Origin of the sequence: Bradyrhizobium sp. U531 (assembly GCF_051710265.1) — a bacterium.
Taxonomy (GTDB): Bacteria; Pseudomonadota; Alphaproteobacteria; order Rhizobiales; family Xanthobacteraceae; genus Bradyrhizobium.
In genome coordinates, this window is record NZ_JASVEN010000002.1 from 513,446 (window position 1) to 569,868 (window position 56,423).

Sequence of the window (56,423 nt, forward strand, 5' to 3'; positions counted from 1 at the left end):
GGATTGTCTTTGCTTGACTGAAGACGCAATGCCAGAAGCGCGCGGGGTGTCCGACAGGACCCCCGCGGATCGAACGGCTTCGCGGACGGTCGCAGTCTGGGACCTCCCGCTGCGCCTCTGGCACTGGCTTCTCGCGGCGTGCGTTCTGGCGGCGTGGTTCACGCCGACGGTCTATGACCGCCTTCATCGCATCGTCGGCTATGCGGTGCTCGGGCTTCTCGCCTTTCGCCTCGTCTGGGGCTTCTGGGGAAGCCGCTATTCGCGCTTCCGCATGATGAGGATCAGGCTCCGGGCGGCGCCGGGCTATCTCTGGAATCTGCGCCGCGGCATCACCGGCCGCTATATCGGGCTCAACCCCGCCGGCACGCTGATGCTGGTGGCGCTGCTGGCCTCGCTCATCGTCTCGGCGATCACGGGGGCGATGTCGGTCACCGTCACCTTCTTCGGCGTCTGGTGGGTCGAAGACACCCACCACTACTCGTCGGACGCCGTCATCGTCCTGGTCGTGCTGCATGTGCTGGGCGTGGTGACGATGGCGCTTCTCCAGCGCGAGAACCTGATCCGCGCGATGATCACCGGCCGCAAGCGCATCCGCGGTCATTCCTAGAGGTTATGGACGGCTCTCTGTCGTCGTCATGGCCGGGCTTGACCCGGCCATCCACGTTTTGTTGTCGCCAAAGAACGTGGATGCCCGGGACAAGCCCGGGCATGACGGAAGTTGTGCCGCTATGTCGGCTACTGCAGCGGCGGATCGCCGCTGGTGCGCTTCTTGGCGAGGTCCATCTCGGTGACCGCGATCAGGATCTCGGCGCGGGTCTTCAGGTCGAGCGCTTCCAGCATCGCCTGCTTCTCTGCGGGGCCGTAAGGCGACATCATCGCCAGCGCGTTGACCAGCGCCTCGTTCGGCGCGCTCTCGACGCCTTCCCAGTCGACCTTGAGATTGTTGGCCTTGAGGAAGTCCGCCAGCACCGACAGCAGCGCCTCGCGGTCGACCTCGTCCTCGCCCATGCGCGCGGTGAAGTCATCGGCGAAGGCGAAGAAATCCACCTTGCATTGCCGGTAGGCGGTCAGCACCTCGAGCTCCTCGAGCACCCTGAAGCGCGAGACGCCGGTGAGCTCGAGGATGTAGCGGCCGTCGCCGGATTCGGCGAGCTGGGTGATGCGGCCGACGCAGCCGACACGGAACAGCGTCGGCTTGTCGGAATCCTTCGCGGAGTGCGTGACGTCGGGCTGGATCATGCCGATCAGGCGATGGCCGTCGCGAAAGCTGTCGTCGACCATCGACAGATAGCGCGGCTCGAAGATGTTGAGCGGCATCTGGCCGCGCGGCAGCAGCAGCGCGCCCGGCAGCGGAAACACCGGAATGATTTCCGGAAGGTCGGCGGGCCCGCGATATTCGATGTTGATCGGCATCTGGTCCCCGCTGACTCAGCCAGCTTGCGTCTTACGAAAACAGGATCGTCGACAAGCGCTTGCGTCCCTCGACCGTTGCATCATCCGTGCCGCCCCAGGCCTCGAAGAACTGCACGAGCTGCTTGCGGGCGCCGTCGTCGTTCCATTTGCGGTCGCGCTTGACGATCTCGAGCAGCTGCGCGGTGGCCGCAGCGCGGTCGCCTTGCGCGTTGAGCGCGGTCGCCAGGTCGAATCGGGCCTGATGATCGAGCGGGTTTGCGGCGACTTTCTGTTCCAGTTCCGCGACCGGCCCGAGCGACTGCGCCTGCTCGGCGAGATCGATCGCAGTCTGCACGGCCTTCACCGCGGGGTCGTTGCGCTTGGATTCCGGCACCATGGCCAGCGTCTGCTTGGCCTGCTCCATCGCGCCGGAGACGGCGTAGCACTTCGCAAGGCCGGCGAGCGCGGCGATGTTGGTCGAATCATGCTGCAGCGCCTCGGCATAGATCTGCGCGGCCGCAGCGGCGTCGCCCTCGGCGAGCACGGCGTCGGCTTCCTGCACGATCTCGGCGACGTTGACCTCGCCCGGAGCGGTGACGCCCTTGGTCAGCTTTTCGATGAAGGCGTTGAGCTGGCTCTCGGGCACCGCGCCCATGAAGCCGTCGGCCGGCTGGCCGTTGACGAAGGCGATCACCGCCGGGATCGACTGGATGCCCATCTGGCCGGGGATGGCCGGATGCTGGTCGATGTTCATCTTGACCAGCTTGACCTTGCCCTTGGCGGCCCTGACGGCCTTTTCCAAGACGGGGGTGAGCTGCTTGCAGGGTCCGCACCACTCCGCCCAGAAATCGATCAGCACCGGCTGGCGCTTCGATTCCTCGATGACGTCCTTCATGAAGGTCTGGGTGGTGGTGTCCTTGATCAGATCGGCCGCAGCCGGGCCAGCCGCTCCGTTACCCTGGTCGATGATCGTCACGGCGTCCCCTCGTCTGATATCTGGATTGGCGGGTCTTTAGCACGTCGCCGCTCCCTATGCTTCGCTGTCGGCTCCTAAATTGGGCCGAATGGGCCGAATTTCAATCCACGGAGGCCGATTCGGCGGTTCCGGGCCCTTTTCGGCCGATTTGGCCGCCTTTGGCTCCATATCGGGTCAGAAGATGCGCATCTATGCCACCGGTAGCTGTTGCATTCCCTTCCCGCTTTTGGCATACGACAGCCGTTGCCGGCGCGTCACGCGACCGACACAGGATGCGGGTGTAGCTCAGTGGTAGAGCACGACCTTGCCAAGGTCGGGGTCGAGGGTTCGAGCCCCTTCGCCCGCTCCAATTTTCTCCCAAGCATCCAGCCAGACCGGACGGAAACGTGGTTCGCCACGCCGCTGGCGGCTGGTTCGGGCCTGTCATGACAATTCTGGTCACGGGTAGCGCGGGTCACCTCGGCGAGGCCATCCTGCGGACGCTCCGCGGGCGCGGTTCCATTGCGCGCGGCGTCGACCTGAAGCCATCGCCCTTCACCGACGCCGTCGGCTCGATCGTCGATGCCGACTTCGTACGGCGCCAGATGGCCGGCGTGACGGCCGTGATCCACACCGCGACGCTGCACAAGCCGCATGTGGCGACCCATTCCAGGCAGGACTTCGTCGACACCAACGTGTCAGGCACGCTCAATCTGCTCGAGGCGGCGGTCGCTTCCGGCGTCAGGAGCTTCGTCTTCACCAGCACGACCAGCGCGTTCGGCTCGCAGCTCCGCCCCGAAGCGGTTCAGGCCGCGGTCTGGGTCACCGAGGACCTGCCGCCGGTCCCGAAGAACATCTACGGCACGACAAAGCTGATGGCGGAGACGCTGTGCGAGTTGTTCTTCCGCGAGCGCGGCCTGCCGGTTCTGGTGTTGCGGACCTCACGCTTCTTTCCGGAAGACGACGATGATCCCGCGATGCGGTCGGCCTATCCGCTCGAGAACGCGCAGGCGAACGAGCTGCTCTATCGCCGGCTGGATATAGCGGATGCCGTGAGCGCCCATCTGCTCGCCGCCAGCCGTGCGCCGGACATCGGCTTTGCCCGTTACATCGTCTCGGCCACCAGCCCGTTCGAGCCGCGCCATCTCGCCGCGCTGGCGCGCGATGCGGCCGCGGTCGTGCGTGAGCTCTATCCGGAGTGCGCGCAGCTTTATGCGGCGCGCGGTTGGCAGCTGTTCGCGGAGATCGACCGCGTCTATGTCAACGAGCGCGCGCGGCGTGAGCTCGGCTGGCGGCCTGAATTCGACTTCGCGCATGTGCTGAAAGCCTTGCGCGATGGCTGCGATTTTCGCAGTGCGCTGGCGTGCGAGATCGGCGCGAAGGGCTATCATGACACGGTGTTCGAAGACGGACCCTACCCGGTCGCCAGTTGAGCGCCGCGATTGGTGTTTTGCCCGACGAGTCAAGTGCCTGTCGGGTCAACCCCGAGCAGCGTAACCCGCGTCCCTTCTACTGTGCATGGGGTTGTTTTCGCATTTTTTGTTTGACGCCCTTTGGCCCGCTTGATTCCGCGTTGCAGCGAGAACGTCGTCGTCGCCGCGTTTGCCTTCGCCGACAATCCGCCTCAATTTTTATTGAGCGTAACCGCAGCACACGCGATGCCTTCTCAGCGCTCCCAGATGTGCTAGCTTTTTAAATCTGCCTCTCGGCAGATCCCAAACTTCGCCTCTCGACTAGCAAAACAAAATAAATCGCAGCCCTGACGGCTGCCTTAGGGGAGTGACGCGATGACATCGATGTTCCATCGGTCCGTGTTGGCGCTTGCAGCCGTGGCCCTTCTTGCGGGGACCAGCGTTGGCAATGCGCAGGACAAAAGCAAACCGCTGAAGAAATACGAATCCGGCACCAAGGAGTTCTGGACCCATCCGCCGGATGACTGGTTCCTCGGCGATGAGACCGAGGCGCAGAAGGGCCTCGCGCCGCCCTCGGGTCCGGCGACCGGCGCCTCCGACGCCGAGCTCGCCAACATCATCAAGAAGGTCAAGTTGCCGCCGGGCTTCAAGATGGAGGTCTATGCCTCCGGCGTGCTGGCCGCGCGGCAGATGGCCTGGGGTGACAAAGGCACGCTGTTCGTCGGCTCGTTCGGCCTCGGCAACGTCTACGCCATCAAGGACAATGGCGGGAAGAAAGAGGTCAAGACCATCCTCAAGGGGCTGAACATGCCCACAGGTCTCGCCTTCAGGGACGGCGCGCTCTACGTCATCGCCGTCGACAAGCTGATCCGCTACGACAACGCCGAGGCCAACCTCGACAAGCTCGGCGACGGCAAGGTCGTGTATGACGACATGCCGTCCTACGCCGCGCATGGCTGGAAGTACATCGCGGTCGACAAGGAAGGCTGGTTCTACATTCCGTTCGGACCGCCCTTCAACATCGGCGTCCCCCCGACCAGCGTCTCGCAGATCCGCCGCGTCGATCCCAAGACCGGCAACGCGGAGATCTATGCGCTCGGCGTTCGCAACTCGGTCGGCGGCGACGTCGATCCGCGCACCGGCAAGTACTGGTTCACCGAGAATGCCCGCGACTGGATCAGCGATGATCTGCCCAGCGACAAGCTGAACATGATCAACAAGATCGGCGAGCACTTCGGTTATCCCTACTGCCACCAGGGCAATCTGCCTGACGACAAGTTCGCGATGGGCCACAAATGCTCCGAGTTCACGCCGCCCGTGCTGAACCTCGGTGCTCACGTCGCTCCGCTCGGCATGAAGTTCTATACCGGCGACCAGTTTCCCGCCGAGTACAAGAACAACATCCTGATCGCCGAGCACGGCTCCTGGAATCGTCACAAGTACCAGGGCGGCCGCATCATGCGCGTGATCGTCGGGCCTGACGGCAAGAACGCCAAGCAGGAGGTGTTTGCCTCCGGCTGGATCGAGGGCGACCAGGGCTATCTCGGCCGCCCCGACGACATCATCCTCGCCAAGGATGGTTCGATCCTCGTCGCCGACGACTGGGCCGGCGCGATCTATCGCATCAGCTACAGCAAGAAGTAGCGCGTACGCGACACGAGGCTGCGGTGGCCTGAAGCTGCCGCAGCCTCTTTCGTTTCAACGGCTGTCGTTCCGGATTGCGCGCCAGCGCAAGTCCGGAACCCATAACCCCGATTCGTGGTTATGGATTCCGGGCTCGTGCTCCGCACGCCCCGGAATGACGAGCCAGACAGATCGGAATCCTCATCATGGGCCGTCGTTTTTCTTGGTACGTAAGCGGCGCGCTATTGCTCGCATTGCCAGCCTTCGTCCCGGCACAGGCCGCCGATAATGCCGCAATCAAGGAGAAGGCTTCGGTCTGCTCCGGTTGCCACGGCGAGAACGGCATTTCCCAAACCGAGAACATTCCCTCGCTGGCCGGGCAGCCCGATCAGTTCATCCAGTGGCAGCTCGTGTTCTTCCGCGCCGGCTCGCGCAAGAACGACCAGATGAAGCCGATTGCCGAAGAGATCACCAACGAGGACATCCGCAGTTTCGGCGCCTATTTCTCGCAAATGACCCCGCCGAAGGGACCGGACGATACGGATCCGGACCTTTCGAAAAAGGGCGCGCAAGTTGCCGCCGGCCGCCGCTGCGCCTCATGCCACACGGACAGTTTCGCCGGCACCAAGGGCGTCGCGCGGCTCGCGGGGCAGCGTGAGGAATATCTGGTCAAGGCGCTGCACGATTACAAAGCGGGCCAGCGCGTCGGCGGCGGCGTCGCCGCGATGGCCGATGTCGCCTATCACATGAGCGACGAGGAGATCACGGCGGTCTCGCACTATCTGGCGTATCTCAAATAGCGCGGGGTCGAGCGGTCAACACAGCTCGTCGTCCCGGGGCGCGCAAAGCGCGAACCCGGGACCCATAGCCACAGGATCGCGTTTGGCGACGACTCGTGGTGACCAGCTCGCGCCATAACCACTGCCTGTGGTCGCGACGAGCGCAAGCGCTCGCGCGGGGGTCCCGGATCTGCGCTTCGCTTGTCCGGGACGCCAGCGGAGTGTGTAGCTGCTGCCTACCCTGCTCGCTGCTTCTCATACGCCTTCAAATGCGTGTAGGCGATGCGCAGCTTCGGTACAGGCACCTTGGCGGCATCGGCGCGCGCGATGAGGTCGCCGATGACATGATCGGCCTCGACCGGCAGGCCGGCCTTGACGTCGCGGAACATCGAGGCCGTCATCGGCGATCCCTCGGTGGTGAGGTTGCCCTTCACGCGCTCGAAGAACGGGCCGCCCGGCGGATAGCCGGACGCTGCCGCAATCGCGCTGGTCTCGTCCAGCATGCCGAGCAGGAAATCCCGGCCGCCGGGCGCCGCCAGGATGTTGCCGACGGAGGTGCGCATCAGGCTGGTGGACGCGGCGAGCGAGGAGAGGAACACCCACTTCTCCCACATGTCCTGCATGATGTTCTGGCTGGCGGCAGCGCCCGTGATGCCGCTCTTGAAGGCTTCGTCGATCGCCTTGACGCGGTCTGACAGCGTTCCGTCGCGCTCGCCGTAATTGATCGCCTGCATCGGCTGCAGCTGCACCACCTCGCGCTTTTCGTTCAAGGTTGCGGCGATGGCGCAGAGGCCTCCGAGCACGCGCTCCTTGCCGAACCTGGCGTCGAGGATGTCGAGATGGCGCATGCCGTTGAGCATGGGGATGATGGCGGTGTTCGGTCCGACCGCCGCGGCAAACGATTTGATGGCGTCGTCGAGGTCGAACGCCTTGCAGCTCAGCAGCACGACATCGAACTTGTCCTTGAGCGCATCGGCCTGCACGGTCGGCGGATTCTTCAGGGTCACATCGCCATTCGGGCTCTTGATCACGAGCCCGGCCTCCGCCAGTTCGCCGGCGCGGCGCGACCGGACCAGGAAGGTGACGTCGCGGCCGGCCTGCAACAGCCTGCCACCAAAATAGCCGCCGATGGCGCCGGCGCCGACCACGAGAATGCGCATGGGATGCTCCCTTGTTGCTCTTGGCGGCTACTTATAGTCGGCATTGCGCGCGAAGCGAAGCAATCCGGAATGTCGCCACGATCACATTCTGTCGCCGGAGAACGAGCGGCTATGTCGCGAGCACCATCTCCTCGACCTCGCGGAGCTGCTCCTTGCCGAAGAACATCTCGTTCCCGACGAAGAAGGTCGGCGAGCCGAACGCACCGCGGACGACGGCGTTCTCGGTATTCTTGATCAGCATCGCCTTTACCTCGGGCTCCTGGCTGCGGGCGAACAGCTTCTGCGCATCGAGGCCGGAGGACGTCAGCGCCTTCGCCGCAACTTCAGGATCGTCCATCTTCTTCGGCTCGCGCCACATGTGGTGGAAGGCGGCCTCGACATATTTCTCGAACACGCCGTCCATTTGCGCCGCAATGGCCATGCGCATCAGATTGAGCGTGTTGACGGGAAAGTGCGGATTCCAGGCATAGGGCTGGACCTTGAAGCGCTTGAGGAAGCGCTCGGTTTCCACCTGCTGGAATTCGCGCTTGTTCTTGACGCCGGCGAGCGTCTCGGCCGGTGATTTGTTGTTGGTCGATTTGAAGATGCCGCCGAGCAGGATCGGAACGTATTCGAACTTGACGCCGATGCGCTGCTCGATCGCGGGAATCGCGAGATGGCTGAGATAGGCGTTCGGGCTGCCGAAATCGAACAGGAACTGCGGGGCGGTGCGGGTCAAACTCGTTCTCCCTTGAGGACGCTTTTCACCCATTGTGGCGCAGCGTGCCCCGCAGGTCCACCGTTTAATGATGATCGTAATACTTTGAGGGTCACACCAGACGCTGGATCGCCCGCTTGCGCCACACCAGCAGGTAATAGCCCATCTGCAAAACAAACATGGCGCAGAAGACGATGGGATAGGCGGCCCACACGCCCTGAAGGCCGATGGTGTGGCTCAGGATCACAGCGGCCGGCAGCTCGATCGCGAGAATCGCGAAGATCGCGAGCAGCATCGGCGTCAACGCCACGCCGGCTGCGCGCATCGCCCCCGAGAACACCGTGGCAAGGCCGAACGGCACGGAGCTCCAGAGGGCGATGTCGAGCAGGCCTTTCGCCAGATCGAGCACGGCGCTGTCGGTGATGAAGATGCCGAGCACGGCGCGCGGGACGAGATAGATCAGCGCGACGAGCCCGCCGGTCAGCACGAGGTTGAAGGTGAGTCCAATCCGCACGATGCCGTCGAGCCGGGTTCGGTCACCGCCGCCGACAGCCTGCGCGCCGAGGATCGAGACCGCGATCGAAATCGACATTGCCGTGAACTGCGTGTAGCCCATCACCTGGTTGACGGCGCCATAGGCGGCGGTGGCCTCCGATCCGAAGCCGTTGACGAGACCGAGCAGCACCAGCTCCGCGATCGCCATCACGACCATACCGATGGCGCTTGGCAGGCCGATGCCGAGGATCTTGCCGAGCATGGCGCCGTTCGGCCGCAGCTGGCGCAACAGCGCCGCGTCCGGTGCGAGCGCGTGCTTCTTTCGCCGCAGATGGAGCGCGAGCGCGATCAGGGTGAGCGTGTTCGAGATCGCCGCCGCCCATGCCGGACTGGTGATGCCGGCCGCCGGCAGCCCGAACGATCCGCGGATCAAGACCGGTGTCAGGATGAGGCCAATCGCCGTCGACAACGCCAGCGCCAGCAACGGCGTGAGCGCGTCGCCGACGCCGCGGATCATCGCGGTCATCAGCAGGAAGACGAAGCCGAGCGGCATGGTGAGCAGCATGATCCGCGCATAGGCGCTGGCGGGGGCGAGGATATCGGCCGGTGTGGCGAGCGCCATCATCAATTGCCGACTGAAGAGGCCGCCGATCAGCGCAACCGAGATGGACAGCACGAGGCCGATCGCAAGCGTCGTGCCGACGACGGTCTTGATCTTGTCGAATTCGCGCGCGCCGAAAGCCTGACCGATCAAGACGGTCGCGCCGGTGCTGAGGCCCATCACGAAGGCGAACAGGAAGAACATCACGGGGAAGAACACCGAGACGGCCGCCAGCGCATCGACGCCGATCATCTGGCCGAGATAGACGTTGCTGACGGTGCCGAACAGCGATTGCAGCGCATTGCTCAGCATCAAGGGCGCGAGGAAGCGCAGGAATGTGGTCCAGAGCGGCTTGGCGGCGGACATGGATGGGCCTTTCATTGGGACGTGCGAGACCGTTGCCGCGCAAGGCGCGCGGCTTGGGCCGTCGATGGAGGTTGAAGGAGCGCCGCGCGGTTTACGCGCGGTCGCTGTAGGCGAGCTTGACGATGTGGTCGCGGATGTCGGTCGGCCAATCCGCGATCAGGCCGGTGAAGCGTCGCCGGTCGTCCGCAAACAAGGCGCGCGAAGCTTCCTCGAACTGCGGCAGGTTGCCTGCCATGGTCGACATGAAGTGATAGGCCGCATCGCGCGCCTGCCGCTCGCGGTCCTTGTCGCCGCTCGCGCGCCTCGCCTCGTCGACGAGCTTGCGCAACGCGACGGAGGCGCCGCCCGGCTGCGCGCCCAGCCACTCCCAATGTCGCGGCAGCAACGTCACCTCGCGCGCGACCACGCCGAGCTTCGGCCGGCCGCGCCCGCGCGGCTCGCTCGGTGGCGTGCTCTCCTCAGCCGGCGGCGGGACGAGCTTCGCCAGCCGCGCCAGCACCTCGCGGTCTCCGCCGCGCAGGTCGAAGTCGATCGATCGGCCCGTGGCGTCCTCGAAGATGATGATGGGCGCGTCCGGCTGCAGCGCCACCCGCTTGACGACCAGCGCGACCTCGCCGGCCGGCCCGGATACCAGGCGGTGCCGCCCCTGGAAGGCGGTGAAAGTCTTCTGCATTGGAATCATTGCCATATTGACGACGTTGGGGTCATTTAATACCCGGGTAAATTATCGAGGTCAATATACCCGGGTGAAAATATCGCAAGCCTGGCTCGACATTGCGTTTCCGGGCTGGCACGAACGCGCGGCCGACTGACCACGCCTAGCCACCACGCTGCCTTGGGGACCTCACCGATGCTGACCGTTCACCACCTCAATAATTCCCGCTCGCAGCGCGTGCTGTGGCTGCTCGAAGAGTTGGGCGTGCCCTACGAGATCGTGCGCTATCAGCGTCAGCCGGACATGCGCGCGCCGAAGGAGCTGCGCGCGATCCATCCGCTCGGCAAGTCGCCTGTCATCACCGACAACGGCAACACCATCGCCGAGTCCGGCGCGATCATCGAATATCTCGTTGCAACCTACGGCAACGGCCGGCTGATCCCGCCGCCGAACACGCCGGAGCGGCTGCGCTTCACCTATTGGCTGCATTACGCCGAAGGGTCCGCGATGCAGCCACTGCTGCTGAAACTCCTGTTCACGCTGATGCCGAAGCGCGCGCCGGCTCTGCTTCGTCCGCTGGTGCGCAAGGTCTCGAACCAGGCGTTGACCACGCTGGTCAATCCGCAGCTCAAGCAGCACATGGATTATTGGGAAGGCGAGCTTGCGAAGAGCGAGTGGTTCGCCGGCAACGAGTTCACCGCCGCCGACATCCAGATGAGCTTTCCGCTGGAAGCCGCACAGGCGCGCGGCGGGCTCGAGCAGGGCCACCCCAAGGCGATGGCATTCCTCGAGCGCATCCACGCCCGGCCGGCCTATGCGCGCGCGCTGGAAAAGGGTGGACCGTACCAGGTGGGGCGGTAGTTCGTTTCACCGTCATTCCGGGATGGTCCGAAGGACCAGACCCGGAATCTCGAGATCCCGGGTTCGGTGCTACGCACCGCCCCGGGATGACGATTGTGGCTAGTGCGCGTGCAGCACGCGTCCGCGCGTCTCCGGCAGCGCGAAGGCGGCGATGAAGAACAGCGTGTAAGCCACCACTGCGAAGATCGCGATTGCATTTGCAAGCGACGTCGACGCCGACAGTGAGCCGACGAGGAACGGAAACAGCGCACCGATGCCGCGGCCGAAATTGTAGCAAAAGCCCTGGCCGGAGCCGCGCAGTCGCGTCGGATAGAGCTCGGTCAGGAACGCGCCGATGCCGGAGAAATAGCCGGAGGCGAAGAAGCCGAGCGGGAAACCGAGCAGCCACAGGATCTCGTTGGTGAGCGGCAGCTGCGTATAAAGCAGCACCACCGCGATGGCGCCGATCGAGAAGATCAGGAACAGATTGCGCCGCCCGATCCGGTCGGCTAGCCAGGCGCCGGTGAGATAGCCGATGAAGGAGCCGATGATCAGCGTCGACAGATAGCCGGTCGAGCCGACCACCGACAGATGCCGCTCCTTGGTCAGGAATTGCGGCACCCAGAACGTGATGGCGTAATAGCCGCCCTGGCAGCCCGTTGCCATGAGCGAGGCCAGGATCGTGGTCTTCAGGATCGGACCGGAGAAGATCTCCCAGAGCGCCGGGCGATTGCCGCTCGCGGCGTGCCTGGCGCGGGCCTCGGCGGCGATCTCCGGCTCGGTGACGGAGCGGCGGATGTAGAACACCAGCAGCGCCGGCAGCGCGCCGATCACGAACATCCAGCGCCAAGCCGTCTCCGGCGGCAAGGCCGAGAACAGGATCGCCTGCGACAGCACCGCAAGACCCCAGCCGACGGCCCAGCCCGACTGCACCGAGCCGACGGCGCGACCGCGATATTGCGGCCGGATCGCCTCACCCATGAGCACCGCGCCCGCCGCCCATTCGCCACCGAAGCCTAGGCCGAGCACGGCGCGCGCGATCAGGAGCTGCTCGAAATTCTGCACGACGGCGCAGACCAGCGAGAAGAACGAGAACCAGATGATGGTGATTTGCAGCGTCCGCACCCGTCCGATATGGTCGGAGAGATAGCCGCCGAGCCAGCCGCCGATCGCGGAGGCGAGCAGCGTCACCGTGCCGGCGAGGCCAGCGGACGCCGCATCGACCCTCCACAGCGCGATGATGGTGCCGATCACCAGCGGATAGATCATGAAGTCCATGCCGTCGAGCGCCCAGCCCGCCGCGCAGGCCCAGAACGTCCGCCGCTCCGGAACGTTCATGTCGCGATAGAAAGCAAGGAGGCTGGTGTCTTCGATCTCGGTGCGTTCGATGCGCTGGTTCGGATCGGTCGTGGTCATCGGCATTTCCCCGCGTTTCTTTGGTCGCGGTGGTAGCACGCGCCGTGGTGCGCGCAAGCCTTCGGGCTATGCAGGGATGCAGCTACTGCCCCGCTGCTTCCGCGCCCCGTGTGCGGGGGTCGGGCGCACCCAGCGGCCCGTTCGGCGACACGAGAATCGAGTTCGCCGACGTCTGGCCCATCGGCTCGACGATCGTGTGACCCATCGCCTTCAGCCCGAGCAGCACGTCGTCGGGAAAGCCCCGCTCGATGCGCACTTCGTCGGGCAGCCATTGGTGATGCAGCCGTGGCGCCGCGACGGCGGCCGCCACGTCCATCTTGTAATCGAGTACGTTGACGACGACCTGCAGCACGCTGGAAATGATCCGGCTGCCGCCGGGTGAGCCCGTCACCAGCACCGGCTTGCCGTCCCTGAGCACGATGGTCGGCGACATCGAGGACAGCGGACGCTTGCCCGGTCCGGGAAGATTGGGCTCGAAGCCGACGAGACCGTAGGCATTGGAGGCGCCGACGGCGGCGGTGAAATCGTCGAGCTCGTTGTTGAGCAGCACGCCGGTGCCTTCGGCAACCAGGCCGACGCCGTAACTGAAGTTCAGCGTGTAGGTGTTGCTGACGGCATTGCCGCGGGAATCCACGACGGAGAAATGCGTGGTGTTGCTGCCCTCGCGTGGCGAAGGGGCCGCGGATGCGAGCTCCTTCGACGGGGTGGCGCGTTCGGCGGAGATGCCGGTGCGCAGCTTGGCCGCGTAGTCCTTTGCAATCAGCGTATCGATCGGTGCTTTGACGAAAGCGGGGTCGCCGAGATAGCGGGCGCGGTCCGCATAAGCGCGCTTCATCGCCTCGATCAAAAGATGCAGCGACGCCGGCGAACCCTGCTTCAAATCGGCGAGTTGGAAGCCCTCGAGGATGTTGAGCGTCTCCACCAGAACGACGCCGCCGGACGAGGGCAGCGGCATCGAGACGATGTCATAGCCGCGATAGGTGCCGCGCACCGGCGTCCGGATCACGGCCTGATAGGCCTTCAAATCGGCGGGCGTCATGATGCCGCCGGCGTCGCTTACGGCCTTGGCGAGCTCGTCAGCGACCGGCCCCTCGTAGAAGCCGCGCGGCCCCTGTGCCGCGATGGCCGCAAGGGTTTCGGCGAGATCGCCCTGCATCAGCCTGTCGCCCTCGCCAAGTGGCGCGCCGTCAGGCCGCGAGAAGATCTTGGCCGAGGACGGCCAGCGTGCGAGCCGCCGGTGCCAGGCCGGCAGCGTATCGGCGATGTCCTCGCCCACAACGAAGCCGTCGCGGGCAAGCGCAATGGCGGGCTCGAGCAATTGCGCCAGCGTGAACTGGCCGGAGCCGTATTTCTCCAGCGCCAGGGAAAGACCGGCAACGGTGCCGGGTACGCCGACGCCGAGCGCGGAATCGCGTGACTTCGCCGTATCGGGCTTGCCGTCGGCGCCGAGGAAGATGTCCGGCGTGGTCGCGGCCGGCGCCGTCTCGCGATAATCGATCGTGATGTCTTCATTGCGGTCGGCGGAATGGATCACCATGAAGCCGCCGCCGCCGATATTGCCGGCGCGGGGATAAGTCACGGCCATCGCAAAGCCGGTCGCGACGGCAGCATCGACTGCATTGCCGCCGCGTCGCAGGATGTCGGCGCCGATTTGCGCCGAGATCTTCTCCTGCGCGACCACCATGCCGTGTTCGGCGGCAACGGCGCGCACGGTGTCGGGCGTCGCAGGAATATAGGCCCGCCGCGCATCTTGAGCGGTCGCGGGCGGAAGACCAAATGCCAGAGCGGTTATGAAGGCGAAAAATGTCCGCCGAGTCAGATATGACGACATTATCAAACTTCCGCCACGGCGTCGGACCAGTTCACACGCCTCGCTGCAATGCTATACGGTCTGCCCCAAGAGAGGCAAAACTGTTCGTGATGAGGACTGCTTGATGACGACGATCGCTCCCGACGCGCGCATGGCCGGTGCGCCGCGGACTTATCCGCCGCGCGCCGCCGTCGTCAGCTGGATCTTCTTCGATTGGGCGGCTCAACCCTATTTCACGCTGATCACGACCTTCGTGTTCGCGCCCTATTTCGCCACCAGCATCGCGCCCAATCCCGCCGCCGGCCAATCGCTCTGGGGATTTGCGATGGCGGCCGCAGGCCTTGCGATCGCGCTGATGTCGCCGGTGCTCGGCGCCATCGCGGATGCGTCGGGCCGAAGGAAGCCGTGGATCGCGGGTTTCGGCGTGCTGCTTGTGCTGGCGTCCAGCACCTTGTGGATCGGAAAGCCCGGCGATCAGGCCATCATTCCGCCCCTGCTCACCGCGGTCGCGCTCGCGAGCGTGGGAGCGGAATTCGCCACCGTCTTCAACAACGCGATGATGCCGACGCTGGTGCCGCCCGAGCGGATCGGACGGCTTTCCGGCACCGGCTGGGCCACCGGCTACATCGGCGGCATCGTCAGCCTGATCATCGTGCTCGGCTTCCTCGCCGCCAATCCCGAGACGGGCCGCACCTTGCTGGGTTTCACGCCGTTGTTCGGGCTCGATCCGGTCAGCCACCAGGGCGACCGCATCGTCGGACCGCTGACCGCAGTGTGGTTCGTGATCTTCGTGACGCCGCTGTTCCTGTTCACGCCCGACTACCCGGCCAAGCGCCCGCTGCGCGAAGCGCTGCAGGAAGGGCTCTCGGAGCTGAAGCAATCGATCAAAAGCTTGCCGCAGCAGAAATCGCTCGCGGCGTTCCTGCTCGCCAACATGATCTACACCGACGGGCTGGTGTCGCTGTTCGCCTTTGGCGGCATCTATGCCGCGGGCACCTTCGGCTGGCACACCATCCAGATCGGCACATTCGGCATCATGCTTGCGTTCACCGGCACGTTCGGCGCCTGGCTCGGCGGCAAGCTCGACGATCATCTCGGACCGAAGCGCGTCATCGCCGGCAGCATGCTGCTGTTGTTGCTGTCCGTGGCGGCGATCCTCCTGGTCGACAAGGATCATGTGCTGTTCGTCGAGGTCGCGCCGCCGCTGCCGGGCGCTCCCATGTTCTCGAGCGCGGCCGAGCGCGCCTATCTCGTGCTGGGCTGCCTTATCGGCGCGGCCGGCGGCCCGCTGCAGGCCGCCTCACGCACGCTGCTGATCCGCCTCGCGCCGAAAGACCGCATCGCGCAGTATTTCGGCCTGTTCGCGCTGACCGGGAAGGTGACGTCCTTCATCGGACCGCTCCTGATCGGCGTGATCACCGCGGCAACGGCGAGCCAGAAGGCCGGCATGGCCGTGCTGGTGGTGTTCTTCGTCGCCGGGCTCGGGCTGTTGATGCGGGTGCGGGAGTAGCCGCAACACGCAACTCTATCCTCGTCATTGCGAGGAGCACTTGCGACGAAGCAATCCAGACCTTTCCTTGCGGAGACAGACTGGATTGCTTCGCTTCGCTCGCAATGACGGCGGTGGCAATTAGTGCCTGAAGTGCCGCGTGCCCGTGAACACCATGGCGATGCCGTGCTCGTCGGCGGCCTTGATCACCTCGTCGTCGCGCATCGAACCGCCGGGCTGCACCACGGCGGTGGCGCCGGCTTCGATACAGGCAAGCATGCCGTCGGCGAACGGGAAGAACGCATCGGAGGCCACCACCGAGCCCTTGGTGAGCGGCTCGGCGAGCTTCAGCTCGGCTGCCGCATCCTGAGCCTTGCGTGCCGCGATCCACGCTGAATCCACGCGGCTCATCTGGCCCGCGCCGATGCCGACGGTGGCAAGGTCCTTGGCGTAGATGATGGTGTTCGACTTGACGTGCTTGGCGACGCGGAAGGCGAACTTCAGGTCGCGCATTTCGGCATCGGTCGGCGCGCGCTTGGTCACGACCTTGAACGTCATGTCGTCGACCACGGCGTTGTCGCGGCTCTGCACGAGCAGGCCACCGGCGACCGTCTTGGCGGTGAGGCCGGCCGCGCGAGGATCGGGCAGGCTGCCGGCCAGCAGCAGGCGCAAATTCTTGCGCGCACCGATGATCGAGATCGCCTCTTCGCTGGCATCGGGCGCGATGATCACCTCGGTGAAGATCTTGGTGATCTCGCGCGCGGTGTCGGCGTCGAGCGCGCGGTTCATCGCGATGATGCCGCCGAACGCCGACGTGGAATCGCAGGCCAGCGCCCTGCGATAGGCCTCGACGAGGTTGGCGCCTTCCGCGACCCCGCAGGGGTTGGCGTGCTTGACGATGACGCAGGCCGCGGTGCGCTTGGTGTCGAACTCGCCGATGCACTCATAGGCCGCATCGGTGTCGTTGATGTTGTTGTAGGAGAGCTCCTTGCCCTGCAGCTGCCGCGCGGTCGAGACGCCCGGGCGCTTGTCGGGCGTCGCGTAGAACGCCGCGGTCTGGTGCGGGTTCTCGCCGTAGCGCAGCGACTGGATCAGCTTGCCGCCGAAGGCGCGGAAGTCCGGCGCGTCGATCTCGAGCTGCCGGTTGAACCAGTTCGAGATCGCGGCATCGTAAGCCGCGGTGCGGGCATAGGCCTTCGCTGCAAGCCGCCGGCGCAGCTTCAACGTGGTCGCGCCCTTGTTGGCGGCGAGCTCGTCGAGTACGGCCTTGTAGTCGTCGGCCTCGACCACGACGGCGACATCGTCATGGTTCTTCGCGGCGGCGCGGATCATCGCGGGGCCGCCGATGTCGATATTCTCGATGCAATCCTCGAAGCCGGCGCCCTTCTCGACGGTGGCTTCGAACGGATAGAGATTGACGACGAGCAGGTCGATCGGCGCGATGCCGTGCGCCTTCATCGCCTCCGCATGCTCCTTGTTGTCGCGGATCGCGAGCAGGCCGCCATGGACTTTCGGATGCAGCGTCTTGACGCGACCGTCCATCATCTCGGGGAAGCCGGTGAGGTCGGAAACGTCCTTTACCTTGAGGCCGGCCGCGGCGATTGCCTTGGCGGTGCCTCCGGTCGAGACCAGCTCGACATCATGCGCGGCAAGTGCCTTGGCGAACTCGATCAGGCCGGTCTTGTCGGAAACGGAGAGAAGGGCGCGGGTGACGCGGCGGGGATGGTCAGTCATGAGCAAGATCCTCTGTCTTAAGGAGTGTCTATGCCCAGGCGCGCGGCGGATATGTGTCGCGCTTCCCGATGGTGCTCCATCCAAGGTCGCCAGTCGCGCGAACGAGCGCTCGATAGCAGCTTTTGGGCCTCGTCTCAACGGGTAGATGGGGCCGAATTGCGCTTGTTTACAGCGGAAGTTCCGGCTCGCGCCGGGCGTTGCGGCGGGCATTGGTGACCGCCGGAGATGCGGTCGAGCGGACAAAACTCCAGCGGATCGAGGGCGCCTGGCGGGCGTCCTGCCGGATCACGATCTGGGCGGTGCGGCGCGGGCCGTCATTGCCGGCCAGGAACACGCTGTCCTCGAGGTCGACCTTGTCGTCGAGCGCCTCGAAGGTCCAGACATCGCGGTTCGGCAGCACCAGCATGACGCCGCGCGCGTCCGACAGCCGGCTCGCCTTCACTGCGGGATGCAGATGAAAGCGCAGCGCGAAATCGGCATCCGCGCCCTTAAAACGCCCGCCCTGCGGCGGCGACAGCGTGTCCTCGCCGTCGAGACGTGCGCCGTCATTGGCCATCATCAGCACGCGGCGATGGATCGCGCCGAACTTGGCGAGATAGCCGTCATGCGAGGTCGTGAGCAGCGTGCCGTTCTGCACGATCTCGCGATAGCTCTCGACCTCGACCGGCCCGCTGGTGACGGGCGAGCCGTGCAACAGGCGCTTCATCGCCGACATTTCCACGAACTGGCATGAGGATGTCTCGTGATAAGTCAGCGTCGAATGCGCCGCGGTGCCGCGTGCGAACGGCCGCCAATTGTCGCGGCCCGTGGTCGGCATGCCGCAATTGGTGACGATGCGGCTGATGCCCGACGACAGCTCGAACGACAGGCAGCCGGCATGGGCATCGTGGCTGACGCCGGCGGGCGGCGGCGGGCCGGTGTCGATAATCACAGTGGTCGGGCCGGCGTCGAGGCGTTGGAAACCGGTATGCGGCATGTTCGCCATCGGCGCGCCGTGGGTGTCGTCATAGGCGAGCAGCGTGGCGAGCAGATCCGACGATGTCGCGCTCATGCCGTTGAACAGCGCGAAATTTCCGTCGCCATGCCGGAAGAAGCGCAGCATCGGCATCATGCGGTCGATCGCGTTGAGCAGCGCCGGCGGCGGCGCGATGTTGCGTGCGGCAAAAGTCTGCCGCAGCGGCAGCAGGTCGATCAAGAGTTCGATCAGCGCACCCGGATTGCGGGAGATGTGCCCGCCGTCGGGCAGGATCTGCCGCTGCAATTCGTCCGACAGCTTCTTCGAGGCGCTGCGGATGTGACGCGCCTGGTTGGCGAGGCACAAGGCCGCATAGCACAGCGCGATCAGTACCTGCAGTTTCGGCACCCCGTCCGGGATGTCGACCATGGTGTAGCGCAGGAAGCGGATCTCGCGTGCGAGCGCGCGCAGGTAACGGCGGTAGAACTTGTTGTCGGTCTCGTTGAGCACCAAAGGTGCCTGGGACAGCAGCGAGATCACGCGCCGGGCCAGCACGTCGGCGCGGCGTGCAACCGGGCGACGCTTGTTGGCGGGATTGGCGATCCAGTCCTCGATCAGCGCGCGCGCATTCGCCCGCGTCAGCGCGGTGTCGGCGGCGCGCAGATGGCGCAGCCAGCCGAAGCCGAGCAGCGCAACCTCCCAGTCCTCCGACGGCGGCTCGAGATCGAAGATCGAGCGGCCGTGGCAATTGACGATCTTGCCGGCGAAGACGAAGCGCCCGGCATAGATCTCGGCGGCGCGGGTCGCATCCGCGGTGCGCAAATCGTGCGGCGCGATGATGAGCCGATCGGTACGGCCGGGCCAGACCCGCGACAGCGCAACGGAGCCGCCGCTCGCGCGCGCAAGCATGTTCCGCGCGAAGCGGTTCATGACCAGCGTCGAGATACGTCTGCGTTGAGCGACCGACACGCCTTGCCTTGATTGGGGGAGAGGATTCCGACGAATCCTTATTAATCCCAAAATCGCCGGCCTGACACCACCCTGAACGGGACGAATCAGTGTCGGAGTTGCAAAAACCGGTGCAAAATCAGGATTTAACGAGCCGGCTTGCGAAGAATCCGTCGAGCCCGCCGAGCTTGGGATCGGCGTTCGGCAGATGGCAGGGCAAGGTGCGCAGATCACCATCGGCGGTGATGATTTCGTCGAGGCCGGAGACCTCCGAGGCGGTGATCGGCACGCGGCGAAGGGCGGGCTCCGAAGCCAGCAGCGCCGCCACGGCTTGCTCGCCTTCTTCAGGTTCCAGCGAGCAGGTGCAGTAGATCAGCGTCCCGCCGGGCTTGAGCAGCGACACCGACTTTCGCAGCAGCTTTTGCTGAAGAGCGGACAGGGCGGTGATGTCGGACTCCTGCCGTAGCCACGCGACATCGGGATGACGACGGATCGTGCCGGTCGAGGTGCAGGGCGCGTCGATCAAGATGCCGTCGAAGCCCTCGGCGGGACCAGCCCATTCCACGGCGTCAGCGACGACGGTCTCAGCCTGGAGCGACAAGCGCGCCAGGTTTTCGCGCAGGCGCGCCACCCGGGCGGGGGAGCGATCGATCGCGGTGACATGTGCGCCGGCTTGCGCCAGCTGCGCGGTCTTGCCGCCGGGAGCGGCGCAGAGGTCGGCAATGGACTTGCCCTTGACGTCGCCGAACAGCCGGGCCGGCAGCGCGGCGGCGGCGTCCTGCACCCACCATTGTCCTTCGGCAAAGCCGGGAAGCATCGTCACCGCGCCGTGCAGCAGCATGCGCACCGTTCCGGTCGGCAGCGTCTCGCCATGCAGGCGGCTCGCCCATTGCGCGGCGTCCGACTTCACGGTGAGATCGAGCGAAGGCTCGTGGCCGAGCGCCAGCGCCATCTCCCGCGCGGTCGCCTCGCCATAATGCGCGCTCCAGCGCGCGAGCAGCCATGGCGGCAGGTCCAGCGATTGCGTCGCGACCTCCTCGACCAGCGCCTTGCCCTCGCGCGCGCAGCGGCGCAGCACGGCATTGACGAGACCGGCATAGCGCGCGGCGCGCCGGTCGGACTGCACGAGACGAACGGAGAGATCGACGGCCGCATGATCCGGCACGTCCATCCAGAGGATTTGCGCCGCGCCGATCAGGAGCGCGCTCTGCGCGCGTGGCGCCTCGGAGGGGATACCCTTGTCCAGCAGGCGGGACATCACATGGCCGAGGGTACCGAGCCGGCGCAGCACGGTGGCGACCAGGCGGCGCATCAGCGCGCGGTCACGGTCGGCCAGCGTTTTCAGTCCGGGGTGGGCGCCGCCGCCGTCGAGCTGGTCGTCGAGCGTGCGGTGCTTGTGCAGCACACCGTCGACGATGTCGGCGGCAATCCGTCGTGCCGCAAGGCCTGGCACTTCGGACGGAGGGGCGAAACGTTGAGATGGCATGCGGCTTAAGGTTCTGAGCGAGCGGCAGTTCCGCCGCAATGGGCGCATGCCTTGAGAAACCGATCTCTGGCACGCGAATATGCCAAATGTAAGAATCGCTTCCGGCTTTTTCAGCCCTTTCGGGCCCGATTTCAGGAATGCGTAATTGGACGTCGCGCCGCAAGCCGTCCTGCGCTAGAAGGCCGGGCCATGAGTGACCAGCCGCCCGTCCCCGATCGCAAGCCGCTCTCGCCGGCTGCCCAGCGCGCGCTGGCCGAAGCCGAGGCGCGCCGGCAGGCCGCAGCCGCCCAATCCGAGGGCGAAGCCAGGGCGAAGGAGCTGCAGGGGCCGAAGGGACCCGAGCCCACCCGCTACGGCGACTGGGAGCGCAAGGGCATCGCCTCAGACTTCTGATTGATTCTCGGCCGGTTCGGCGACGCCTGTCCTGGACGCTAGAGGTAATTGTTGTCCCTGAGATAGCGGATGATGCGCTCGCAGGCCGCCTCGGTCGACAATTCCGTCGTGTCGATGGTGATCTCCGGCGATTGCGGCGCTTCGTAGGGCTTGTCGATGCCGGTGAATCCCGGGAGTTCGCCGGCCCTTGCCTTGCGATAGAGCCCCTTGGGATCGCGGCTTTCGCATTCGGCGAGCGGGGTCGCGACATGGATCTCGATGAACTCGCCGCTTTCGACCCGCTGACGTGCCAGCTCGCGCTCGCCGCGGAACGGCGAGATCAGCGCGACCAGCGCGATCATGCCGGCGTTGACGAACAGCGCGGCGATCTCAGCAGTGCGCCGGACATTCTCCGCCCTGTCCGCGCTGGAGAAGCCGAGGTCGCGGTTGATGCCGTGGCGGAGATTGTCGCCGTCGAGCAGCGCGGCATGGCGTCCGAGCTCGGCCAGCCTGCGGTCCACGAGATCGGCGATGGTCGATTTGCCGGCGCCGCTCAGCCCCGTGAACCACAGCACGCAAGGTCGCTGCTGCTTCAACCGCGCCCGCACGGATTTGTCGACGGCCAGCCGCTGCCAATGAACGTTGGTGGCGCGGCGGAGCGAAAGATCGATCATCCCCGCCGCGGCCGTGCGGTGGCTGATCGGATCGACGAGAATGAAGCTGCCCATGTCGCGGTTGTCGCGATAGGTCTCGAACACCAGGGCCCGGTCGAGGCTGAGATGGGCGTAGCCGATCTGGTTGGCATCGAGTGTTGCGGCGCTTTCCTGCGCCATGGTGTCGATGGCGATGCGGTGCTTGAGCGTCGTGATGACGGCTCCCGTCGAGGCCGTGCCGCATTTGAGCACATAGCGCCGGCCTGCAACCATGGCCTCGTCGTCGAACCAGACGAGATGCGCTGCCAGTTGATCCGACACCTGCGGTGCGGCCCCCGAGGTCAGCACGTCGCCGCGGCTGACGTCGATCTCATCGGTCAGTGTGAGCGTAACGGATTCGCCGGCCGCGGCGCGATCGCGCTCGCCCGCGGGCGTGAGGATGCGCGCGACGCGGGTCGGACGGCCCGAGGGCTGCACCGTGATGGTCTCGCCGGTCGCAATCGTTCCGCTGGCGATCCGGCCACAGAAGCCGCGGAATTCCGCGTTCGGCCGGTTGACCCATTGCACCGGCAGGCGGAACGGCCGCTGCGAGACGTCTCCGGCGACGTCGACCGATTCCAGATAGGAGGTAACGGTCGGTCCGGTGTACCAGGGCATCCGCGCGCTCGGAGCGACGATGTTGTCGCCGTCGGGCGCTACGACCGGAATGCACTGGACCTGCGAGATGCCGAGCTGCCCCGCCATGGTGAGGTATTCGGCCGTGATGGCCGCAAAGCGATCGCCGTCGAAGCCGATCAGATCCATCTTGTTGACGGCGAGCACGACGTGGCGAATGCCCAGCAGCGACAGGATGTGGCTGTGGCGCCGCGTCTGCGTGATCACGCCCTTGCGGGCATCGACCAGCACCACGGCGAGCTCGGCGTTGGACGCGCCCGTCGCCATATTGCGGGTATATTGCGCATGTCCCGGCGTGTCGGCGACGATGAAACGGCGCAGTCTGGTGGCGAAGAAGCGATAGGCGACGTCGATCGTGATGCCCTGCTCGCGTTCCGCCTGCAAGCCGTCGACCAGCAGGGCGAAATCGAGATCGCCGCCGGTGGTGCCGACCGTCTTGCTCTCGGAGGCGAGTGCGTCGAGCTGGTCGTCGAGCAGCGTCTTGGAATCGTAGAGCAGCCGGCCGACCAGCGTGCTCTTGCCGTCGTCGACGCTGCCGCAGGTGACGAAACGCAGCGTCGGACGGTCGTCCTGATCGAGCTGCGGCGCGTCGGAGGCGGCGATCGTGGGGGCCTCGTGATAGGACATCAGAAGTAGCCTTCCGCTTTCTTGCGCTCCATCGAGGCCGGACTGTCCCGGTCGATCATGCGTCCCTGCCGCTCGGAGGTGCGCGAGGCCATCATCTCCTGCACGATCTCGGGCAGCGTTGCCGCCGTCGACACCGTGGCGCCGCTGAGCGGGTAGCAGCCCAGGGTGCGAAACCTGACCGAGCGCCAGCTTGGCTCTTCGCCGGCAAGCAGCGGCATCCGTTCGTCGTCGACCATGATCAACGCGCCGTCGCGCTCGACCACCGGGCGCGGAGCCGCGAGATAAAGCGGAACGATCGGGATGTCCTCGAGCAGGATGTAGTCCCAGACGTCGAGCTCGGTCCAGTTCGACAGCGGAAACACCCGCATGCTCTCGCCGGGCGCGAGCATCGTGTTGTAGAGGCTCCACAGTTCGGGGCGCTGGTTCTTTGGGTCCCAGCGATGCGCCGCGCTTCGGTGCGAGAACACGCGCTCCTTGGCGCGCGACTTTTCCTCGTCGCGCCGCGCGCCGCCGATCGCGGCATCGAAGCCGTGGAGGTCGAGCGCCTGCCGCAAGGCCTGCGTCTTCATGACGTCGGTGTAACGCGCCGAGCCGTGGGTGAAGGGATCGATGCCCTGGCGCAATCCGTCATCGTTGGTATGGACGATCAGGTCGATGCCGAGCTCGCGCGCGCGGCGGTCGCGAAACGCGATCATCTCCCGGAATTTCCAGGTGGTGTCGACGTGCAGCAGCGGGAACGGCGGCTTGCCGGGATGAAACGCCTTCATCGCCAGATGCAGCAGCACCGATGAGTCCTTGCCGATCGAATACAGCATGACCGGCTTGCGGAATTCGGCCGCCGTCTCCCGCAGGATATGGATGCTCTCCGCCTCGAGGCGGCGAAGATGGCTGGCGGCGTGAGGCTGCTCGCCGCGGGCTCGCTGGGAGTTGGCGGAGTCGGTCGTCGTCGGGATATCCAGCATGCTGATCACGCCGCCTCTGCGAACCAGTCGCCGAACAGATGCGCCGAAACTGCCGCATTCAAGCCGAGATCGCGGACGCATGCCGAGACCGAGGCTCGATAGGCGTCATTGACCCCGCAGCGCTCCAGGATTTGCAGCTGGGCTTCGCTCACCGATGCCGTCGCGCGGCGCTGGTAGCGATAGGCGCTGTCGGACGTATGCAGATTGGGCACCTTGTAGATCGTTGCCTCGCTCGGGAAGATGACCCGCGCGTTGTTTGCCTGCACGTCGCCGGGCTCTCGCCACGACGTCACGGCATTCTCGGTGAAGCTGCCGGAAAGGCCGAGGCGGTCGAACAGGACACGCACCGACGACAGCGCTTCCTTGCTCACCTCGTAGACATAGTGTGTGACGGGAACGCCTTGCTGCCGGGCGTAGCTTGCCACGCGGGCCGCGCTGAGTGCGGCGAGGACATAGTGCTGCAGCAATGTTTCGGCGGGCGCGCGCGAGATCAGCTTCTCGAGCCACGATGCCAGCGAGCTCGCCGGCTCGCGATCGAGCATGATGAGATGCAGGCGATCGCGCGGGTAGCCGGCTTCGATCAGGAGCTGCAGCGGATTGAACAGGCTCTCGGCGAGCACGTAGGGTCCGATCGTCTCCTTGCTGAAGATGTGCGGCTCGTCGCTCGCCGGGGGGATGACCCAGGGTGTCAGCGTGCGGCCGACGAGCGCGTCACGCAGCATCGCCTTCAGCGGCTGATAGTACGAAGGCATGCCGGTCATGCCGAACAGATTGCTGAGAGCGGTCGACCCGACCCGGGCTTTGCCGCATGCGAAATAGAGCGTCGGAAAGTCGTCCGCCGGGCGACGCTGGAAATCCTCGGCGAGGCAATTCGTCACTTCGCGCATCAACGTCGCGAGGGTGACGGTTCTGGTCTGGAATTCGCCGACTGGCGAGAGCAGCATGGTGTCGAGGGAACTATGTTGCTGCCGAACGAGATCGGCCAACCGTTCGAGCGAATCGGCTGAGGTAGTGTCGATGTTCATGTCGGGGGACCCACTGCAGGGAGTTCCACGAGCAATTGCCCATGGGATGAAAGACAATCTATAGTTGATGAAGGTGCCGGACAATTCCGGGTAATCCCGGAGGTTCGACGGAGGCGCAGGTGGCGACGGAGCTTCGTCCGTCGCCACCATGCAGCTTCACGCTGCGCGGACGGTGTTGAGGAACTTCTCGACTTCCGTCTTCAAGAGATTGCTTTCGCTCGACAGTGAGCGCGCAGACGCCAGCACCTGTCCCGACGCCGCGCCGGTCGCGCTCGCACCATGACTGACCTGCGCGATCTTGTCGGCGACCTCGACGGTTCCCTTGGCGGCTTCGCTGACGTTTCGTGCGATCTCGGCCGTGGCCGCACCCTGCTCCTCGATCGTCGCGGCGATGGTCGTCGAAATGTCGGAGATGCGGGCAATGGTCGCGCTGATTTCCTTGATCGCCCCGACGGAGTCCTCGGTGGCCGATTGCATGCCCGCGATCTGCGCGCTGATTTCCTCGGTCGCCCGCGCGGTTTGCGCCGCGAGCGCCTTGACCTCGCTCGCCACGACGGCGAAGCCGCGGCCGGACTCGCCGGCACGTGCCGCTTCGATCGTTGCGTTCAGCGCCAGCAGGTTGGTCTGTTCGGCAATGGCAGTGATCAATTTGACGACGTCGCCAATTCGGCCCGCCGCCTTCAGCAGCTCATTGATCCGGACGTCGGTGCGCTCGGCCTGCCTGACCGCTTCGCCGGCGATGCGGCTGGAATCGTGGACCTGGCGGCCGATCTCGACGACGGAGGTGCTCATCTCTTCGGCGGCAGACGCCACGGCGCCGACATTGGTGGAGGCCTCCTCCGAGGCGGCTGCGACCATTCCGGAAAGCTGCTGAGTCTCTTCCGCGGTTCCCGACAGCGTACCGGCGGCGGCTTCGAGCTGTTGAGAGGCGGCCGACACGGAGTTGATGATGCCGCCGACCGCGGCTTCGAACACGCCGGCAAGCTGCGCCATCTCTTCCTTGCGCTGAGCGGCCGCGGCGGCTTCCAGGTTCCTCTGCTCGGCCTCCATCTGCTCGATACGGATCAGATTCTCCTTGAAGGTCTGAGCGGCGCGAGCGTTGTCGCCGACCTCGTCGCCACGACGCGTGTAGGGGATCTCGACAGCCTTGTTGCCGCCGGCAAGCTGGAGGAGCACGTCGCCGATGCGCCGGATCGGCCGGGCAATGCTCAGCACGGAGAACATGGCGGAGCCGACCAGCATCAGAACGACGAACACACCGATGACCAACGCGAAGCTGGCGACGCGATCCAGCTCGGTGAGCATCTCGCCCTTGCGGCGCGCGGCGAATTCGTTGGCAACGCCGACCAGATCGTCGATGCGTTTGCCGACCTCCTGGGCTGCCGGACGCATGCGTTCTGCAAGGATGCTGACCTTGGTCGATTCGGCTGCAGCCTTGGCGCTGCCGGGAGCGGCGGCGATGAGGGTCTTTTGAGCCCCGGCCAATTCGATGCCGCTGGCTAGATACGCATCGACAAATTTTCTGGTCTCGCGATAGGCATCCTGGGTGACCTTCCGGGTGGCCCGGTCCGCCGCGGCATCGATTTCCATGCCGGCTTCGCCGGCTCGCGTGCGAAGACTCTCGAGGAGCTTGTCGACTTCGCCGGCTGACGAAGCGGAACCGATCTCGGCCGCTGCGAATTGCGCGCGCGCCATTGCGGTCTGCGCTGCCTGCGCATTGCCCTTGTTGAGATAGTTGATCGAGACCAGACGATTGGATTCGGCAATCGACCGGTTGCCGAGCATCTGATTGGTCAGCATGCCGCAGACCAGCACAATGCTCACACCCGTGACGACGCCGAGCTTTGTTCCAATGCGAAACGTGAACGACCCCACCGCAACCTCCCCTTGCATTTCCGTATAACAGGATTCGCAACCAATGATTGAGAATTGGGAAAGATTCGCGGGCCTCCAGTAGAACTACGGCGATCTATTCGACTAAGGAATTTTCTTGCATGCGCGCACATCGATCTGGTTCCGTTATGTCTGCACGCGTGCTTTTAGTTCCTCCGACTGTGTCCTAGCGTGAGCTGATGCGTTTGCAGGATCGACCCAACTCCTATCGGCCGCAATTTGGAGGTTCGCCGTTCGGTCGGCGCTTCTCCGGACTGTTGCCGTGGATGTTCGTGGTGGGCATCGCGGTCGCGATCGTGCTCACCTTTCGCCATGGAACAGACTGGCTTGCTCCACGCGCCGATGACGATCGCGCTGGTGATGCCGAGGTCGTGCTCAAGCAGTCCGGCCGGTCCGATGCGCGCGAGCCGGTTGACGTCATACGCACCATCGACGGCGATACGTTTGTCGCGCGCGTTCGTCAGCGCGATGGCCACGATCTCGTCGTGCGCGTTCGGCTGCGTGGCATCGATGCGCCTGAACTGAAAGCGTCCTGCCAGGAGGAGCTGGACAAGGCGGAAGCCGCGGCCCGCGCATTGCGCGATCTGCTCGGCCAGGGCGGCGTCACCATCAGCAATCTCGGCCCTGACAAATACGGCCGCGTGCTCGCCGATGTGGCGACACGTCGGACGGCGAACGTTTCAGCGGCATTGCTCGCCGGCGGTTTTGCGCGGAGCTACAATGGCGGCCATCGCGACGGCTGGTGCGCGCGCGGCTGGCGCTTCTGGTAACAAAAAAGCCGCGTCCGAAGACGCGGCCTTTTTCTGTGTTGCCTGATCGCGGCGATCAGCGCGTCACGACCACCGTCGTGCCGACGGAGACGCGGCCGTAGAGGTCCGTGATGTCGTCGTTGAGCATGCGGATGCAGCCATAGGAGACGAAGCCGCCGATCGAGCCCGGCACGTTGGTGCCGTGGATGGCATATTCGCCGCCGGCCAGCGTCATCGCCGCAACGCCCATCGGGTTGCGCGGCGAGCCGCCCGGAATCATGTCGGGGATGCTCGGCTTGTCACGCTTGACCTCGGCCGGCGGGGCCCAGGCCGGGTTGCGATATTTCCCGTCGATGCGCGTCGTGCCGGCCCATTGCTTGCCGGACTTGCCGACGCCAACCGGATAGCGCACGGCCTGGCCGTTACCGATGATGAGATAGAGACGCCGTTCGCTGGTCTTGACCACGATGGTGCCCGGCGAATAGTCGGCCAGGTGGGTTCCCACCATTTCCGGTCGCGCCTGCGCTGCCGTCGTCGTCACGATTCCCGCCCCGATGGTGGCGGCCAGCGCCACCGCAATCCTCATCGACATCGATTTCCCCCTTGCCCCAAAACGGATCGTCCAAAATCACGCAGAACCCGGCAATCGCCGCCGCGCCCAGTCCTTGTTAGGGGACATTCTTAACCGCGCCCGTTAACCGGATGGTTTCCACGCGCGGCCAACGAGGGCCGGCCAGCAGGGGGAACAAAGGAAATGTTCGAAATAAAGTAAATGACCTGAAAACAACACTCGGCGGGAAAGATGCGGCCGCGCCCCCGCGCCCGCTGACAAGCGCGTGAGGGATGTGAACGGCTGTTGTTGTCGGGGAGCCCAACACCCGCTCTCGTGTCCCGGACAAGCGCAGCGAAGCGAAGCGCCGATCCGGGACCAAGTTCTTCCTGTTTGGCAAGATTGGCCCCGGCTCAGCAGCGCAGCGCTGAAGGAGCGCTGCGCTGCTGAGCCGGGGCACGAGATCGGAGCCTTACGCCGGCTTCCGGTTCTGCCGGTTCTGGACGAGATCGTCGACCACGGCGGGATCGGCCAGGGTCGAGGTATCGCCGAGGCTGCCCGGCTCGTCCTCCGCGATCTTGCGCAGGATGCGGCGCATGATCTTGCCCGAGCGGGTCTTCGGCAGGCCCGGCGCGAACTGGATCTGGTCCGGGGAAGCGATCGGACCGATCTCCTTGCGCACCCAGGTGACGAGCTCCTTGCGCAGATCCTCGGTCGGCTGCACGCCCGCCATCAGGGTGACATAGGCATAGATGCCCTGCCCCTTGATGTCGTGCGGGAAGCCGACGACGGCCGCTTCCGACACCTTCTCATGCGCGACCAGCGCGCTCTCGACTTCCGCGGTGCCCATGCGGTGGCCGGAGACGTTGATGACGTCGTCGACGCGGCCAGTGATCCAGTAATAGCCGTCGGCGTCGCGCCGGCAGCCGTCGCCGGTGAAGTACTTGCCCTTGTAGGTCGAGAAATAGGTCTGCTCGAAGCGGGCATGGTCGCCATAGACGGTGCGCATCTGGCCGGGCCACGAGCGCGTCAGGCAGAGATTTCCCGATGTCTCACCCTCCAGCACCTTGCCGTCGGCATCGACGATTTCAGGCAGGACGCCGAAGAACGGCTGCGTCGCCGAGCCCGGCTTCAGCTTGGTTGCGCCCGGCAGCGGCGTGATCAGGATGCCGCCGGTCTCGGTCTGCCACCATGTGTCGACGATCGGGCAGCGATCGTCGCCGACGACGCGGTGATACCACTCCCAGGCTTCGGGGTTGATCGGCTCGCCGACCGAGCCGAGCAGGCGGAGCGAGGCGCGCGAGGTCTTCTTCACCGGCGCGTCGCCGCCCTGCATGAGCGCGCGGATCGCGGTCGGCGCGGTGTAGAAGATATTGACCTTGTGCTTGTCGATGACAGTCCAGAAGCGCGAATTATCCGGGTAATTCGGCACGCCCTCGAACATCAGCGTGGTCGCGCCGTTCGCCAGCGGCCCGTAGAGAATGTAGCTGTGGCCGGTGACCCAGCCGACGTCGGCGGTGCACCAATAGATATCGCCTTCGTGATAGTCGAAGACGTATTGATGCGTCATCGAGGCGAACACGAGATAGCCGCCCGAGGTGTGCAGCACGCCCTTGGGCTGACCGGTCGAGCCCGAAGTGTAGAGGATGAACAGCGGATCCTCGGCGTGCATGTGCTCGACGGGGCATTCCGTCGTCACCATCGCCGCCGCCTCGTGATACCAGAGGTCGCGGGTCGGGTTCATGTCGATCTTGCCGCCGGTGCGCTTGACCACCACGACCCAGTCGACGCCATCGGCCTTGGCGAGCGCCGCGTCGACATTGGCCTTCAGCGGCACCCTCTTGCCACCGCGCAGGCCTTCGTCCGCGGTGATGATGACCTTGGACTGGCAGTCGTTGATGCGCTGGGCGAGTGAGTCCGGCGAGAAGCCCGCGAACACCACCGAGTGGATCGCGCCGATGCGCGCGCAGGCGAGCATCGCATAGGCCGCTTCCGGAATCATCGGCAGGTAGATGGTGACGCGGTCGCCTTTCTTGACGTTACGGGTGCGCAGGATGTTGGCCATCCGGCAGACCTCGTCGTGCAGCTCCTGGTAGGTGATGTGCTTGGACTGCGAGGGATCGTCGCCTTCCCAGATGATCGCGGTCTGGTTGGCGCGCTTGGCGAGATGCCGGTCGATGCAGTTGTAGGCGACGTTGAGGATGCCGTCCTCGAACCATTTGATCGAGATGTTGCCGGGTGCAAAGGAGACGTTCTCGATTTTCGTCGGCGCGTGCATCCAGTCGACGCGCTTGGCCTGCTCCGCCCAGAATGCGTTCGGGTCCGAGATCGAGCGAGCGTACATCTCCTGGTACTTGGCCTGGTCGACCCAGGCGCGCTTCGCCCATTCCGCGGGGACGTCGTAGATCTTCTCGGACATGCTTTCCCTCCACATACGGCAGGCCGAACGCTAGCGACTGGCGAGCCGACTTGATCATTGACTGATTATGCGTCGGGCTAACCGGACCCGACAAGGAGCACAAGCTGGACCTTCGGCGGGCCGCCGGCCATGCGGAAGATCAAGCTCCGCAACTGCGACTGTCGCAGTTGTGAAACAAGCGGGCGGATGGTTTTGGCGGTCCCACGGTTCTGCGGAATGGGCCGGTGCAGGGGCCTCATGCGCCGTAGGAGGTATTTAGAAACCGCCTCTCACTGATTCGGGACTCGCAATACGGTTCGGAACACCCTAAATGGCCAACCCGGGTCCGGAGAGACCCTTCGGAACAAAAATCAGAACCGCGGCATTGACCGGTAACAGACAGGGCTAAGGCATAAGGCTATGATGGATCAGCAGAATATCGGGACGATGCGGCCCGCTTCCGCCGATCCTGCGGGCATTGCGCTGGCCAAGGCCCTCGGACAATGGCCGAAACCGGCCCCTTTCCGGCGTCCGAGCCCGAAAAAGACCTACGATACGGCCCCGGCGGCGACGGTTGAGGCGCTCGCCAAGGAGCTCGGCCTGAGGCTTGGTGACCAGAACGAGCTGACCATTCGTCGCATCAAGCGCGGCAAGGGTTATTCCTTCGTCCGCCCCAACGGCGCCCATATCCGTGACGCCCGCACCATCCGCCGGCTGCACGCCATGGCGGTGCCGCCGGCCTATCGCGAGGTACGCTACTCCGCCGATCCGAGCTTGCATCTCCAGGCCGTGGGCCGGGATGCGGCCGGCCGGCTGCAATATCGCTATCACGCCGATTGGGAGAAGGTCCGCGAGCACCGCAAGGCGCATCGTCTGGAAAAGCTCGTCGGCGCGCTGCCAAAAATCCGGCGCAAGGTCTCGGCGTTCCTGTCGGGCGACGAGCCGACACGTGAGTTCGCGCTCTCGGCCGTGATCGAGCTGATCGCGCGCACCGCGATCCGCCCCGGCAACGAATCCTATGCCCGCCTCAACGGCACCCGCGGCGCCACCACGCTGCTCAAGTCCAACGTCACGCTGGAAGACGATTGCTTCGTGCTGACCTTCAAAGCGAAGGGCGGCAAGGCGGTGCGCAAGGAATGCGATGCCGCCAAGCTGGTGCGCGCCATCGGCATTTTGCAGAGCGTTCCGGGCAAGCGCATGTTCCAGTATCGCGATGCCTACGGCATCGTGCGCGCGGTCAGCACCACGCAGGTGAATGCGTTCCTGCGCGAGATCGCCGGCATCAAGATCTCGCTGAAGGATTTTCGCACGCTGATGGCGTCCGCCGTCGTCGTGGAATCGCTGTCGCGGATCACGCCGGCGACCAGCCAGCGCGGCCGCAAGAAGCAGGTGCTGGATGCGATCCGCGCCGCCGCGGACAAGCTCTCGAACACGCCGGCGATCTGCCGCAAGAGCTACGTCCACGACACCATCGTCACTGCTTTCGAGGACGGCATCCTCGAGCGCTTCGCCGCGACCATGAAGGGCCAGCGCTCCCAGGCGCGGCGCGAGCAGCTTCTGCAGCAAGTGGTTGCGACCGCCGCGGTGTAGCCGCACGGCGCCGTTGAGCAGATATAGAGCCCGCCGATATCGTAGCCCGGATGGAGCGCAGCGTAATCCGGGGTCTTTCCAAGCGGCGACTTTCCCGGATTGCGCTGCGCTCCATCCGGGCTACGGCAGCGGTGATTCAAATCCCGCCCATCTTGCAGACGAGCTTCCACTCCTCCGCCGTCACCTTCTGCACCGACAGGCGCGAATATTTTACCAGGTCCATCTCGGCGAGCTTCTTCTCTTCCTTGACCGCTGCCATCGTCACAGGATTCTTCAGGGGCTTGTCGGCCTTGAGGTCGACGCAGACGAATTTTTCGGTCTTGTCGGTCGGATCGGGGTAGGCCTCCTTGATGATCTCGACGATGCCGACGATCTCCTTGCCCTCGTTGGAATGATAGTAGAACGCCTTGTCGCCCTTCTTCATGGCGACGAGGTTCTGGCGCGCGGTGTAATTGCGCACGCCGGTCCACGCTTCGCCCTTGGCGCCCTTCGCCACCTGCTGGTCCCACGACCAAACCGATGGTTCGGATTTCACCAGCCAGTACGCCATGCTCATTCCTCAGACTTGAAGGGACGCGTCAGCAGCCCCGAGATCGCCGCGTCGATCGTGCTTCGGCCGCTCAGGATCGAGGCGACCGCTTCTGATACCGGCATCTCGATGCTTTGCGAAGCCGCGAGTTCGATCAGCACGGGCGCAGTGAACTCGCCCTCGGCAAGCTTGCCGGCGGGCGGCTGCTCGCCGCGGCCGAGTGCAAGGCCAAGCGCGAAGTTGCGTGATTGCGGGCTCGCGCAGGTCAGAATGAGATCGCCGAGACCGGAGAGGCCGGCGAGCGTTTCGCTGCGCGCGCCGAGCGCGCGACCGAGACGCGTGAGTTCGGCAAAGCCGCGGGTCGTGAGCGCAGCCTGGGCGGAGGCGCCGAGCTTGCGGCCGACCGCGATGCCGACGGCGATCGCCAGCACGTTCTTGGCGGCGCCGCCGATCTCGACACCGCGGATGTCGGTGGAGTGATAGGGACGGAATGTCGGCGAGCCCAGCGCCTGCACCAGGCTGCTCGCGAGCGCTTCGTCCTTCGCCGCCAGCGTCACCGCGGTCGGCAGGCCGCGCGCGACGTCGTCGGCAAAGCTCGGGCCCGACAGGATTGCCGGCTGCGCGCCCGGTGCCGCCTCGGCAATCACGTCGGTCATGAATTTGTGGGTGCCGTGTTCGATACCCTTGGCAGAGGCAATGATCGGAACCGGTCGTGTCAGATGCGAGGCCAGCATGTTGACCGCGCCGCGCAGATGCTGCGCCGGTGTGGCGATCAACAGCATCTCCGCGCGCGATGCCGCGGCGAGATCGCTGGTGACGATGATTTCAGGGGCGATCCGCACGCCGGGCAGCCGCGGATTGTCGCGCGTCGATGCGATCCGCGCGGCATGCTCGGCATTGCGCGCCCATAGCGTCACGGTGCGCCCCGCCCGCGCCGCCACGGTCGCCAGCGCCGTGCCCCAGGCACCCGCCCCGATCACCGCGACGGATTGGAACGTCGACATTGCTAGTATCCCGCTCGCGTCTTGCCGTAGCCGGCCGGCGCCGTTGCGTTGGCGTCGAGCAGCCAGCGTGCGCGCGGCTGCGCGTCCATCGTGTCGGTCAGGCCGAGCGCGAGGCGTTCTGCGCCGGCCCAGGCGATCATCGCGCCGTTGTCGGTGCAGAGCTCCGGCGGCGGCATGATCAATTGCGTCCCGGCTTGTCGTGCGACGTCATCGAGGGCGCCGCGGATCGCCTGATTGGCGGCGACGCCGCCGGCTGCGACCAGGGCGCGCGGCGCGCCGAACTTTTCGCGGAACAGCCGCAAGCCCACGCTGAGCCGGTCGGCCGTCGAATCCAGCACCGCGGCCTGGAAGCTCGCGCAGAGATCGCTGATGTCCTGCGGCGTGATCTCGGTCAGCCGGCTCGCTTCGGTGCGGACCGCCGTCTTCAATCCCGACAGCGAGAAGTTGGCATCGGGGCGCCCCTGCATCGGTCGCGGAAGCGCGAAGCGCGTGGCATCGCCGCTTATAGCTTCGCGCTCGACCTGCGGTCCGCCGGGATAAGGCAGCCCCAGCATCTTCGCGACCTTGTCGAAGGCCTCGCCGATCGCGTCATCGACGGTGGTGCCGAGCCGCACATACTCACCGACGCCGGTGACGGCGACGATCTGGGTATGGCCGCCGGAGGCGAGAAACAGGCAATAGGGAAATTCGAGCCCGTCGGTGAGGCGCGGCGTCAGCGCATGCGCCTCCAGATGGTTCACTGCGATCAGCGGGGTGTCGTGCACCATCCCGATCGCTTTCGCCGTGGTGAGTCCGACGATGACGCCGCCGATCAGGCCGGGCCCCGCGGCGGCTGCGACGCCGTTCAGCTGCGCGAAGCCGATGCCGGCCTCACGCATTGCGCGATCGACGATGCCGTCGAGCAGGTCGACATGGGCGCGGGCGGCAATCTCTGGCACCACGCCGCCGAAGCGGGCGTGTTCCTCGATCTGCGACCGCACGATGTTGGACAGAATCTTCCCGCTGCCGTCGCCCGCGCGCTCGATCACCGCCGCGGCGGTCTCGTCGCAGGTTGTTTCGATGCCCAGTACCAGCATTGGCGAATTGTTATCCAATTTGCGCCCTTCTCATCCCCCTTGCGCTCATCCGCAAAGCAGAGTTCTGGTACGTCCGGTAGCATTCCGGGGCCGGATTGCGCAATCGTCACGCGCAATCATCCCGGTGATACGTCGCCGCTAATTGGTTCGGGAACACCCGCGATGTCCATCCTTGTCACACGGCCGCATCCCGACAATGAGGCGACGGCGGAAAATCTGCGCGCGCGGGGGCATGCGGTCCTGCTTGCGCCGGCGCTCAAATTCGAGCCGGTCGCCTTCCATGACAAGAGCGAAGCTCCCTATGCCGCCGTCATCGTCACGTCGGCCAACGCAATCCGCGCCGTCGCGCCACAATTACGCGACCTTGGCCTGCTGGAGCTGCCGCTGTTTGCGGTCGGCGAGCATACGGCCGCAGCGGCGCGCGATGCCGGCTTTGCCGAGGTGATCGTCGCCGGCGGTGATGCCGCGTCGTTGCGCGGCAAGGTGGTTCAGTGCGCGCGCGACAAGGTGCTGAAGAAAAAAAGCACGCTGCTGTATCTGGCGGGCGCGGACATGTCGCGCGACCTCGGCGGTGAACTCGGCGCGGAGGGCTTCTCCGTGGTCACGCAGACCACCTATCGCATGGTCCCGGTCAAGCACCTGCCGCGCGAGGTCTGCGAGGGCTTTGCCGCCCACGGGGTCGAGGCGGTGCTGCACTACTCCCGTCGCAGCGCCCGGGCATTCCTGGATGCGGCCCGGGACGAAGGCGTCGAAATCTCGGCGCTGGCCATACCGCAATGCTGCCTGTCGGAAACGGTTGCGACGGCGCTGCGAGAGGCTGGCGCGTCGCAGGTTCTGGTCGCCGCGACACCGGACGAAAATGCCCTGTTTACCACCTTGGAGCGTGCGTTGCGCACCCGTTTGGCGTAAGAGGTCGAGCCGAATCCGACGTAATCGGGTCCGCTTAAGGACCTGTGCCAGGTATGCAAGTGTGAGGAACCGTCACGATGGCCGACGACAAGCCGGAAGACGCAGGATTGGCACCCGACAACGGTCGTGCCAAGCGCACTCCGCCCACGATCGACCTCGAAGCCACCGAAGTCTCGACCCAGCCGCAGGAGGTCGCGGTCGAACCCGAGGCCTCGCCGGCGCCGGACCATGCCGAGCCAGAGCAGGCCAAATCCGACCAGATTGACGCAGAGCCGGAGCGTATCGATGCGCGGGCTCCCGCGGCGCCGATATCGCCCTGGGTCGTCGCACCGCTCTCCGGCGTTGCCGCCGCGGCAGTCGTGATCGCAGTCGGCTGGATGCTGGGCTGGCCCGCCGTGCAGGCTCCGCCCGCGGCGCCGCAAGTCACGAGCACGACGGTCGATGCGCTGAGCGGCCGCGTCGCCGCAGTCGAAGCCAAGGCCGGCAAGCCCGTCGCCGATCCGGCCATGGCGGCGCGGATCGACGCGCTGGAGAAGTCCGCAAACAGCCTGCGTAGCGACATCGCCAATCTTCGCGCGCAGTCCGACAAGGCAGCGAGCGCGCTGAGCGATACGAAAGCCGCGCCGGCCGCCGCAGCGCCGGATATCGCCGCGCTCACCGACCGCCTCGCGCAGCTCGAGCGCGCCAGCAAGACGGAGCGGGCTCAGCTTGCGCAGCAAAGCGAGAAGATCGCCGACGCAAAAGCGAAGGACGACAAGCCGCTGCGCTTCGTCGTGGCGGCCGCCTTGCTCGACGTCGCCGTTCGCCATGGCGACCCCTATCAGTCGCAGCTGTCCGCGGCGCGTTCGCTCGCTGCCAAGCCTGACATGCTCAAGCCCCTCGATGCCTTTGCATCGTCGGGTATTCCGACCCCGGTCGCGCTGAGCCGCGAGCTACTCGCCATCGTGCCGAAATTGTCGCCGCCGGCGGAAGCTACGGCCGCGAACGCCGGCATCGTCGAGCGTCTCCAGGCCGGCGCGTCGAAACTCGTCCGGATCGAGCGCACCGACGGGGTCGGCAACGATCGCGGCGCCATCGTCTCACGCGTGACGGCTGCGGTCGTCCGCAACGATTTCGTGGAAGCCCGGCGCGAGCTCAAGACGCTGCCCGAGGCGGAGCGCGCACCGGCGCAGGCTTGGCTCGACAAGGCCGATGCGCGCGACGCCGCGCTCGCCGCCTCGCGCAAATTTGCCGACGATGCCATGGCGGATCTCGCCAAATCCGATGCGGCCAGACCTGCTCAATAAGATTCGCGCAACAATCGGCGCGTAATAGGGATTGTCATGCTTCGCATCGTCCTCTTCCTCGTCCTGATCGCGCTGGCGGCGGCCGGCGCCGCCTGGGTTGCCGACCAGCCGGGTGATCTCGTCCTCACCGCGGGCGGTTTGCGCCTCTCGACGACGTTTCCGAGATTCGTGTTCCTGCTCGGCTTGTTTGCCGCGGCGGTCGTGCTGGTCTGGAGCGTCCTGACGATGGTCTGGCGCACGCCCGGGCGCCTGCGCCGCCGCCGCCACGACAAGCGCCACGCCAAGGGACGCCACGCCATCACCCACGGCCTGCTTGCGATCGGTCATGGCGACACCGCGCTCGCCCGCCGTCACGCCGAGGCGGCGCGGCGACACGCGCCGAACGATCCGCTCGCGCTGCTGCTGCACGCGCAGTCGGCGCAGCTCGAAGGCAATCGCGACGAGGCGCAGCGCGTCTTCCGCGCCATGGCCGAACGCGAGGACACGAGGCTGCTCGGCCTGCGCGGCCTGTTCATCGAGGCGCAGCGCGCCGACGATGCGGTCGGAGCCGTGATGATCGCGGAGGAGGCGATCAAGCTGTCGCCGTCCTCGACCTGGGCCTCGCATGCGGTTCTCGGCTTCCGCTGCGCGCGCGGCGACTGGAGCGGTGCGCTCGCGATCCTCGATTCGAATCTGTCCGCGGGCCTGATCGACAAGCCGGCCTATCGCCGTCAGCGCGGCGTGCTGCTCACGGCGCGTGCGCTCGAATTGGAAACCATGGACCGCGACGTCGCGCGCGAGAGCGTGATGGAGGCAATCAAGCTGGCGCCGACGCTGGTGCCGGCCGCGGTGCTCGCCGCGAAGTTCGAGAGCGAGGCGCATCAGGTGCGCCGCGCCATGAAGCTGGTCGAGGCCGCCTGGCTCGCCAACCCGCATCCCGATCTCGCGGAAGCCTATGCTCACGTGAAGCTCGGCGATTCCGCGCGGCAGCGCCTGCAGCGGGTCGAAACGCTCGCGGCCAAGACATCGGCCGACAGACCGGGCCATGTCGAGGGCCAGCTCGCGATCTCGCGCGCCGCGATCGATGCTGCCGAGTTCGCCCGCGCGCGCGAGGTGCTGGCGCCCTACATCAATGATCCGACTCAGGGCGTCGCGTTGCTGATGGCCGAGATCGAGCGCGCCGAGCATGGCGATAGCGGCCGTGCCCGCGCCTGGACCTTGCGCGCGGTGCGCGCCCGCCACGATCCGGCCTGGACCGCTGATGGTTATGTCAGCGATCGCTGGCGCCCGGTCTCGCCGGTCACCGGTCGCCTCGATGCCTTCCAGTGGCAGACGCCGGTCGCCAGCCTGCCCTCCGACAGGGGCACCACGATCGAATCCTCCGCCTTCGAGGAAGCCATGCTGGCGGCCCCGCCGCCGAAGCGCGTCACGGTGGTCCCCAGCGACAGCCCGGCGGAACCGGTCGTAACGGCCCCAGCCCCGGAGCCGGCCGCTCAGGACAATTCGCCGCCGATTACCAAAGAAGAGCCCGTTGTTGCGACCGCTGAGCCGGTCCAACCGACCCCCGAGCCCGCCGAATCAACACCTCCGGCGGCAACGCCGGTTTTCCGGACCCGCGCCGACCTCGGCAAACCCGCGCCGGCGCCGATTCCCGCGGTCATCCCGATCGTCCGGGCCCCCGACGATCCCGGGATCGACGACGAGGGTCCGAGCGATGAATTTACGGAACAAATCGGCACGCCCAAGGCCCAGGCCGGCGGCTGGCGCGGATTCTGGTCCCGCTGGGGCGCGTGAGCCGCATTTCGAAGCCGGCTTGTCCTTGCCAATTCGGGCCATGCCCGATATCAGGAGCGCGTATCGGGGCCGGCATCGCCTTGGCCCCGGCAGGTTCGCCGCAATAGCTCAGTTGGTAGAGCACGTCATTCGTAATGACGGGGTCGGGGGTTCGAATCCCTCTTGCGGCACCATCGCCTCGTTCCATCCGGTCCTAGCAAGCCTGCGCTCTGCTCGCTGAAGTTGGCTCGCGCGCGTTGCGCTCCGCCCTTGTGTCACTACGATGCGCTGTCGATGAACGCGCGTAACGGGACAAGTGGTGGGTACGGAGACGAGAGCCAGAACGGATTGGGACGCATGGCTGCGGATTTCCGGCCTCGTCATTCTCGCCTCAGGCATCACCGCCATCGTCGCGTCGAGATCGCTCGAAGCCTCACGGCTGCACGGGCGGTTGTCGGTTCCTCCGCTTTATGACGACGTCTCCTATTTTCTGGACGCCATCAGATGGATGAATGCTGTCGGAGACCAGGGCATCGCCGCCAGTGTGTGGAATCTGCTTCACCACCACGCGCCGTTCTCGACGATGGTGGCGATCACAGGGTTTGCGCTGTTTCCCGGCGGCTTCATCGGGCCTTATCTCGTCCACGCCGTGGCGGTCTTTGCGTTTCTGCTCGGGATCGTCTGGCTGACGTGGCGGAGGTCTGTGTTCGAGATCGCGGCGTGCCTAGTTGCGGTCTCTTGCGTACCGGTGCTGTGGCACACGGTGACCGAGGCGCGACCGGATCTGCCCTCGGGTCTTGCCATTGGCCTTGCCGCCGGGGCGATCGTTCGCCGCGGCGTGCTCGATCGCAGCGCACGTGCTCTGGCCGGCCTCGGCGTTGCCTGCGGACTGGCCGTCAGCATCAAGCCGACTGCGTTCTTTGCCGCGCTCGCCCTGCTGGGCAGTTCATTTGCGATTCGGCTGTTCGCGGATTGCTTGACGGCGGGCGGATTGCGCATCTCGATCCGCAAGGCACTCGCTGCGCTGCTGTGGTTCGTGCTGCCGCTGCTTGCGACAACGGCCCTCTTGATCGGGCCCGCTCTGGTCGAGACCGTCACCTATATCCTTCACGTCTTCGTCGGTCAGCGAGACCTCTGGACGACAGGCGAAAGTTTCTCGGCCGGTTTGCTGCGCTTCTCGATCGGCGGAGAAGGTCAGTTCGGCCTGCATTATTGGTTCGCCATCGGGACGGGTCTGATGCTGCTGCGCCTCGTGCTCGCGGCTATCTGCGGAAACGCCGCGCTGCGCGACGCCGTCGTTCTGCTCGCTTCCGTGCTGATCGCCTATGCCATTCCCTCCGTCGCGGCGATCAAGACTTATTATTTCGGCGCGATGTTCTATGGTGTGTTCATTGTCGCGATGGCTCTGAATGGCTGCGCCAGCCTGGCGCTGATCGAAGAGCTGCTCGCCCGCTTCGGCCTCCGCAACGACATCCGCATCTACCTTCTCACGGCCGGCCGGGTGCTGGCGCTCGCATTCGTTCTCCAGCTCTTCCTCAGGCATGTCGTCATCGGCCAGATCAGCACTGCGACCCCGCTGAGCGCGCAGCAGCAGGATAGCATCCGCCTTGCGACCGGACGGCTCTGGTCGGTGCTGCGCGAACTCAGGCCGGAAACGCCCGGTCCGCTCTATGTCGGCTTCTCCAGCCCTTATCCGGTGACGTCGGCGACCATCCAGCTCTACGCGGCGCAGGCGAAGATGAATCTCGTCGTGCGCGACGAGCTGTATTTTCGCAGCGCGAAGGAAACGGGCGACGCGTTGCTGCGCTCGGAGATTCTCGTGCTCTCGAGCTCCATCCCGCACACGCTGGTGGGGCCGCGCGTCGGCGATGAGCTCATCAAGCGCATGGACGAGGAAAAGGGAATCTGTCTGCTCGACAGCATGAGCTTTCCGGATGTGACCTTGCGGGTCTATCGGCGCGGGTGTTGACGGCCGCCGGCCGGTTCGAAAATGCGCCGTGCCAATGTGAGGCCAATCACTTAACCCCTGACGTCTTGCCCGTAATATCCCGGTCACGCAAACACGGGGAGATTTCACATGCGCAAGATCATTCTGGTTGCCGCCATGGTCCTGGCTTCCGCCTCGGCCCAGGCAGACGGCTCCCGCAGCTTGTCACTGTCCGCGGCGGGCGCCCAGGCTCCCGCTCCACTGACCACGCAGACCTCTGCGACCACCCCCGCGCCGCAGGCGAGCGAAGCTGCGCCGGTCACCGAGGCGCCGAAATATTCCGATCGTCCGCCGGCCGTGTCGCTCTCCGCGCCAGCCACTCCGGCCGCTCCGGTGGTGAGCGCGCCCGTGACCACCCCGGCACCGGTCGCGACAACCAGGCCCGCTCCGAAAAAGACGGTAAGGGCCGACAAGCCGAAGTCCAAGCACTGGACCGAGCGCCGTATCATCGGTGAGCTGCACCGCCACGGCATCTATTGGTAAGCCGTTCGCCACAAGCAAATGGCCGGGCGAAAGCCCGGCCATTTCACAAGAGTCCTGGATTGGATCGAAGGTGTTTACTGCGACACCGTCTGCACGACGCTCGAGATCGGACGCGTATTCGTGCTTGCGGTCGGCACCTTCATGTCCTTCATCAGCGCTTCGTCGTATTCCGGGAGCGACTGCAGCGTCGTCTTGGCCTTCATCTGCACGACCTTGTAGCCGCCGGCCTTGAGGCGCGCGAGCAGCGCCGGCAGGGCGATGCCGGTGTTCTTCTGGAAGTCGTGCATCAGGATGATGCCCTTGCCGAGCTTGTCGAGCCGCGTCATCACCGTCTCGATGATCTTCTCCGGCGTCGCGCCCTTGCGGAAGTCGAAGGAGTCGACATCGGTCGAGAACATCGCGACGTTGCGGGTGCCGAAATAGCTCACGATCCCCGGATTGTGCTGGAGCTGCGGGAAGCGGAAGAACGGTGCGGGGTTGGCACCGAGCGCGAACTTCACGGCGCTGATGCCCTTCTCGACCTCGTCCTTGGCCATCTGCTCGGTCATTTTCTTGCCGTTCAGATTGACATGCGACCAGGTGTGCGTGCCCACCGTGTGGCCCTGGGCCAGCACCTGGCGCAGGATTTCCGGGTGATAGGTGGCGTGCTTGCCGACCGAGAAGAACAGGCCCTTGGTGCATTCATCCGCGAGTGCCTTCAGCACGTTCGGAGTGTTCACGGGCCAGGGACCGTCGTCGAAGGTCAGCACGACCTCCTTCTCGGTGAGGAAGTCGAATTGCTTGAAATGATCGAAGCCGAAACCGGGGCCGCCGGTGGTGTCGATCTCGACCACGCGGGAGACGCCGAGTGCATTCGGATTGGCGCAAGCCTGCTTCGGCTGCACCGGCATGACGGGAGCGGGCGTCGGCGCGGGGGCCTGGGCAAGCGCCGCAGGCTTGTCCGCGATCGCCGCGGTGGTCTGGACGTCATCCCTGGCGGAGAGCTTCGCCTGTGCCGGCAATTGATCGGCAGCACGTGCGGCAACAGTCTTGGGGGCGCCCTGATCGGCGCGCGAGGAATAATAAAACCAACCGCCGGCGGCGATCACGACCGCCGCAACTACACTGGCCAGCATCAGGCCCAACGCATTACGCATCGCTACTCTTTCCAATTACGCAACCAAACCTGCGGAATTTCCCGCGCGACGCGCCATTAATGCGAAGTAACAGTTAACGTGACACCAACACGACGGCGGTTGCGGAGGAATTTCAGGTAGCTGCACGAACGTGACCGAGGTCACAGTCGGGGTGCGGCACGTGATGGTGGTCACAGTGGAAACTGTTTTCCTGGAGCATCGTAGTTCCCATCAACAACGGGCGCCGTTACGGCGGCGCCAATGGGAGCTTCAAATGACCAAGTCCACTGAGACCAAGTCCTTCTCTGCCAGTATCCGCGACACCAGCTTGGCGCTGGGCTTTGCCGCCATCGTCTCGATCGTTTCGACGACCTCCAGCTTCGCCTTCTCGGCCGAGGCGCAGCAGATGTGCACCGGCGATGCCTTCCGCCTGTGCTCGTCGGAAATCCCCAACATCCCGAAGATCACGGCGTGCATGATGAAGCATCGCTCCGACCTGAGCGCCGGCTGCCGCGCGGTGATGGACAAGGATCTCGCCAAGGGCGCCTCGCGCAAGGTCGCTGACGCCCAGGACAGCCAGTAACGGCGCGCAACGACATCGTTGCGTCGGTTTAGCTCCCCTCGCGATGTGCCCCGGCCTTGTGCCAGGGCCACGCGGCGGCAGGCCTGCGGCTCGCAATAAAGCCGTTGCAGCCCCGGGATCGTCGCACTAGCTTCCCCGCACATCTTTCCGGGTATGAGGCATTACGCGATGACCAGATTTCTTTTCGTTGTTTCTTTGCTCCTGTGCGCGTCCGCAGCGTCAGCGCAACAGCAGCCTGGCCATGATGCCTGCGCACGCGACGTCACGCGCTTCTGCCGCGCCGTGATGAACAATGGTGATGGCGCCGTGCTCGCCTGTCTGAAAGAGAACCGCACGCGGATCAGCAAGGGCTGCGACAAGGTGCTCAAGGATCACGGGCAGTAGTGATTCTCGTAGCCCGGATGGAGCGAAGCGAAATCCGGGAAAGTGCTTCATGCAGAAAAGCCGCCCCAGATTGCGCTTCGCTCCATCCGGGCTACGCAGCGACCTACGTGCTGCTTCCCGCCGCGGTCGCGACCACCGGCAACACCTCGGCACTCGCACGATCCGGCGTATCGTCCTTCCAGCGCACCGAGCCGAACGGGCGCTCCAGCATGCGGCGGATCCGCACCGGCTCGGGGCCGATGTGGAAAGCGATCGCCTGCTGATGCAGCGCGCGCTCCGACTGGGTCGAGCGATTGCGCTGACGCAAATAGTCGAACCAGGTCGGGCAGTGATAGCGCTCGGTCCACAATTCCGGATCGGCGATGTCGCGGGCGATCGACCAGCCATAGGCGCCGTTGCGCTGCCGGGAGAGCTGCACGTCCTGCATGACGTTGTGGAAGGCGCGCGCGTTCTCCTGCGCGACGCGGTATTCGATCTCGACCACCAGCGGGCCGCTGCGGCCCGTCAGCGACAGCCTCACCTCGGGATCGGCCAGCACGTCGGCATCTTCGTTGCGGGCGCCGACGCGCGGCATGGTGAGCCAGAATCCGAGCAGCGGCGAGATCAGCATCAGGCCAGACGCAGTGAGCAGCGCGACCTCGACGCCGGCATAGTCGGTGAGATGGCCCCAGCCCCAGGCGCCGATGGCGATGCCGCCTGATATCGAAGCCTGGAACGCCGCGAGCGAACGGCCGGCGACCCAGCGCGGCGCCGAGAGCTGCACGCCGATATTGAACAGCGCCACCGCGGCCATCCAGACCGCACCGGCCAGCACCAGCGCCGCTGCCGTCAGGACCGGCTCCGTGCTGAGGGCGAGAGCGGCCATCGCGAACGCCATCGAGAGGGTGCAGGCGCGGATCGCGGCCTCGCCGCTCATGCGCTTGCGCAGTTCGTGGATGTTGAGCGCGCCGACGACGGCGCCCATGCCGAACGCACCGAGCATGATGCCGTAAGTCTGCGCGCCGCCATGCAGCAAGTCGCGCGCGACCAGCGGCATCAGTGCCATGATGGCGCCGCCGATCAGGCCCATCACCAGCGTGCGCAACAGCACGATCTTGATCGGCGGCGAATTGGTGATGTAGCGGAAGCCCGAGACCATGGCGCGGTTGAGCTTTTCCCGCGGCAGGCGGGAAGGCTCGGTATTGCGCCGCCACAACAGCAGCACGACCAGCAACGGCAGATAAAGGATCGCATTGCAGGCAAAGGCGGCCACCGCGCCGAGTGCCGCGACGATGACGCCGCCGACCGCGGGACCGAAGCTGCGCGCGATGTTGTAGCTGATGCCGTTGAGTGCGACGGCCGACGGCAGCGAATCGGGCGGCACCTGCTCGCTGACCGAGGCCTGCCACGCCGGACCGAACAGCGCGTTGCCGCTGCCGACCACGAAGCAGAAGGCCAGCAGCAATTCCGGGGTGATGAGATCGAGCCCGGCCAGCACGGTCAGCGCCGTTGCGCCGGTCAGCGCGATCATCAGGGAGACCAGCGTGACGATACGGCGGTCATACATGTCGGCGATGGCGCCGGCCGGCATCGAGATCAGCATGATCGGCAGCATCAAGGCGGTCTGCACCAGCGCCACCTTGTCGGCCGAGGCCGCCATCTGCGTCATTGCCCAGGCCGCGCCCACGCCCTGGATCAGCAGGCCGAGATTGGAGAGCAGGCTGGCGAGCCAGATGCGCCGGAACACGGTGTACCGCAGCGGCGCGGTGATGCCGTCGCCGGCGAATTTCTGACGGTTCGGCTGCTCGGTCATATCCCCTTCCATTTGGGCTGGCAGAAGTGGGCTTGAGGTGGGCTTCGGGCGATTCCGGCAAGTTCAGTGATGCCTGCGAAAGTCCTTCGCTGTCCAGTGGTTAGGCCGCTATAAGCGGTGCAAAGAGGCGGTTTGCCGGGGAGGAACAGATGAAGTTGTCGCGACGGATGATCTTGCTGGGGGCTGGCAGCTTACCCTTCGCAACTGCGAGCTTGCGGACGGCGGCATTCGCCCAGACTGCTTCTGCCGCGCCGGGCAATGAGGTGCCGCCGGTTCTTTTCGTTCACGGCAATGGCGACTACGACGCGCTCTGGATGACGACGCTGTGGCGGATGGAATCCAACGGCATCGCCCGCGATCGCATGATGGCGATCAATTTCACAGACCCCAATGCGCGCAGCGATGACAAGGTCGAGCAGGCGAACCGCTCCTCGACCGAGGACCAGCGCCGCGAGCTCACGGCTGCCATCGCCGAATTGAAGCGCCGCACCGGTGCGGCACGCGTGGCTTTGGTCGGCAGTTCGCGCGGCGGCTATGCGATCCGCAACGTCATCAAGAATGGTGGCGCCGGCGACGTCAGCCACGCCGTGCTGTGCGGCACGCCCAATCACGGCGTGTTCGCGACCGACGACCAGCCCAACAACGAGTTCAACGGCCGCGGCACGTTCCTGCGTGGTCTCAACGAAGGCGAGAGCGAGGTGACGCCGGGCGTTGCCTTCCTCACCCTGCGCAGCGACGGCATGGACAAATACGCCCAGGCTGACGGCCGCTTCATCGGCAAGCCCGGCACGCCGACCGGCGTCACCAATGAGGGGCCGGAGCTGAAGGGCGCCACCAACCTCGTGCTCGGCGCGCTCGACCATCGCGAGGTGGCGTTCCACCCGCGCGCCTTCCGCGAAATCTACAAGTTCATCGCCGGACGCGAGCCCGCGCGCATCGCCATTGTGCCGGAGGCAAGCATCAAGCTGAGCGGCCTGGTCACAGGCACGCCCGGCGGCGTCTCCACCAATCGCCCGGTGGCGGGTGCAACCGTCGATATCTTCCGCGTCGATCCTGATACCGGTGAGCGCAAGGACGGAGCAGTCTACAGTGCACAGACCGGCGCCGACGGCCGCTGGGGACCGGCGCAGGTCGAGCCGTCCTGGGCGCTCGAATTCGTCCTGACGTCGCCGGATGCGCCGACGACGCATATCTATCGCTCGCCCTTCCCGCGCTCCTCCGACGTCGTGCATCTGCGCGCCGCGCGCCCGCTCGCGGCCGCCGACAAGGACGCCGGCGCGGTCGTGATCATGTCGCGTCCGCGCGGCTATTTTGGCCTGCCGCGGGATGTCGTTCTGTTCGATGGCAAGGAGCCGGCCGACGTCAAGCCGGGCGTGCCTACGGATTCGGCAGCGACCTTGCGGCTTCCAATCAGCGAGGTTGGGCGTAACATCGTGGCCCAGTTCGGTGAAGAACGGATTGTGGCACGGGCCTGGCCTGCCGCCGAGAACAGGATTGCGATCGCCGAGCTGACTTACTAGCTGTTTGCCTGCGTCACATCTTGCGGGAGAGAGCCATGAACATCGCCAGCGTGCGTCGGCCCATCGTCCCTCCGGCTCCCCCGCGTGCGCCCGACGACATGTCGTTCTTCGGCCGGCTCGCCGTGATCCGGCACAACATGATCGCGACCTGGGGGCAGCGCGCCTATGAGGAAGACGTCATCAAGGGCCGCTTCTTCCTCCACGACAGCTTCATCCTGAACCAGCCGGACGCAATCAGGCACGTCCTGCTGACCAATTACGAGAACTACACGCGCACGCCGGCAGGGATCCGCATGCTGCGCCCCGTGCTGGGCGACGGCCTTCTGATCGCGGAAGGTCATTCCTGGACGTTCCAGCGCCGCACGCTCGCGCCGGCATTCACGCCGCGCGCCACCGCAAACCTCGTCCCGCACATGACGGCGGTGCTCGACGAGACCATCGCAAAGCTGGATGCGCGCTCGGGCGAGGAGGTCGACCTGCGCGAGATCATGCAGCGCATGACGCTGGAGATCGCCGGGCGCACGATGTTCTCGTTCGGCATGGACCGCCACGGCGCGACCTTGCGCAACTTCATCATGGAATATGCCGCACGGCTGGGGCGGCCGTATTTCCTCGACATGCTGCTGCCGGTGTCGTGGCCGAGCCCGATGGATTTCGCCCGCGCCCGTTTCCGCAAGCGCTGGACCGAATTCGTCGCGATGCTGATCGCCGAGCGGCGCGCCGCCGGCAAGAAGGACGGTGCGCCGCCGCGCGACCTGTTCGATCTCATGGACGCGGCGCGCGATCCCGAAACCGGCAAGGGCTTTTCCGACGAGCAGCTCGTCGACGAGGTCGCGACCATGATCCTCGCCGGTCACGAGACCACGGCGACGGCGTTGTTCTGGGCGCTCTATCTGCTCGCGCTCGATCCGGAGACGCAGGAGGAGGTCGCCTCCGAAGCGCGCGGCGAGCATCTCGACAGCATCGCCGACATCGACCGGCAGAAGTTCACCCGCGCGGTCATCGAGGAGACGATGCGGCTCTATCCGCCGGCATTCCTGGTCGCGCGCGCCGCACGCGAGAAGGACAACGCGGCCGGCGTCGCGATCGGCAAGGGCGACATCATCATGATCGCGCCCTGGCTGCTGCATCGGCACGAGAAGCTGTGGGATCAGCCGAACGCGTTCATTCCAAAGCGCTTCATGTCCAAGGAAGCGCCCGATCGCTTCGCCTATTTGCCGTTCGGCGCAGGTCCGCGCGTCTGCATCGGCGCGCCGTTCGCGCAGGCCGAATCCGTGCTGGCCTTGGCGCGGCTGATCGGCGCGTTCCGCGTCGAGCTCGCCGATCAGGCTACTCCCGTGATCCCGCTCGGCGTCGTCACGACCCAGCCGGACCACTCACCCATGTTCCGCATCACGCGCCGGTGACAGGCCATTGCCTGGCCGGCGGCGTGATGCATCCGAGATAGAGTCCCGCCATGAGCGACATCCAGGCCCAGTTCTCCGTTCTGAAGCAGACCGCCGATCCCGACGTCGTGGAGGCCATCGCGCAGCTGATCGCCAACGGTCACGATCGCGACCTCAACCGCATCAACGCGCTGGATTTTGCTGGTCGCACCGGGCTCGACCAGGAGAAGGTCATTTCCGGATTCCTGCACGCCTCGCGGCTCGGCCTGTTCGACATGAGCTGGAACGTGCTGTGTCCCGGCTGCGGCGGCGTGCTGGGTGCGCACGCCACGCTGAAGTCGTTGAAGCATGAAGACTACAATTGCGCGCTCTGCGCCGCCGGATATGAAGCGTCCGTCGACGAGATGGTCGAGGTGGCCTTCACCGTCAGTCCGCGGGTCCGCCGGATCGGTGCGCACGATCCGGACAGCTTGCCGATCTGGGAATATGTTCGGCAGATGTTCTGGAGCTCCGGCGTCGACATCAACGAGGAGTCGTTTTCACGCCTGATCAACGAAGTGACACTCGAAGCGCTCGAATTGCCTGCCGGCGAAAAGGCGATCCTCTCGCTGAACCTGCCGAGCCAGTTCATCATCATCTTCGAGCCAGTCACCCATTCCGCCCATTTCGTCGATGTCCAGGGCGAGCCCACCAGCGAGCGCCAGCAGCTTTCGATCATGTTCAACAGGCTGGAGGCGCCGACGGGCACGACCGTCATGCGCCCCGGACCGCTGCGTCTCACGCTCGAGAACCAGTCGGGCAACCGCGTGTTGCCCTCGGTTTGGATTGCCGCGGGTGCGCTGCACGAGATGATCGGCAAGCGCAAGCCGATCCTGACCGCCAAACGGATGTTGTCCAACCAGACGTTCCGCGACGTCTTCAAGGCCGACAATCTCAATGTCGACCAGCGATTGAAGATCACGTCCCTGACGTTCCTGTTCACCGACCTGAAGGGCTCGACCGCGCTGTATGAGCGGGTCGGCGATCTCAGCGCCTTCGATCTCGTGCGGGCGCATTTTCGTGCGCTGCTGGAAATCATCGCCGCCGAGAAGGGCGCCGTCGTAAAGACCATCGGCGATGCCGTGATGGCGACCTTCGTCAGGCCCGAGCACGCCATCGCCGCGGGACTGCGCATGCGGGCGGCGATGGACGAATTGAACCAACAGCGCGGCGCCAACGATCTCATTCTCAAGATCGGCATTCACGAGGGCCCGTGCCTGGCGGTGATGCTCAACGAGCGACAGGATTATTTCGGCCAGACCGTCAACATTGCCGCCCGCGTGCAGAGCCTGTCGACCGCGCAGGAAATTCACATCACCGGCCCGGTGCTGGAAGCGCCGGCGGTCGCGGAAATACTCCAGCAGCGCGAGATCAAGCCGATCCAGAAGCAGGCCGCCCTGCGCGGCATCGCCGACAAGATCGTGGTGTACGAGATCCCGTGAGTCGATGTCGTCCCTGCGAAAGCAGGGACCCATGCCGCGTGATTTCTGGAATGGGCAGGATGCTGGTTGCTCAAGTCGTCGCCACACTTCGGCCTGTGGTTATGGGTCCCTGCTTTCGCAGGGACGACATCTGAGGGCTTGGCATCGCTCCCGGCCCGATTCCCAGCACCCATATTGCCGAAACGTAATCCGGCGCGCGGAACTGACGCACGTTGCGCCGGTTGGGTTTCCTGCTCATATAATGCTGGTAACGGCCGCGTCCTCGCGGCTGCATCGATTTCGGTAGGACAATATGCTCGACGGCCTGCGCCAATTCATCGCCGATATCGTCTCCCCCCACGACCAGGAGCGCACGTTCGGTGACAGCGACTACCGGCTGGCGGCCACGGCTCTGCTGGTCCACGTAGTCTCTCTGGACGGTCAGCCGACGGCGGCCGAGCAGCGCAAGCTGCACAGCCTGATCGAGAGCCATTTCGGGCTCGATCACGGCACGGCGGATCGTCTGATCGCGGACGCCACCCAGGTCGAGGGCGAGGCGGTGGACCTCTATCACTTCACCAGCGTCATCATGCGCTCGCTCGACGAAGAGGGGCGCAAGCGTATCGTGCGGATGATGTGGGAGCTGGTCTATGCCGACGGCCAGGTCACCGAATTCGAGGACAATGTCGTCTGGCGCGCCTCCGACCTGCTCGGGATTTCCCAGCGCGACCGGATCGAGCTGAAGCACGCGGTGGCCGAGCGCGTCGGCGGTCAGGTGAAGGACGGCGCCGTCGGCGGCTGATCTGTCCCGCCGGCGGATCGCCTGTCAGGCCAGCCACATGACGAAATTTTAATGTAACCCGGCCCACCCGCGCTTTTGCGGATTCGCCTGCAAATACCTGCCCTTCCTGCGTCCCCTGTCGCCCGCACAAGTGGCCATGCCGCCAGCGCCGCTTGCCTGCCGCGCACGGCTTATGCTCTCGTCCGGCCATTGCCGGGCGAAAAACTTCAATTCAAGAGACTTCCATCGTGACTGAGCGGGTAACGTTGATCACCGGTGCTTCGGCGGGCATAGGTGTGGAGCTGGCGCGCGTGTTTGCCGCCAACGGACATCGCCTCGCATTGACGGCGCGGCGCGCGGATCGATTGGAGGCGCTCGCGAGCGAACTCGCCGCCAGGGGCGGCAAGACGCCGATCGTGATCGCCTGTGATCTCGAGGACCCCGCAGCCGGCGAGACGATCGCAGCAGCGCTCGCCGCCGAAGGCGTCGAGCTCGATCATCTCGTCAACAATGCCGGCTTCGGCGTCTTCGGCGATGCCATCGAGCGCGATCGCGGCGAGCAGGTCGGGATCGTCGACGTCAACGTGCGGGCTCTGACGGACCTGTCGCTGCGGTTTGCCGATCAGTTGATCAGGAACAAGGGCGGTCTTCTCAACGTGGGTTCGGTTGCGGGCTTCCTGCCCGGTCCCGGCATGGCCGTTTACTACGCCTCCAAGGCCTATGTGATCTCCTTCACCGAGGCGCTGCGGGCGGAGCTTGCGCCGCGCGGTGTTCGCGTCACGGTGCTTTGCCCGGGCCCCGTTCCCACCGAATTCCAGGCGCGCGCCGGCGTCGGGGCGCAACACGATACGTCGCTTCTCAATGTGTCGGCCGCCGATGTCGCGCAGGAGGCCTATCGCGGCCTGATGGCCAACAAACGGGCAGTGCTGCCCGGTCTCGGCATCAAGATCGTGCCGTTTGCGCTGCGCTTTTTCCCGCGCGGCTTCATCCTGGCCGCCACCAGCCGGTTCCAGAGGCGCAGGCATTAGAAATCCCCGAGCTCCCGTAATGGCCCGGAGCTTGCTTTGGTTTTGATGTGTGCGCGAACTCACATGATGTTAACCACCGCTTAGCTATGCTGGCGGCCTGAACCGATAGCACTCGCAGAGGCCATGTCGTTCCGGACGGACAGGTTTGGTGGCGCAGAATTGGTACCCTTCCGAAAGAGGGCGCCGCGCACTGCCGCCTCCGAAACCCGGTTGCCGGTCCTGATCGTGCTGCATCAGGAATCCTCGACCCCCGGCCGTGTCGGCAACGCGCTGCGCGCACTCGGCCATCGCCTCGACATACGCCGTCCCCGCTTCGGCGATCCGCTGCCCGAGACGCTCGACGAGCATGCCGGCGCCGTGGTGTTCGGCGGCCCGATGAGCGCCAACGATCCCGACGACTACGTCCGCCGTGAGATCGACTGGCTCGAAATTCCGCTCCGCGAACAGCGCCCGTTCCTCGGCATCTGCCTGGGGGCGCAAATGCTTGCGATGCAGCTCGGCGCCCGTGTCGCGCCGCATGCGGAGGCGCTGACCCAGATCGGCTACTATCCAATCCGCCCGACCGCCGCGGGTCACGCGCTCTGCCCGGCCTGGCCGGCGCAGGTCTATCATTGGCATCGCGAAGGCTTCGAGTTGCCTGTCGGCACCCAGTTGCTGGCGGAGGGCGATGATTTTCCGGTGCAGGCGTTCCGCGCCGGCAATGCCTTCGGCGTGCAGTTTCATCCTGACGTGACCTACGCGATGATGCATCGCTGGACCACGCGCGGCTATGACGGCTTCAGCGCGCCCGGCGCGCGGCAGCGGCACCATCACTTTGCGGATCGGGCCGTGTACGATGTCGCGGAGCGCGCCTGGCTCGATCATTTCATCGACGGCTGGCTGGCGCGCCGGCCGGTGCTGGCGCAAGCCGCCGAGTAAGCCGCGCCTTCACGCAGCTCCTTTCACATAGCTCTTGCCCATAGGTCCTTTCACATCGGTCCTTGGCGCAAGACCTTGCCTCATCCCCGGATATGCTAGGCTCGCAGCCAACGAGCGCGCGCGAACGCGCCGGCAGACAAAGGGAGAGCGCCATGACCTATGACCACATTCTCTACGAGGTGAGCGACAAGGTCGCGACCATCACGCTCAACCGGCCCGATCGCATGAACGCGTGGACGCCGATCATGGAGCGCGACGTGCGCCACGCCATGGAGGCATCGAGCGCCGACGACAATGTCCGCGTCATCGTGCTCACCGGCGCCGGCCGCGCCTTCTGCGCCGGTGCCGACATGGATGCGCTGAAGGGGCTCGATCCCGACGACGTCAGGCGCGCAACCAGCCTGCCGCCGTTCGACATGAACCGGCGACCGGACTGGCAGACGCGCTACGGCTTCTATCCGTCGATCAAGAAGCCGGTCATCGCCATGCTCAACGGCGCGACCGCCGGCATCGGCCTCGTCCACGCGCTGTATTGCGACCTGCGCTTTGCCGCCGACAACACGGTGTTCACGACGGCTTTCGCGCGCCGCGGGCTGATCGCCGAGCACGGTATTTCCTGGATGCTGCCGCGCATCGTCGGCCACGCCAATGCGATGGATCTGCTGCTCTCGGCCCGCCGCGTTTCGAGCGAGGAGGCGTTGCGAATCGGGCTCGTCAACCGGCTCTGCTCGCCGGAGAAGCTGCGTGAGGAGACCTATGCCTACGCCCGCGATCTCGCCGAGTTCGTCTCGCCGAGCGCGATGGCCGTGATCAAGCGCCAGCTCTACGAAGTGCCGTTCCAGACCCTCGCTGAAGCGACGATCGAGGCGAATCAGGAGATGATGGTGGCGCTGGCCGGCAGCGATTTCCGGGAGGGCGTGGCGAGCTTCATGGAGAAGCGGCCGCCAAGGTTTACGGGGAAGTAGGGGGGATACGGAGTGAGCCCGGCTTCGCCCTGCGGGCTACGCCGCGGCAGCCTTCGCTACGAACCGGCTTGCCGAGCCGAAGCAGGCGCAGCCTGCGAAGGCTGGTGGAGCCAGGCGGGATCGAACCGCCGACCTCGTCATTGCGAACGACGCGCTCTCCCAGCTGAGCTATGGCCCCTTTGCTGGCCGCTCTGGTAAACGCGGCCGACAACCGGGCGCCATTTAAGTCCCCGGCAAGGTCAAGTCAAGGACGGGTGTAACGGGGTTTTAGCCATTCCGGCACCGACTTCCCTTGTTTGGGCGGGGGGGAACCGATATCTAGCAAAAGGGGTCACTTCCGACCGCAGCCGGCGTTTTCAAAGGCCCGAGTCTTCAAAAGCCAGAGTCCTGAAAAATCATGCGTGCCGTTCTCGACATCGTCATCATCGTGCTCGACCTCTACGTCTGGCTGCTGATCGCCTCGGCGATCCTGTCCTGGCTGATCGCCTTCAACGTCGTGAACACCCGCAACCAGTTCGTGTCGGCGGTGGCGGAGTTCCTGTACCGGATCACAGAGCCGGTGCTGGCACCGATTCGCAATTTCCTGCCCAGTCTCGGCGGCCTCGACATCTCACCGATCATCCTGATCCTGCTCATCATGTTCATCGAGCGGGTGATCCTGTACTACATCTACCCGAACGTGATCTGAGCAGGCTGGAGCGCCTTGGTTGCCAAAGACGCCTCGAGGGAACCCTGGCGCTATTCGGCCGCAGGAATCAGCATCGCGCTGCGGGTGACGCCGCGCGGCGGCCGTGACGACATCGACGGGATCGAGCAACTGGCCGATGGCCGCAGCGTGCTCAAGGTCCGGGTGCGCGCGATCGCCGATGGCGGCGAGGCCAACAAGGCCGTTCTGGTCCTGCTGGCGAAATCGCTCGGCGTCCCCAAGGCCAGCGTGAGGCTCCTGTCCGGAGCCACCTCGCGGCTGAAGCAGATCGCGGTCGATGGCGATCCGGCGCGGCTTGGCGAGGCCCTGCGCCAGCTCGTCCAAGCCAAATCGGCAGGCGCCAAATCGACTGGCGCCAAATCGACAGACTGAGGAACTGACATGACCGCCAAAATCATCGATGGGAAAGTCATCGCCACAGAGCTGCGCGCGCGCGTCGCCGATGAGGTCGCCCGGGTCAAGCGCGAGCACAATCTGGTGCCGGGTCTCGCTGTCGTGCTGGTCGGCAACGACCCCGCCAGCGAGGTCTATGTCCGCTCCAAGCACACCCAGACCCAGGCCGCCGGCATGGCGTCGTTCGAGCACAGGCTGCCGGCCGACGTCTCGCAAGCCGACCTGCTGGCGCTCGTCGCCAAGCTCAACGGCGATCCGGCGGTGCATGGCATTTTGGTGCAGCTGCCGCTGCCCAAGGGCCTGAACACGGAAGCCGTCATCAACGCCATCGACCCCGCGAAAGACGTTGACGGCCTGCATCCGAACAATGCCGGCCGGCTCGCCGGTGGATTCCAGGCACTGTCACCCTGCACGCCGCTCGGCTCGATCATTTTGACCAAGAGCGTGCACGCCTCGCTCGAAGGCATGAACGCCATCGTCATCGGCCGCTCCAACCTCGTTGGTCGTCCTCTGGTGCAATTGCTGTTGAACGAGAACGCCACCGTGACGATTGCGCATTCGCGCTCGCGCGACCTGCCCGGTCTCGTGAAGCAGGCCGATCTTGTCTATGCCGCGGTCGGCAAGGCGGAGATGGTGCGGGGCGATTGGCTGAAGCCGGGCGCGACCGTGATCGATATCGGGATCAACCGGATTCCGAAGGAAGACGGCAAGACGCGCCTCGTCGGAGATGTCGCCTATCAGGAAGCGCTTGGCGTGGCCGGGGCCATCACGCCGGTGCCCGGCGGCGTCGGCCAGATGACGGTGGCGTGCCTGCTGGTGAATACACTGCGCGCAGCGTGCGCGATCGCGGGACTGCCGAAGCCGGCGGTGTAGTTGAACTCTCGTGTCCCGGACGCGGCGCGGCATGAAATGACGCGACGCTGAGCCGGGACCCATGGCGCCACCGTACTGGGCCCCGGCTCAGCAGCGCATCGTTTCACGCTGCGCTGCGTCCGGGGCACAGGATTCTAGCCCTTCTTGTTTTTCTTCTCGCGATCCATGCCTTCGAGGATCAGCTTGTGCGCGTCCTCCGGGCCGCCCCAGCGCAGGATCTTCACCCATTTACCCTTCTCGAGATCCTTGTAGTGCTCGAAGAAGTGCTGGATCTGCTGCAGCGTGATGTCGGGCAGGTCGGAATACGATTTCACCTTGTCGTAGCGCTGCGTCAGCTTCGACGAGGGCACCGCCAAAATCTTCTCGTCGCCGCCGGCCTCGTCTTCCATGAACAGCACGCCGACCGGGCGCACGCTCATGACGGCGCCGGGAATGATGGCGCGGGTGTTGACGATCAGGACGTCGCAGGGATCGCCGTCATCCGACAGGGTGTGCGGGATGAAGCCGTAGTTACCGGGGTAACGCATCGGCGTGTAGAGGAAGCGGTCGACCACCAGCGTGCCGGCTTCCTTGTCCATCTCGTACTTGATCGGTTCACCGCCCACGGGGACTTCGATGAGGACGTTGACTTCCTGAGGGACGTTCTTCCCGATCGAGATCGCATCGATACGCATTCAAGGCTCCGTTGTTGCCGAGGTAAAATCGCGCCCGGCAGCGATTTTGGCGCTGTCATACGCGGGCTTGGCCCGCCGATCCATCGCGTTTTTGTGAAATAATGAATCCCGAAGTCACCGGCTCAAAGGCAGCGGTATCGACGGAAGGTAAAGGCTGCCGATCTGGCTTTCAGCAGCTCAATTGGTCCAGGCGAAGGCAACCTTGTCGAGCGACTTCGGCCCGAACCGTTCCGACGAGCGCGCCACCATGCGGCCACCCAGTGCCCGGTAAAACTCCGTCGCCGGGTCGTTGTCCGAGAGCGCCCACACCACCATGCTCTTCAGCCCGCTCTGCATCAGGTCGCGGCGGGCGGAGGCGAACAGGCGGCGGCCGAAGCCGAGGCCCTGGAATTCGGGGCGCAGGTAAAGTTCGTAGATCTCGCCGTCGAAATGCAGGCTGCGGGCGCGGTTGCGACCGTAATTGGCATAGCCCGCGATCTTGTCGCCGAACACGAGCACGCTGACGCGGCTGCC

Annotated in this window: 50 protein-coding genes, 3 tRNA genes and 1 riboswitch (1 of these 54 cut by a window edge); of the genes, 28 read left to right on the top strand and 25 right to left on the bottom strand. The window is 65.4% G+C overall.

The window, feature by feature from the left end; all coding sequences use genetic code 11:
- The first annotated feature begins 28 nt into the window (after nt 1-28).
- Nucleotides 29-607 (top strand): cytochrome b/b6 domain-containing protein, encoded by a 579-nt coding sequence (locus tag QRQ56_RS14315; protein ID WP_438740862.1) that lies wholly within the window; start codon nt 29-31, stop codon nt 605-607.
- 128 nt (nt 608-735) lie between these two features.
- On the opposite strand, the gene QRQ56_RS14320 is transcribed toward QRQ56_RS14315, so the two are convergent.
- The gene (locus QRQ56_RS14320) at nt 736-1,413 is read right to left on the bottom strand and encodes an LON peptidase substrate-binding domain-containing protein (protein WP_438740863.1); all 678 of its coding nucleotides are present in this window, start codon (nt 1,411-1,413) and stop codon (nt 736-738) included.
- 31 nt (nt 1,414-1,444) lie between these two features.
- Entirely contained in the window at nt 1,445-2,368 is a 924-nt protein-coding gene (gene trxA, locus QRQ56_RS14325; protein ID WP_438740865.1) for a thioredoxin, read from the bottom strand.
- A gap of 274 nt (nt 2,369-2,642) precedes the next feature.
- Between trxA and QRQ56_RS14330 the strand changes: the two genes are divergently transcribed.
- The 4 genes from QRQ56_RS14330 to QRQ56_RS14345 all read left to right on the top strand — a co-directional run bounded on the left by QRQ56_RS14330 (nt 2,643) and on the right by QRQ56_RS14345 (nt 6,182).
- Nucleotides 2,643-2,717, top strand: a tRNA-Gly gene (locus tag QRQ56_RS14330).
- 76 nt (nt 2,718-2,793) lie between these two features.
- Entirely contained in the window at nt 2,794-3,780 is a 987-nt protein-coding gene (locus QRQ56_RS14335; protein WP_438740867.1) for an NAD-dependent epimerase/dehydratase family protein, read from the top strand.
- A 354-nt stretch (nt 3,781-4,134) separates the two neighbouring features.
- Entirely contained in the window at nt 4,135-5,403 is a 1,269-nt protein-coding gene (locus tag QRQ56_RS14340) for a PQQ-dependent sugar dehydrogenase (protein WP_438740868.1), read from the top strand.
- A gap of 185 nt (nt 5,404-5,588) precedes the next feature.
- On the top strand, nt 5,589-6,182 hold the full coding sequence (locus tag QRQ56_RS14345) for a c-type cytochrome (protein ID WP_438740870.1): 594 nt from the start codon (nt 5,589-5,591) through the stop codon (nt 6,180-6,182).
- Nucleotides 6,183-6,397: 215 nt separating this feature from the next.
- On the opposite strand, the gene panE is transcribed toward QRQ56_RS14345, so the two are convergent.
- The 4 genes from panE to QRQ56_RS14365 all read right to left on the bottom strand — a co-directional run bounded on the left by panE (nt 6,398) and on the right by QRQ56_RS14365 (nt 10,168).
- The gene (gene panE / locus QRQ56_RS14350; protein WP_438740871.1) at nt 6,398-7,321 is read right to left on the bottom strand and encodes a 2-dehydropantoate 2-reductase; all 924 of its coding nucleotides are present in this window, start codon (nt 7,319-7,321) and stop codon (nt 6,398-6,400) included.
- A gap of 109 nt (nt 7,322-7,430) precedes the next feature.
- The gene (locus QRQ56_RS14355) at nt 7,431-8,039 is read right to left on the bottom strand and encodes a 2-hydroxychromene-2-carboxylate isomerase (RefSeq protein ID WP_438740873.1); all 609 of its coding nucleotides are present in this window, start codon (nt 8,037-8,039) and stop codon (nt 7,431-7,433) included.
- Between the two features lie 91 nt (nt 8,040-8,130).
- Nucleotides 8,131-9,480 carry an MATE family efflux transporter gene (locus QRQ56_RS14360; protein WP_438740875.1) on the bottom strand — a complete coding sequence of 450 codons (1,350 nt, stop codon included), beginning with the start codon at nt 9,478-9,480 and terminating at the stop codon, nt 8,131-8,133.
- 91 nt (nt 9,481-9,571) lie between these two features.
- Nucleotides 9,572-10,168: a DUF2239 family protein gene (locus QRQ56_RS14365; RefSeq protein ID WP_438740876.1), complete on the bottom strand. Its 597-nt coding sequence runs from the start codon at nt 10,166-10,168 to the stop codon at nt 9,572-9,574.
- Between the two features lie 162 nt (nt 10,169-10,330).
- Here QRQ56_RS14365 and QRQ56_RS14370 point away from each other — a divergent pair, with 162 nt between their 5' ends.
- A complete protein-coding gene (locus QRQ56_RS14370) occupies nt 10,331-10,996 on the top strand; it encodes a glutathione S-transferase family protein (RefSeq protein ID WP_063198664.1) in 666 nt (221 codons plus the stop codon).
- Nucleotides 10,997-11,095: 99 nt separating this feature from the next.
- Here the strand turns inward: QRQ56_RS14370 and QRQ56_RS14375 are convergent, their stop codons facing one another.
- Nucleotides 11,096-12,391 carry an MFS transporter gene (locus QRQ56_RS14375; RefSeq protein ID WP_438740878.1) on the bottom strand — a complete coding sequence of 432 codons (1,296 nt, stop codon included), beginning with the start codon at nt 12,389-12,391 and terminating at the stop codon, nt 11,096-11,098.
- A gap of 82 nt (nt 12,392-12,473) precedes the next feature.
- Nucleotides 12,474-14,222: a gamma-glutamyltransferase gene (gene ggt, locus QRQ56_RS14380; protein WP_438740880.1), complete on the bottom strand. Its 1,749-nt coding sequence runs from the start codon at nt 14,220-14,222 to the stop codon at nt 12,474-12,476.
- A gap of 103 nt (nt 14,223-14,325) precedes the next feature.
- Between ggt and QRQ56_RS14385 the strand changes: the two genes are divergently transcribed.
- Complete coding sequence (locus QRQ56_RS14385; protein WP_438740881.1) at nt 14,326-15,711, top strand: MFS transporter; 1,386 nt, start codon at nt 14,326-14,328, stop codon at nt 15,709-15,711.
- 120 nt (nt 15,712-15,831) lie between these two features.
- On the opposite strand, the gene purH is transcribed toward QRQ56_RS14385, so the two are convergent.
- The 3 genes from purH to QRQ56_RS14400 all read right to left on the bottom strand — a co-directional run bounded on the left by purH (nt 15,832) and on the right by QRQ56_RS14400 (nt 20,813).
- Nucleotides 15,832-17,424 carry a bifunctional phosphoribosylaminoimidazolecarboxamide formyltransferase/IMP cyclohydrolase gene (gene purH / locus QRQ56_RS14390; protein WP_438740883.1) on the bottom strand — a complete coding sequence of 531 codons (1,593 nt, stop codon included), beginning with the start codon at nt 17,422-17,424 and terminating at the stop codon, nt 15,832-15,834.
- A 25-nt stretch (nt 17,425-17,449) separates the two neighbouring features.
- A riboswitch (ZMP/ZTP riboswitch) is annotated at nt 17,450-17,531 on the bottom strand.
- Nucleotides 17,532-17,590: 59 nt separating this feature from the next.
- A complete protein-coding gene (locus QRQ56_RS14395) occupies nt 17,591-19,309 on the bottom strand; it encodes a heparinase II/III family protein (protein ID WP_438740885.1) in 1,719 nt (572 codons plus the stop codon).
- A 157-nt stretch (nt 19,310-19,466) separates the two neighbouring features.
- Entirely contained in the window at nt 19,467-20,813 is a 1,347-nt protein-coding gene (locus QRQ56_RS14400; RefSeq protein WP_438740887.1) for an RsmB/NOP family class I SAM-dependent RNA methyltransferase, read from the bottom strand.
- A 189-nt stretch (nt 20,814-21,002) separates the two neighbouring features.
- On the opposite strand from QRQ56_RS14400, the gene QRQ56_RS14405 reads away from it, so the two are divergent.
- Nucleotides 21,003-21,206 carry a DUF1674 domain-containing protein gene (locus QRQ56_RS14405; protein WP_438740889.1) on the top strand — a complete coding sequence of 68 codons (204 nt, stop codon included), beginning with the start codon at nt 21,003-21,005 and terminating at the stop codon, nt 21,204-21,206.
- Between the two features lie 38 nt (nt 21,207-21,244).
- On the opposite strand, the gene cysN is transcribed toward QRQ56_RS14405, so the two are convergent.
- The 4 genes from cysN to QRQ56_RS14425 form a co-directional block, all read right to left on the bottom strand.
- The gene (cysN, locus tag QRQ56_RS14410; RefSeq protein ID WP_438740890.1) at nt 21,245-23,140 is read right to left on the bottom strand and encodes a sulfate adenylyltransferase subunit CysN; all 1,896 of its coding nucleotides are present in this window, start codon (nt 23,138-23,140) and stop codon (nt 21,245-21,247) included.
- Nucleotides 23,140-24,102 carry a sulfate adenylyltransferase subunit CysD gene (gene cysD / locus QRQ56_RS14415; RefSeq protein WP_438741476.1) on the bottom strand — a complete coding sequence of 321 codons (963 nt, stop codon included), beginning with the start codon at nt 24,100-24,102 and terminating at the stop codon, nt 23,140-23,142. The genes cysN and cysD overlap by 1 nt, the downstream gene beginning before the upstream one ends.
- A 5-nt stretch (nt 24,103-24,107) precedes the next feature.
- Nucleotides 24,108-25,127 (bottom strand): sulfotransferase family protein, encoded by a 1,020-nt coding sequence (locus QRQ56_RS14420; RefSeq protein ID WP_438740891.1) that lies wholly within the window; start codon nt 25,125-25,127, stop codon nt 24,108-24,110.
- Nucleotides 25,128-25,283: 156 nt separating this feature from the next.
- Nucleotides 25,284-27,020 (bottom strand): methyl-accepting chemotaxis protein, encoded by a 1,737-nt coding sequence (locus QRQ56_RS14425; protein ID WP_438740893.1) that lies wholly within the window; start codon nt 27,018-27,020, stop codon nt 25,284-25,286.
- Between the two features lie 179 nt (nt 27,021-27,199).
- Here QRQ56_RS14425 and QRQ56_RS14430 point away from each other — a divergent pair, with 179 nt between their 5' ends.
- The gene (locus tag QRQ56_RS14430) at nt 27,200-27,790 is read left to right on the top strand and encodes a thermonuclease family protein (protein ID WP_438740894.1); all 591 of its coding nucleotides are present in this window, start codon (nt 27,200-27,202) and stop codon (nt 27,788-27,790) included.
- Between the two features lie 55 nt (nt 27,791-27,845).
- Here QRQ56_RS14430 and QRQ56_RS14435 read toward each other — a convergent pair whose 3' ends face one another.
- Nucleotides 27,846-28,361, bottom strand: coding sequence for a L,D-transpeptidase (locus QRQ56_RS14435; protein ID WP_438740895.1), 516 nt, complete (start codon nt 28,359-28,361; stop codon nt 27,846-27,848).
- Between the two features lie 430 nt (nt 28,362-28,791).
- Nucleotides 28,792-30,738: an acetate--CoA ligase gene (gene acs, locus QRQ56_RS14440; protein ID WP_438740897.1), complete on the bottom strand. Its 1,947-nt coding sequence runs from the start codon at nt 30,736-30,738 to the stop codon at nt 28,792-28,794.
- A gap of 399 nt (nt 30,739-31,137) precedes the next feature.
- On the opposite strand from acs, the gene QRQ56_RS14445 reads away from it, so the two are divergent.
- Entirely contained in the window at nt 31,138-32,307 is a 1,170-nt protein-coding gene (locus tag QRQ56_RS14445; protein ID WP_438740899.1) for a DNA topoisomerase IB, read from the top strand.
- Between the two features lie 136 nt (nt 32,308-32,443).
- On the opposite strand, the gene QRQ56_RS14450 is transcribed toward QRQ56_RS14445, so the two are convergent.
- From QRQ56_RS14450 to tsaD, 3 genes are read right to left on the bottom strand one after another with little or no spacing between them, the layout of a single operon-like run.
- On the bottom strand, nt 32,444-32,857 hold the full coding sequence (locus QRQ56_RS14450) for an EVE domain-containing protein (RefSeq protein ID WP_438740901.1): 414 nt from the start codon (nt 32,855-32,857) through the stop codon (nt 32,444-32,446).
- A gap of 2 nt (nt 32,858-32,859) precedes the next feature.
- The gene (locus tag QRQ56_RS14455; RefSeq protein ID WP_438740904.1) at nt 32,860-33,840 is read right to left on the bottom strand and encodes an NAD(P)H-dependent glycerol-3-phosphate dehydrogenase; all 981 of its coding nucleotides are present in this window, start codon (nt 33,838-33,840) and stop codon (nt 32,860-32,862) included.
- Nucleotides 33,841-33,842: 2 nt separating this feature from the next.
- Nucleotides 33,843-34,916, bottom strand: coding sequence for a tRNA (adenosine(37)-N6)-threonylcarbamoyltransferase complex transferase subunit TsaD (gene tsaD, locus QRQ56_RS14460; RefSeq protein ID WP_438740906.1), 1,074 nt, complete (start codon nt 34,914-34,916; stop codon nt 33,843-33,845).
- Nucleotides 34,917-35,078: 162 nt separating this feature from the next.
- Between tsaD and QRQ56_RS14465 the strand changes: the two genes are divergently transcribed.
- The 6 genes from QRQ56_RS14465 (at nt 35,079) to QRQ56_RS14490 (ending at nt 41,333) form a co-directional block, all read left to right on the top strand.
- Complete coding sequence (locus tag QRQ56_RS14465; protein WP_438740908.1) at nt 35,079-35,825, top strand: uroporphyrinogen-III synthase; 747 nt, start codon at nt 35,079-35,081, stop codon at nt 35,823-35,825.
- Nucleotides 35,826-35,902: 77 nt separating this feature from the next.
- Entirely contained in the window at nt 35,903-37,111 is a 1,209-nt protein-coding gene (locus tag QRQ56_RS14470; RefSeq protein WP_438740909.1) for a COG4223 family protein, read from the top strand.
- A 36-nt stretch (nt 37,112-37,147) separates the two neighbouring features.
- On the top strand, nt 37,148-38,884 hold the full coding sequence (locus QRQ56_RS14475) for a heme biosynthesis HemY N-terminal domain-containing protein (protein WP_438740912.1): 1,737 nt from the start codon (nt 37,148-37,150) through the stop codon (nt 38,882-38,884).
- Between the two features lie 97 nt (nt 38,885-38,981).
- Nucleotides 38,982-39,057 (top strand) — tRNA-Thr (locus tag QRQ56_RS14480).
- Nucleotides 39,058-39,182: 125 nt separating this feature from the next.
- Nucleotides 39,183-40,832 (top strand): hypothetical protein, encoded by a 1,650-nt coding sequence (locus QRQ56_RS14485; RefSeq protein ID WP_438740913.1) that lies wholly within the window; start codon nt 39,183-39,185, stop codon nt 40,830-40,832.
- Between the two features lie 108 nt (nt 40,833-40,940).
- Entirely contained in the window at nt 40,941-41,333 is a 393-nt protein-coding gene (locus QRQ56_RS14490; protein ID WP_438740914.1) for a hypothetical protein, read from the top strand.
- Between the two features lie 74 nt (nt 41,334-41,407).
- On the opposite strand, the gene QRQ56_RS14495 is transcribed toward QRQ56_RS14490, so the two are convergent.
- The gene (locus QRQ56_RS14495) at nt 41,408-42,469 is read right to left on the bottom strand and encodes a polysaccharide deacetylase family protein (protein WP_438740915.1); all 1,062 of its coding nucleotides are present in this window, start codon (nt 42,467-42,469) and stop codon (nt 41,408-41,410) included.
- Between the two features lie 253 nt (nt 42,470-42,722).
- Here QRQ56_RS14495 and QRQ56_RS14500 point away from each other — a divergent pair, with 253 nt between their 5' ends.
- Nucleotides 42,723-43,031, top strand: coding sequence for a hypothetical protein (locus QRQ56_RS14500; protein ID WP_438740916.1), 309 nt, complete (start codon nt 42,723-42,725; stop codon nt 43,029-43,031).
- A 168-nt stretch (nt 43,032-43,199) separates the two neighbouring features.
- Nucleotides 43,200-43,415, top strand: a complete 216-nt coding sequence (locus QRQ56_RS14505) for a hypothetical protein (protein ID WP_438740919.1) — start codon at nt 43,200-43,202, stop codon at nt 43,413-43,415.
- Between the two features lie 103 nt (nt 43,416-43,518).
- Here the strand turns inward: QRQ56_RS14505 and QRQ56_RS14510 are convergent, their stop codons facing one another.
- Nucleotides 43,519-45,207 carry an MFS transporter gene (locus QRQ56_RS14510; RefSeq protein ID WP_438740921.1) on the bottom strand — a complete coding sequence of 563 codons (1,689 nt, stop codon included), beginning with the start codon at nt 45,205-45,207 and terminating at the stop codon, nt 43,519-43,521.
- A gap of 149 nt (nt 45,208-45,356) precedes the next feature.
- Between QRQ56_RS14510 and QRQ56_RS14515 the strand changes: the two genes are divergently transcribed.
- The 7 genes from QRQ56_RS14515 (at nt 45,357) to QRQ56_RS14545 (ending at nt 53,264) form a co-directional block, all read left to right on the top strand.
- A complete protein-coding gene (locus tag QRQ56_RS14515; RefSeq protein WP_438740923.1) occupies nt 45,357-46,727 on the top strand; it encodes a hydrolase in 1,371 nt (456 codons plus the stop codon).
- A gap of 35 nt (nt 46,728-46,762) precedes the next feature.
- Nucleotides 46,763-48,133: a cytochrome P450 gene (locus tag QRQ56_RS14520; protein ID WP_438740924.1), complete on the top strand. Its 1,371-nt coding sequence runs from the start codon at nt 46,763-46,765 to the stop codon at nt 48,131-48,133.
- Nucleotides 48,134-48,183: 50 nt separating this feature from the next.
- The gene (locus QRQ56_RS14525) at nt 48,184-49,593 is read left to right on the top strand and encodes an adenylate/guanylate cyclase domain-containing protein (protein WP_438740926.1); all 1,410 of its coding nucleotides are present in this window, start codon (nt 48,184-48,186) and stop codon (nt 49,591-49,593) included.
- A 292-nt stretch (nt 49,594-49,885) separates the two neighbouring features.
- Complete coding sequence (locus QRQ56_RS14530; RefSeq protein ID WP_438740928.1) at nt 49,886-50,374, top strand: TerB family tellurite resistance protein; 489 nt, start codon at nt 49,886-49,888, stop codon at nt 50,372-50,374.
- A gap of 227 nt (nt 50,375-50,601) precedes the next feature.
- Nucleotides 50,602-51,381, top strand: coding sequence for an SDR family NAD(P)-dependent oxidoreductase (locus QRQ56_RS14535; RefSeq protein WP_438740930.1), 780 nt, complete (start codon nt 50,602-50,604; stop codon nt 51,379-51,381).
- A 123-nt stretch (nt 51,382-51,504) separates the two neighbouring features.
- Nucleotides 51,505-52,299, top strand: a complete 795-nt coding sequence (locus tag QRQ56_RS14540; RefSeq protein WP_438740932.1) for a glutamine amidotransferase — start codon at nt 51,505-51,507, stop codon at nt 52,297-52,299.
- Between the two features lie 152 nt (nt 52,300-52,451).
- A complete protein-coding gene (locus tag QRQ56_RS14545; protein WP_438740933.1) occupies nt 52,452-53,264 on the top strand; it encodes an enoyl-CoA hydratase in 813 nt (270 codons plus the stop codon).
- A 102-nt stretch (nt 53,265-53,366) separates the two neighbouring features.
- On the opposite strand, the gene QRQ56_RS14550 is transcribed toward QRQ56_RS14545, so the two are convergent.
- Nucleotides 53,367-53,442 (bottom strand) — tRNA-Ala (locus QRQ56_RS14550).
- A 219-nt stretch (nt 53,443-53,661) separates the two neighbouring features.
- On the opposite strand from QRQ56_RS14550, the gene QRQ56_RS14555 reads away from it, so the two are divergent.
- The 3 genes from QRQ56_RS14555 to QRQ56_RS14565 are packed head-to-tail and all read left to right on the top strand — an operon-like array spanning nt 53,662 to nt 55,236.
- Entirely contained in the window at nt 53,662-53,952 is a 291-nt protein-coding gene (locus QRQ56_RS14555; protein WP_007598721.1) for a YggT family protein, read from the top strand.
- 15 nt (nt 53,953-53,967) lie between these two features.
- A complete protein-coding gene (locus QRQ56_RS14560; RefSeq protein WP_438740934.1) occupies nt 53,968-54,342 on the top strand; it encodes a DUF167 domain-containing protein in 375 nt (124 codons plus the stop codon).
- Between the two features lie 9 nt (nt 54,343-54,351).
- Nucleotides 54,352-55,236: a bifunctional methylenetetrahydrofolate dehydrogenase/methenyltetrahydrofolate cyclohydrolase gene (locus tag QRQ56_RS14565; protein ID WP_438740936.1), complete on the top strand. Its 885-nt coding sequence runs from the start codon at nt 54,352-54,354 to the stop codon at nt 55,234-55,236.
- Nucleotides 55,237-55,370: 134 nt separating this feature from the next.
- Here the strand turns inward: QRQ56_RS14565 and ppa are convergent, their stop codons facing one another.
- Both ppa and QRQ56_RS14575 read right to left on the bottom strand, forming a co-directional pair.
- The gene (ppa, locus tag QRQ56_RS14570) at nt 55,371-55,910 is read right to left on the bottom strand and encodes an inorganic diphosphatase (protein ID WP_438740938.1); all 540 of its coding nucleotides are present in this window, start codon (nt 55,908-55,910) and stop codon (nt 55,371-55,373) included.
- Nucleotides 55,911-56,087: 177 nt separating this feature from the next.
- Nucleotides 56,088-56,423, bottom strand: the 3' portion of a protein-coding gene (locus tag QRQ56_RS14575) for a GNAT family N-acetyltransferase (protein ID WP_018318962.1). It continues 174 nt past the right edge of the window; only the last 336 of its 510 coding nucleotides appear in the window; its start codon lies beyond the right edge, outside the window — the gene reads right to left on this strand; it ends in the stop codon at nt 56,088-56,090.

Bases quoted from the DNA above. Each gene is read 5' to 3' on its own strand.
- QRQ56_RS14475 (WP_438740912.1), top strand. From the start codon at position 37,148: ATGCTTCGCATCGTCCTCTTCCTCGTCCTGATCGCGCTGGCGGCGGCC.
- QRQ56_RS14335 (WP_438740867.1), top strand. From the start codon at position 2,794: ATGACAATTCTGGTCACGGGTAGCGCGGGTCACCTCGGCGAGGCCATC.
- QRQ56_RS14545 (WP_438740933.1), top strand. From the start codon at position 52,452: ATGACCTATGACCACATTCTCTACGAGGTGAGCGACAAGGTCGCGACC.
- QRQ56_RS14505 (WP_438740919.1), top strand. From the start codon at position 43,200: ATGACCAGATTTCTTTTCGTTGTTTCTTTGCTCCTGTGCGCGTCCGCA.
- QRQ56_RS14315 (WP_438740862.1), top strand. From the start codon at position 29: ATGCCAGAAGCGCGCGGGGTGTCCGACAGGACCCCCGCGGATCGAACG.
- QRQ56_RS14565 (WP_438740936.1), top strand. From the start codon at position 54,352: ATGACCGCCAAAATCATCGATGGGAAAGTCATCGCCACAGAGCTGCGC.
- QRQ56_RS14515 (WP_438740923.1), top strand. From the start codon at position 45,357: ATGAAGTTGTCGCGACGGATGATCTTGCTGGGGGCTGGCAGCTTACCC.
- QRQ56_RS14490 (WP_438740914.1), top strand. From the start codon at position 40,941: ATGCGCAAGATCATTCTGGTTGCCGCCATGGTCCTGGCTTCCGCCTCG.
- QRQ56_RS14405 (WP_438740889.1), top strand. From the start codon at position 21,003: ATGAGTGACCAGCCGCCCGTCCCCGATCGCAAGCCGCTCTCGCCGGCT.
- tsaD (WP_438740906.1), bottom strand. From the start codon at position 34,916: ATGCTGGTACTGGGCATCGAAACAACCTGCGACGAGACCGCCGCGGCG.
- QRQ56_RS14370 (WP_063198664.1), top strand. From the start codon at position 10,331: ATGCTGACCGTTCACCACCTCAATAATTCCCGCTCGCAGCGCGTGCTG.
- QRQ56_RS14340 (WP_438740868.1), top strand. From the start codon at position 4,135: ATGACATCGATGTTCCATCGGTCCGTGTTGGCGCTTGCAGCCGTGGCC.
- QRQ56_RS14495 (WP_438740915.1), bottom strand. From the start codon at position 42,469: ATGCGTAATGCGTTGGGCCTGATGCTGGCCAGTGTAGTTGCGGCGGTC.
- QRQ56_RS14420 (WP_438740891.1), bottom strand. From the start codon at position 25,127: ATGAACATCGACACTACCTCAGCCGATTCGCTCGAACGGTTGGCCGAT.
- cysN (WP_438740890.1), bottom strand. From the start codon at position 23,140: ATGTCCTATCACGAGGCCCCCACGATCGCCGCCTCCGACGCGCCGCAG.
- QRQ56_RS14400 (WP_438740887.1), bottom strand. From the start codon at position 20,813: ATGCCATCTCAACGTTTCGCCCCTCCGTCCGAAGTGCCAGGCCTTGCG.
- QRQ56_RS14450 (WP_438740901.1), bottom strand. From the start codon at position 32,857: ATGGCGTACTGGCTGGTGAAATCCGAACCATCGGTTTGGTCGTGGGAC.
- QRQ56_RS14500 (WP_438740916.1), top strand. From the start codon at position 42,723: ATGACCAAGTCCACTGAGACCAAGTCCTTCTCTGCCAGTATCCGCGAC.
- QRQ56_RS14520 (WP_438740924.1), top strand. From the start codon at position 46,763: ATGAACATCGCCAGCGTGCGTCGGCCCATCGTCCCTCCGGCTCCCCCG.
- QRQ56_RS14530 (WP_438740928.1), top strand. From the start codon at position 49,886: ATGCTCGACGGCCTGCGCCAATTCATCGCCGATATCGTCTCCCCCCAC.
- cysD (WP_438741476.1), bottom strand. From the start codon at position 24,102: ATGCTGGATATCCCGACGACGACCGACTCCGCCAACTCCCAGCGAGCC.
- ggt (WP_438740880.1), bottom strand. From the start codon at position 14,222: ATGTCGTCATATCTGACTCGGCGGACATTTTTCGCCTTCATAACCGCT.
- panE (WP_438740871.1), bottom strand. From the start codon at position 7,321: ATGCGCATTCTCGTGGTCGGCGCCGGCGCCATCGGCGGCTATTTTGGT.
- QRQ56_RS14395 (WP_438740885.1), bottom strand. From the start codon at position 19,309: ATGAACCGCTTCGCGCGGAACATGCTTGCGCGCGCGAGCGGCGGCTCC.
- QRQ56_RS14430 (WP_438740894.1), top strand. From the start codon at position 27,200: ATGCGTTTGCAGGATCGACCCAACTCCTATCGGCCGCAATTTGGAGGT.
- QRQ56_RS14345 (WP_438740870.1), top strand. From the start codon at position 5,589: ATGGGCCGTCGTTTTTCTTGGTACGTAAGCGGCGCGCTATTGCTCGCA.
- QRQ56_RS14455 (WP_438740904.1), bottom strand. From the start codon at position 33,840: ATGTCGACGTTCCAATCCGTCGCGGTGATCGGGGCGGGTGCCTGGGGC.
- acs (WP_438740897.1), bottom strand. From the start codon at position 30,738: ATGTCCGAGAAGATCTACGACGTCCCCGCGGAATGGGCGAAGCGCGCC.
- QRQ56_RS14320 (WP_438740863.1), bottom strand. From the start codon at position 1,413: ATGCCGATCAACATCGAATATCGCGGGCCCGCCGACCTTCCGGAAATC.
- QRQ56_RS14365 (WP_438740876.1), bottom strand. From the start codon at position 10,168: ATGGCAATGATTCCAATGCAGAAGACTTTCACCGCCTTCCAGGGGCGG.
- purH (WP_438740883.1), bottom strand. From the start codon at position 17,424: ATGACTGACCATCCCCGCCGCGTCACCCGCGCCCTTCTCTCCGTTTCC.
- QRQ56_RS14385 (WP_438740881.1), top strand. From the start codon at position 14,326: ATGACGACGATCGCTCCCGACGCGCGCATGGCCGGTGCGCCGCGGACT.
- QRQ56_RS14470 (WP_438740909.1), top strand. From the start codon at position 35,903: ATGGCCGACGACAAGCCGGAAGACGCAGGATTGGCACCCGACAACGGT.
- QRQ56_RS14540 (WP_438740932.1), top strand. From the start codon at position 51,505: ATGTCGTTCCGGACGGACAGGTTTGGTGGCGCAGAATTGGTACCCTTC.
- QRQ56_RS14525 (WP_438740926.1), top strand. From the start codon at position 48,184: ATGAGCGACATCCAGGCCCAGTTCTCCGTTCTGAAGCAGACCGCCGAT.
- QRQ56_RS14555 (WP_007598721.1), top strand. From the start codon at position 53,662: ATGCGTGCCGTTCTCGACATCGTCATCATCGTGCTCGACCTCTACGTC.
- QRQ56_RS14435 (WP_438740895.1), bottom strand. From the start codon at position 28,361: ATGTCGATGAGGATTGCGGTGGCGCTGGCCGCCACCATCGGGGCGGGA.
- QRQ56_RS14375 (WP_438740878.1), bottom strand. From the start codon at position 12,391: ATGACCACGACCGATCCGAACCAGCGCATCGAACGCACCGAGATCGAA.
- QRQ56_RS14445 (WP_438740899.1), top strand. From the start codon at position 31,138: ATGATGGATCAGCAGAATATCGGGACGATGCGGCCCGCTTCCGCCGAT.
- QRQ56_RS14360 (WP_438740875.1), bottom strand. From the start codon at position 9,480: ATGTCCGCCGCCAAGCCGCTCTGGACCACATTCCTGCGCTTCCTCGCG.
- QRQ56_RS14465 (WP_438740908.1), top strand. From the start codon at position 35,079: ATGTCCATCCTTGTCACACGGCCGCATCCCGACAATGAGGCGACGGCG.
- QRQ56_RS14510 (WP_438740921.1), bottom strand. From the start codon at position 45,207: ATGACCGAGCAGCCGAACCGTCAGAAATTCGCCGGCGACGGCATCACC.
- QRQ56_RS14425 (WP_438740893.1), bottom strand. From the start codon at position 27,020: ATGCAAGGGGAGGTTGCGGTGGGGTCGTTCACGTTTCGCATTGGAACA.
- ppa (WP_438740938.1), bottom strand. From the start codon at position 55,910: ATGCGTATCGATGCGATCTCGATCGGGAAGAACGTCCCTCAGGAAGTC.